The sequence below is a fragment of the Alicyclobacillus suci genome, assembly GCF_017329615.1.
Taxonomy (GTDB): domain Bacteria; phylum Bacillota; class Bacilli; order Alicyclobacillales; family Alicyclobacillaceae; genus Alicyclobacillus; species Alicyclobacillus suci.
Window position 1 is genome coordinate 1 of the sequence record NZ_JAFMTW010000005.1, and the last position, 57,671, is coordinate 57,671.

Consider the following 57,671-nt stretch of genomic DNA (forward strand, 5'->3'; position numbering starts at 1 on the left):
GCACTGATGAACAGCAGTTACTAGCTCCAACGTCAGTTTTGCATAAATAGCTAACACTAGGGGTTGCACTCAATTTACACCACTTGACGGGACACTACCCAATTTGATTGGGCTACTCATCACGGCGGCACTTATTCTCATTGTGGGAAGTTTGATTCTTGGATACCAGACAGCGGCGGCGACGGTCGGTCCGGCAACTGGGGGAACTATCGCGTTTCTCGTGACCTCGGCAAAGCTGAAACAACTGGGACTCGTCAGTTTGGTCGCTTTGCCTGCAGGCGAGTGTAGAAGTGCAAAGTGGAGTCAAATCCTTATTCCCAGAAAAATATCAGACAAATTTGACATTTTTATTTCTCTTATTTGTTGGTGGCGCCATCGCAACTGTCCTAGGGGAAGTACACAGGAATTAACTACACGTTGTGGTGTTTAATCATTGGGCTTGTAGGGGCAAAAGTGGGTTTTTATCAAGCGCGGATGCTAGAGCGAGCCAACGCGTTCGGACTTGCGATTGTGGGCCTTATTCTGGTTGTCTTGCCGAGTATGAATTCTGTCACGGTAACGATGTTTGTGGCTGATCTCCCCTTGATACTGTTGATTGTCGCGTTAAGCATTGCTGGTTTAGTAGGCGGTGGTTATATTGGCTCAAAATTATTTCGGTGGGATCCTAGAAAAGGAATTCCAGTTGCATTAACGGCGACATTCGGGTTTCCAGGAGACTATCTCATCTGTGAGGAGATTAGTCGGAGTGAGGCGTCTGGGGAAGTGCCCAAGCAAGTGATTATGGAAGAAATTTTGTCACCCATGCTCATCGGTGGATTTACCAGTGTCACCATTGCGTCTGTCGTCATTGCGAGCATCGTGATGGCCACGCTGTAATTTGAATAGGAAGAAGTAAATTCACATATCACGCGGACTGAGCCTTCAATTAGGCTCAGTCGTTTCGTTTTATATAGGAAATAATGGGACGTATTACCTACTTGATCCCGTCAAGTAAGTGACATAACATGGCCTAGATAGAAGATGGAACAAATCACAGTGTCAATGGACATGATGCAGTTTTCACAGGATTACATCTAAGGATTGATTTAGTTGTCTTTTTTATTAATGGTGTACATTGGTCTCGTTCCGCTTTTATTTGCACTAAGCTTTATTCCTTTGTTCGGCAAATCACGATTGACGATTGCACTAATCTCTTTTCTCGTTCTCAGTGCTCTATGGCAATGGGACGTCGCAGTGCTCTATGGCCACTCTATTTTCCACCGCGCCATGGCGTTGGCTTTGTTTCGCATATTACGCTTCGGGACTATCCTCTTGATTCCCTCTCTCTTTTGTGTCGCATTGGCAGCCTCCCATCTCGTACCGAAAGGGAGTCAACCGAACTGGTGGCGGTTTGTCTATAACAAGTGGGTGTTTACCGCAATAGGGCTGTGGTCCGCCTTCGTATATGCAATTGGATGGACGCGGGCTGGAGTCGTCAATCTTCGGACAGTCCCTTATCAGGGGCATGTCCTGTTATTTCCCATCTACGGCCCGCTTGTCTGGGGGTTTTATGCGCATCTTATCTGTTTTGTGACGCTTGTGATTTTAGCTTTTCACGTGACGAGGCGAATTCCTGACCGGGTAACCCGAAAGTTTTTGATACAGTTTTTGGTTTCTGCCGTCCTCATGTATTTGATTGGCCTGTTAAATATTTGGCCGAGTATTTTTGTCGTCGCAAGCGGTTTATCTTGCATTATCTTCTCGACTGCTATCTTTCTCGCTTATTCGGGATTTGTGTCTGAGCGATATCGGAGTGCCAATCGAAGCCTTCATGAACAAACCGAGTTTCTTCATAAAGTGATAGACTTCAACCCGAACTACATCAGCGTCATCGATTGCGATGGACGTTTTACCATGGTGAATCAGGCGTTTGCTCGGCTTTATGGACTCTCCTCGCATTTGCTTATTGGACGTACACAAGCGGAAATCGAAGGGATGAGGAAGAGAACACACCAATCTGATGATGATCAGACGGACGAGCACGATAGACTACAACCTGTGCGGAGCACTTTTACAAATGAAGCGGGACAGATGAGGACGGTGACTACGGTCGAAGTTCCTGTGAATTTTCATCACGCGACACAGACACTTCGGGTGGCTACGGATATTACGGACCGCATTGAGTATGAAGAGAGAATTAGGCACCACGCATACCACGACGCACTCACGGGGCTGCCGAATCGGCTGGCGTTTAGTCAATGGATGGGGGAGATGCTTTGTTTGGCAGCGGAGGATATGAAGGGGATTGCAGTGCTCTTTATAGATATGGATCGCTTTAAAAATATCAATGACACGCTAGGCCACAATGTGGGTGACCAGGTGCTTTGTGAGATGGGGAAGAGACTGTCCAAGCTGATAAATCAAGAGACGGGGTTCGTGGCGCGGTGGGGCGGGGACGAATTCACGTTAGCACTTCCATTTGAGTGTCAGGAGGAGCTTTTGATGAAAGTGCAGGATATGATTTCCGTACTTGAGCAAGTGATATCCATTGGTGACATCGAACTCTTTATGACGCCCTCGATTGGAATCAGTTTGTATCGAGAGCACGGACAGGATATTGATTCTTTGCTGAAAGCTGCGGATATCGCGATGTATAGGGCAAAGGAGACTGGCTTGGCGTTTCAAATCTACAACCAGCAGATGACCGAGACATCGCTTCGATTAGAATTGGAAATGGACTTGCGACGGGCCATCGACGGGAATGAATTTGAACTGTATTATCAGCCGAAGATGGAGACAGCGAGTGGGCGAATAGTTGGTATGGAGGCGTTGATTCGGTGGATTCACCCTCGGAAAGGACTGGTTTCACCAAATGAATTTATCTGTATAGCTGAGGATACTGGCATGATTCTTACCATCGGGGACTGGGTCATTGAACAGGCGTGCAAACAGAATCAAACGTGGATTGACGAAGGTTTGTTACATGTTCCGATTAGCGTCAATATTTCACCGATGCAGCTTTGGTTCGGAGATATTGTCAAGCGTATTCAAGAGGTCCTCTTGAATACGGGACTCCCGCCAGATTGTCTTGAACTAGAGATTACAGAGGGAATTGCTGTCGAGAACGAGGGGCAGGCCATCGAAAAGCTCAACGCTTTACGAGACCTGGGGGTTCGGATTGCTGTAGATGATTTTGGAAAAGGGTATTCTTCACTCAATTCTTTGCGATTATTTCCTGCAGATACATTGAAGATTGACAAGGCATTTATTGATCAGTTGAGCGTATCTCCGGTGGACAAAGATGTACAAATCATTCAGCACATCATTTCACTTGCGCACGCCATCGGCTTACGAGTGGTTGCCGAAGGAGTGGATTCGCCAGAACAGTTACGCTTCCTCGAAACATTCAAGTGTGATGAGGTCCAAGGGTTTTTGTTTAGTCGACCTATCCCGGCGGATGCGTTTCGCAGCTTTGTCACGACATATGGGCCGCAATTCTGATGAACTTTTGTCCATTTTTGATTATCGATCCGACAATGGTGTCTGGTTTTCCAGACGAAGATGTCTTGAATATCAGACAAAATTAAATCGTGCCCTTGCCGGTGTCTGCTTTTACAAAAGGCAGGCACTTTTTGATGTCTGTTTATTCCGGCCACCAATCGATGGTTTCAAAAATCATATTGTCGATTTCATTCGTTGGCATGAAACTTGCTTTTAAAAGGGGTGAGGTCAATGAGTTGAAGGGAGTGGCCAACATGGGCATGACGAATGCGTTTCGGGTACCCCAGGTGATTTATTCTGGTCGCGGGTCTCTGCAAACGCTTTCTTGCGAGGCGCCGAGGTTCGGGACAAAGGCATTGATTGTGAGCGACCAAATCATGTCGGAACTGGGCTACGTACGACGCGTGGAGGCGTTGCTGACACAAGCCGGGATAGCGAGTGCGCTGTATGCGGAGGTGAACACGGAGCCGACGGATACGTATGTCGCACAAGGGCTCTATGTTCTCAATGAGAACAATTGCGACTTGATTGTCGCCATTGGTGGTGGCAGTTGTATCGATACGGCAAAAGCCATTGCCGTGATGGCGGTCAACGATGGGTATATCGGGGATTACATGGCCTCTCGAAAGTCGTTTACGGAGCAACCTATACCGCTCATTGCGATTCCGACGACGGCGGGGACAGGGTCGGAAGTGACGAGCGTCACAGTCATCACAAATACGAAAGATGACATTAAGATGATGATTCGGCAACCTGAGTTGATTCCCGCGGTAGCGATTGTCGACGCTGAATTGACGTTGTCTTCCCCGCCCCATGTGACGGCGGCGACAGGGATTGATGCACTGTGTCACGCGATTGAGGCGTATATTTCCAGACACCGGCAGCCTCTGACCGACGTGTTAGCTTTGTCTGCGATTGAAAAAATCGTCAACAACATCGGCAAGGCGTACGCAGATGGAGAAGACTTGGACGCCCGAGAAGAGATGTCCATTGCAGCGATGCAAGCTGGCATGGCGTTTACGAATGCATCGGTTTGTCTGGTGCATGGCATGTCGCGTCCCATCGGAGCGATGTTTCACGTGCCACACGGCGTATCTAACGCAATGCTGTTGCCGACTGTGATGGAATATTCAAAGGCAGCGTGTCTGGAACGCCTCGCCGAGATTGGCCGTGTCCTTCATTTCCACGAGGGTGTAAGTTCTGACGAACAGGTGGCGGACGCCGTCGTCCGGCAATTGGAACAGCTCTGTGCAGATTTGGCGATTCCCAACATGCAGCAGTGGGGAATTGATAGAGAACGGTTTGAAGTGGTACTTGACAAGATGGCCACCGATGCCATTGCCAGCGGCAGTCCCGCCAATCATCCGATAGTACCTAGTCACGATGAGATTGTGCGTCTTTACCGAAAAGCGTACAGTGTGGCGTTTGCCGCGGCGCATTCGAGGTCATAGCGGTTTGAAGCGGTTTATATAGCTTGATGATGTGTGGAGGGGATTCGGTGCAATGACAACGATTTCATCTGGAACGAGGACACTGAAAAACTATATTGGCGGTCAATGGGTGGATGTGCAGTCGGATGCGTTTGAATCTGTACTCAATCCTGCGACAGGCGAGATGATCGCGCGCGTACCCTTGTCGACACGAGCGGATGTCGATGATGCGGTCGCACATGCGACAAACGCGTTTCGAACTTGGAGTAAGACACCTGTTCCGAAGCGCGCACGGATATTGTTTCGCTATCAGCAGTTACTAGTTGAACACTGGGATGAACTCGCGCGCCTGATTACCATCGAGAACGGAAAGAGTTTCAAAGAAGCATATGGCGAAGTGCAGCGGGGCATTGAAAATGTGGAATTTGCGGCAGGTGCGCCGACGCTGATGATGGGATCGCAATTGACCGATATCGCGGCCGGGCTGGATTCTGGAATGTACCGCTACCCGATTGGCGTCGTCGGCGGGATTACGCCGTTTAATTTTCCGATGATGGTTCCTTGCTGGATGTTCCCGCTCGCGATTGCCTGCGGCAATACGTTTGTCCTGAAACCTTCGGAGCGCACACCGCTGTTGGCGCAGCGGCTTGCTGAACTGTTTACCGAGGCCGGCCTACCGGCAGGCGTGCTGAACATTGTTCATGGCGCGCACGATGCCGTCAATGGTTTATTGGAGCACCCGGGCGTTCGGGCAATTTCCTTCGTCGGATCGCAGCCGGTGGCTGAATACGTCTATCGTACGGCAGCCGCACACGGTAAACGCGTGCAGGCGCTGGCTGGTGCAAAGAACCACAGCATCGTCTTACCTGATGCAGATCTGGACGCAGTGGTGGAGCAAATTGTCGCAGCTGCGTTTGGGTCAGCCGGAGAGCGCTGCATGGCCTGTTCCGTCGTGGTCGCGGTCGGTGAGATTGGTGACGAATTGGTTCGAAAGTTGTGTGATGCGGCGAGTGAGAAGAAAATGGGGAATGGATTGGAGGAAGACGTCTTTCTTGGTCCGGTGATTCGCGCCAGCCATTTAGAGCGGACGATTCACTATATTGAAAAGGGCATTGAGGAAGGAGCAACGCTTGTCCGCGACGGACGCAAGGACCCGGTGGCGGAAGCTGGATATTTCGTGGGGCCTACAATTTTTGACCATGTCACAAAAGACATGAAGATTTGGCAAGACGAAATCTTTGCGCCAGTGCTCTCGATTGCGCGTGTCCATTCACTGGACGAAGCGATTGAACTCGCGAATCAATCACGGTTTGCCAATGGTGCTTGTATTTTTACCGACAGCGCGAGTGCAATTCGTCAGTTCCGAGAGGAAATTGATGCAGGGATGCTCGGGGTGAATATCGGCGTTCCGGCACCCATGGCGTTCTTCCCGTTTTCCGGATGGAAGGACTCGTTTTATGGAGATTTGCATGCGAACGGCAGAGATGGTGTTGAGTTTTACACCAGAAGGAAAATGATGACCGGTAGAATGTGATTTTGAAAGGGGCGTTATCGAATGGAGAACAGCGTAGTCGGTAACCCATTGTCGAGGCTCGAACGGATTCCCGTTTGGCCTCATGGGTACCGCTTATTGATTGTACTTGGCTTAGGGTATTTTTTCTCATTTTTTGATATTACGAATATTTCGTATGGTATTCCGGTGATTACGAAGCAGTTTCACGTCTCTTCTAGCCTCGCTTCGACCGCTGTTTCAACCAGCCTTTTCGGCTACATCGTGGGTGCTATCCTCGTGAGTATCATCAGTGACTACTACGGACGGCGAGTGGCGTTACTGATGGGTATCGGCTTATACACGATTGGGTCGTTTGCCACGGCATTTAGCCCCAATGTAACCTGGTTAATTGTTTGGCGGTTTATCGTCGGTATGGGTATCGGCACGATGATTGCGCAGGTGTCGACCTATATGGGCGAGATCTCGCCTGCGATTTTGCGCGGCCGCTTTACAGGTTTGGCGAATGTGTTCGCCTTCGCTGGACTGGCCGCAGTTCCGTTTGCCGCGATGTGGGTTGTACCGCATTATTCGTGGGGCTGGCGAGCGTTGTTGTTCTTTGGCGGCCTCGGGGGACTCACGATGTTGTTTATGGCAAACGACTTAATTGAGTCGCCAAGATGGTTGATTATTCACGGCCACTACGAGAAAGCGGTTACATTGGTGGAGCGCATCGAACAGCGCGCGATGGCCAAGATGGGGACGACGACGCTCCCACCTGTCAAAGAGATTCCGTTGGAGGAAAAAGCGCAGGGATTCCCGTTGTGGTCATTATTTAAGCCGCCATATGTTTGGCGCATGATTATCTTGCTGCTCTATTGGTTTCTCTGGTATGTCGGCGATTATGCCTATCTCGGGATGGCGCCCACCGTACTCGTTCAATCCGGATTTGGGCTTGGAAATAGTATCGGATTTTCGGCGATTTCAGGAATTGGGTTCATTGTCGGCGCACTTTACGTGTTGTTTTTTGGCGACAGCATTGAGCGCAAATATTCGCTCATTGGTATGGGCATTATTGGCGCTGTAGCGGTCATCATCGCCGGGTTTGCACCATCACCCACGATGGTGATTGTAGCGGGTTTCCTGTTTACGATGACGATTGCCATGTTGTCGGCCATTGGTTACATCATCACAGCTGAGCATTTTCCGACGCGTGCACGTAGTTCTGGGCTCGCGATGTGTGATGGGATTGGTCACTTAGGCGGCGCCATCGCACCAGCTTTGACCTTAGGAGCCTTCGGCAGCTGGGGGATAACCGGGGCGTTTGGGTTAATGGGCGTGGCGACCCTAGCATCGCTCATCTTTATGAGTATGACGAGTCGCGCAACGCGTAAGAATCTGGAGGTCGTCAACGACGCCAATTTCATCGAAACATCGGATAGCATCCCGTTGAACTAATATATTCCACATATTTGTAAACATGGAGGTGTTACGAATAGGAGGGTCACTTATAATGTTGTGTAAGCGACTACATTCGATTTCTTATGCGTTGGTGTAGTCTTCTACATGCCGTAAAGGGGTGTTGTCGTGATGCATGCGATTCAAGATTCTGCCGATGTTCTCCAACTAATCTTGGACACGATGTACGAAGGCATCGTACTTGTCGACCAACATGGGCGAGTGCGGGAGATGAATCAGGCCTATCTCAAATTGCTCAATTTGGAGAAGGAAGCGGTGCTTGGTAAGCATGTGACAGACGTGATTGAAAACACCCGAATTCATCATGTATTGGAAACCGGGATACCCGAGCGTGGACACTTGCAACGCATTCAGGGCCACGATATGGTGGTTCATCGGATTCCAATTTGGCAAGACGGTAAAGTCATTGGTGCGGTGGGCGTTTTGATTTTTGAAAGCATGAGCGATTTGTACCGGATTATTGAACGAACGCAAGCGATGCTTCACAACGAGGGCGAGAAACATAGCGCATCGGCACCGCCAGAACATGTCGTCCTACAGAAGCGCGTGTATACAATTGACGAAACGATTGGTCAAACGCATGCCATCAAAGTGATCAAACAGATGGCCAAAAAGGCTGCAAAGACGCCTGTCACGGTGCTGATTACTGGTGAGAGTGGTACAGGTAAAGAGGTTCTCGCGCAGGGGATACATTACGAGAGTGCGTTTGCGAACGGACCGTTTGTGAGCGTGAATTGCGCCGCGATTCCTGAACCGCTGCTGGAAGCCGAGCTGTTTGGCTATGACGACGGCGCCTTTACCGGGGCCCGGAAAGGCGGTAAGCCTGGACAGATTGAGTTGGCGCATATGGGCACGTTGTTTTTGGATGAGATTGGCGATATGCCGCTTAACATGCAAGCGAAGTTATTGCGATTTTTAGAAGATAAGGAAATTCAGCGGGTTGGCGGTGTGACTAAGCGCCGTGTTCATACGCGCATCATTGCAGCGACAAATCGAGATTTGGAGGCGATGGTCAGGAGTGGGCAGTTCCGGGAGGATTTGTACTATCGTTTAAATATCATTCGGTTGCATTTACCGCCCCTGAGATCGCGTCGTGAAGACATCCCGCTTTTATTGGAGTTTTACTTAGAGCAAGTGTCAAAGCATTTGAATCAACCCGACGTATGCTTTGACTCGAACGTCGTTCAATTGCTCATGCAGTACGACTGGCCGGGCAATATTCGAGAGCTTGTGCATACAGTAGAGGTTTTGGTGAGCCTAGCGGACAGCCCGCGAATTACAAAACACGACTTTCCGCCTCATTTAACCAAATTTTTTGAGATGCAGCGTCACAGTGAAATGTCGCCTGTTCCTGTTCCAGCGAGCGGTGTTGGGTGGCCGCCAAGAACAAAGGAGCCGACCGTTTCGTCAGCAAAGAATGTTCGGGAGACCATGGCGAATCACGAGATGACGGTGATTCGTCAGGCCTTATTGGATGCACATGGGAATAAGTCGCTGGCGGCAAAAAAACTTGGGATTCACCGTTCTACGTTGTACGAAAAATTAAAGCGTTATGGTTTGCGATAGTGAGCTGAACAAGTTGGCAAGCGTAGTTGACTGGAGCGAGTGTTATGCGGACGCGGGCTGCTGGTTTGCACGAAATGGGAATTCCTGCGCCTTATCAGGAGAGTAGGCTGCTCGTGATTGAGATTGGTGGAGCTGGATTCACCACAGGTCGGTGACTACCGTCGTTTGTGCGTTTGTACCCAGTTGTGGATATTGTTTGCCGTGTCAGGAAGGCCGACCAGCGCGATGCGAGAATGAAGGAGGGGATGAAGATGCCGCAGGAAGAAGTGGCTATCGTCAGCGCGGTGCGTACGCCAATTGGTCGCTTTCAAGGAGCCCTATCAGGGGTGTCCGCGACGAAGCTAGGTGCCATCGTCATTGAGGAGGCCTTGCGGCGTGCCGGTATCGATAGAGGCGCAGTCGACGAAGTCATTATGGGCAACGTCCTGCAAGCCGGTTTAGGACAGAATCCAGCTCGTCAGGCGGCCATGGAAGCCGGGTTGCCAAAGGAAGTACCCGCGATGAGTATCAATCAGGTTTGTGGATCTGGATTAAAATCCATTCAACTCGCATGGCAGTCCATCGTCGCAGGTGAGAGCGACATCGTTGTCGCAGGCGGCATGGAGAACATGAGTCAGGCGCCGTATTTGTTGCAAGGTGCGCGCCAAGGATTTTCGATGGGCCATCAACAGGTGGTCGACAGTATGATTCGAGACGGCTTATGGTGCGCCTTGAATGACTACCACATGGGTGTGACTGCAGAGAACTTATGTGGCTTGTACAACCTGACGCGCGAGCAATTGGATGAATTTGCGTGGCAGAGTCAGCAGAAAGCCGCTTTAGCTATCCAGGCGGGGCGATTTCGCGATGAAATCGTAGCCGTTGAGATATTGGGAAAAAAGGGAAGTGTGACGCGTGTAGAAGTGGATGAGCATCCGCGCCCGGGCACGACAATGGAGGCACTCGCGCAGCTTCGCCCCGCGTTTCAGCAGGACGGCATGGTCACTGCAGGTAATTCGTCCGGCATCAACGACGCAGCGGCTGCTTGTGTGCTGATGACGCTGAACACGGCGGATAGGCTTGGTGTCACGCCCATGGCCGTGATTCGTGCCAATGCGGCGGCGGGAGTTGATCCGGCCGTGATGGGCATTGGCCCGGTCCCCGCCACAGAGAAGGCATTGGCGAAGGCGAACTTGCGGATTGAACAGATGGACTTGATTGAGGCCAACGAGGCATTTGCCGCACAGTCGCTTGCTTTTGTCAGTCACTTTTCGTTTCCTCGCGAGATTCTCAATGTCAATGGCGGAGCTATCGCGCTCGGTCACCCGATTGGCGCGAGCGGCACGCGCATTTTAGTCACATTGCTTTATGAGATGGCCCGCCGCAAAGCGAGGTACGGTCTTGCGACGCTTTGTATTGGCGGCGGGCAAGGCGTCGCGACTATCGTCGAACGAGTGTAGTGCCAATTCGCGCTTTGGGTGGCGAGATGGTTCTAGGTAGTGATTGGAGATGAATGGATAGATTGCGGTGAGGGGGGACGAATGTGAAACAGATTGCGACTTCGTTCGACGAAGCCATTCAGGGGATTGAAGATGGCATGACGATTATGGTCGGGGGCTTCGGACTGGTTGGCATTCCAGAAAACCTGATTCAGGCGCTGGCGCGCAAAGGAAGCAAACACCTGACGGTGATTTCGAATAACTGCGGCGTGGATGACTGGGGTCTCGGAATTCTTTTAAAAAATCATCAGATTGACAAAATCATCGCGTCGTATGTGGGAGAGAACAGGGAGTTTGAGCGCCAGGTGCTCGCGGGTGAAATCGAGGTGGAGCTTACGCCGCAGGGCACACTGGCTGAGAGAATTCGCGCCGGCGGTGCCGGAATTCCGGCATTTTATAGCCCGGCGGGCGTAGGTACACCGATTGCAGATGGAAAGGAAGTTCGGTCGTTTGCCGGCAAGGATTATTTGTTAGAAACGGCACTTGTGGCGGACGTCAGCCTCATTCGTGCCGCCGTCGGCGACACGATGGGCAATTTGCGGTATCACAAGACGGCCCGTAATTTTAACCCGATGATGGCCGCGGCAGCTCCGATGACTATCGCGGAAGTCGAGACCCTCGTTGAAGCCGGTGAGCTAGCGCCGGATGACATTCACACACCGGGTATTTACGTGCAAATGCTGATTGTCGGTCAGCAGGAAAAGCGAATCGAAAAGCGAACCATCGCCCGAATTTGATACGTTGCGAGACTTTCGGCGCGGAGGCTTCGTCCGTAAGGAGGTACGCATCGATGAAGATGCAGGACAAACAGTCTATTCGTTACCGCATAGCACGCCGGGCTGCAAAAGAGATTGAGAACGGATACTACGTGAATTTGGGCATCGGCATGCCCACATTAATCGCGAATTTTATTCCCGCTTCGAAAGAAGTGATGCTCCACTCGGAAAATGGACTGCTCGGTATTGGACCTTATCCGTCGGATGAACAGGTTGATCCCGATTTAATCAACGCAGGCAAGGAGACGGTCACTGCCGTGACAGGCGCGGCGTTCTTCGATAGTGCAGAGTCGTTTGCGATGATTCGCGGTGGCCATATTGATCTCGCAGTACTCGGTGCCATGGAAGTATCTCGCACGGGCGATCTCGCCAATTGGATGATTCCCGGGAAAATGGTGAAAGGCATGGGGGGCGCGATGGACCTTGTCCACGGTGCGAAACGAGTAGTCGTGGTGATGGAGCACTGTAACAAAGACCGACAGCCCAAAATCCTCAATCAGTGCACGTTACCGCTGACTGGGCGAGCAGTGGTCCATCGCATCATTACAGATATGGCTGTGATGGATGTCACGCCGGATGGCTTGAAGTTGGTCGAAGTGGCGGGGGGCTACACGCTCAGTGATGTAGCGCAGGCCACCGAACCTTCGCTTGTCGTTGCGGACGACGTAGTCTACGACGCATTTGTATAGGAGACGATGTGTGTGCAAAAGGAGAGCTGGGACTTTACCGGAAAAACTGCCATCGTCACAGGCGCTGCCAGCGGCATCGGCCGTGCCATCGCTGAGGGGTTTGCGGCGGCAGGTGCCCACGTCGTCATTTCGGATATTCGATTGGAGTCGGCAGAAGCCGTCGCCAACACGCTCTGTCAGTCAGGCTACAAGGCGGTAGCCTGTGCTGCTGATGCAGGCGATGAAGATGCGGTACAGCGCCTATTGTCATTGACGGTGGAGCGGTGCGGCGGGATCGACATCCTGGTCAACAACGCCGGCATGCAACACGTCGCGCGCATAGAGGATTTTCCGGTGGCCAAGTTCGAGCAGCTGATTCGGCTGATGCTTTTGGGGCCGTTTATTTCCACGAAATATGTGTTTCCACATATGAAGCGGCAGGGACACGGCCGCATTTTAAACGTGGCCTCGGTCAACGGCCTGATTGGCTTTGCTGGTAAAGCCGCCTATAATTCGGCGAAACATGGCGTGATAGGCTTAACTAAAGTGGCTGCACTTGAGGGTGCATCATACGGCATCACTGTCAATGCGCTGTGTCCTGGATATGTTGATACGCCCTTGGTGCGTAACCAATTAGCAGATTTGGCAAGCGCGCGTGGTGTTTCTGAGCAAAACGTGCTGGAAGAAGTGATCTATCCACTCGTTCCTCAGAAGCGATTGCTGTCGACCGAGGAAATTGCCGACTACGCCTTGTTTTTGGCTTCAGATATGGGGCGCGGCATTACTGGGCAAGCGGTTGTGATAGATGGGGGTTACTTGGCACAGTAAAAGCGCATGCGAGGGCATCATCGTCCGTTGATGATGCCCTCTGTCGCGCTTCCTATACATCGATGTGGTACACTGGTTTCGACTGGTTATGTGAATCGCGATACAATAATGAAGTCTCTTTTTTCTTAATCTTTAAACTTGGGAGTCATATAGCCCCCTGGAGGAATGATTTTGTCAACAAATCAGCAAGTATCTTCAGCATCGTTGAGTAAGCATGATTTGTCGCAGAGCATCACAGACCGCTTTGACGTATTGGTGTCGCAATCATCCATTCAGCAGGCGCTGTCGTTTATTGAAGCTGATAGTGAGAATACGCTACAGGAGCAAATTGATATCACAGCCATTCCAGCGCCTTCTTTTCAGGAGGATGAACGCGGGCGGGACTACAAGCGCAGACTGGAAGAACTCGGGCTTGTCGACGTGACGATAGACGAAGAGGGGAACGTGTTCGGTCGGCGACCAGGCGTCGGGGATGGGCCGGTACTCTTTGTGTCCTCCCATTTGGATACAGTGTTTCCTGCGGGTACTGACACGATTGCGCGGGAGCGGGACGGCAGGTATTATGCGCCAGGTATTTCCGACAATGGTCGCGGATTAGCTGGCGTGTTAGCGATTTTACGAGCACTCAACTACGCTGGGATTCAGACACAGGGTGACCTGATTTTCGGCGCGACGGTCGGAGAAGAGGGCGTCGGTGATCTGCGTGGGGCAAAGGCATTCTTCCGCGAGCACGCAAACATTGACGGTTTTATTTCGATTGAGCCGGGTGAACCGTCGCGTACCACTTATTTGGCGACGGGCAGTCGACGATACCGTGTGACCTATCAAGGCAAGGGCGGTCATAGCTATGGCGATTTTGGGATACCGAGTGCCATTCACGCACTTGGGCGCGCGATTGCGATGATTGCTGAGGTGAAGGTGCCGGCGAATCCAAAGACGACGTTCACGGTTGGCGAAATCAGCGGCGGAACATCGGTGAACACGATTGCGGCGACGGCCACGATGTTGGTGGACATGCGCTCGTCTTCACAGGAGGCGCTTGCCCGACTGGAGGAACAAGTTCTTCAGTTAATCGAGCGAGCGGCGGTATTGGAGAACGAATGCTGGGGCGCTCGGGATATCCAAGTGCACGTGGAACGCATTGGGGATAGGCCTGGCGGTGCCCAAGTGGCAGATGCGCCAATTGTTCAGGCGTCGTTGGCTGCCAGTCTGGCGTTGGGGGACGATGCAATTTTGGATGATGCGGCGAGCACGGATTCGAATGTCCCCATCAGCCTGGGGATTCCTGCAGTCACACTTGGTGGCGGCGGTATCAGCGGGGGCATGCACACCTTGGAGGAGTTCTTTGATCCGACGGACGCACACAAGGGCATCCAGAAGATCTTTTTGACGGTTGTGGGGCTTGTTGGGGTAGCTGACGTGGTGGATGCGATATTGCCGAAGCGCATGTAAGGCATTGGAGCAGGTTTCGGCCATATCGTCGCTGATGGGGTCATGAGCTAGAGCAGGCGGCATTGGATAACAACTGCCGCCTGACCTCATCGAATTTAAGCTTCTAGGCTTTCATGAACTGGATTAATCACTTCCAATGTACGCCCTTTTGTCCTCGGGCCGAAAAATGCAGTAACTAGCGCTAAGATGATCCACGTTGCAGCAATATAAACGAAAACACTTTTGTATCCGTAGTCGTTGAAGAAAAAGACTACAATCATCGGGCCGAATACATTCGCTAGGCGGCCTACTCCATAAACAAGGCCTGAACCTGAGTTTCGAATTTCTGTTGGATAGAGTTCAGGCGTGTAGGCGTACAAGAGGGGAGCAAACGTTTGAATAAACATCGCTACTAAGAATCCAAAAACCACAATCATCGTTGTATTGAAGGTCAATCCGTAAAGTAGGCCACACACCGAAATAAGAAATCCGAACATGACGACCAGCCACTTTCGGTCAATTCGATCCGACACTAAATATGCAATGAACGCTCCTGGGACTGCGCCAATTGACATAGCGGATGACCAAGCGAGTGAATGTACTAGTGAGAATCCGTGGGCCACAAGGAGTGTCGGAACCCACGACATAAATCCATAGAAGCCAAGGGTTTGTAATATCCAAAGTATCAATAAAACAATTGTCCGACCAATGTACCGTCTAGAGAACAGTGCCCCATAACTGCGCCCACTCACACTTGGCACGATTTCTTCCGTGGGTGTGGGTAGAGCACCCTTCTCTTTTGAAATTCCTTCTTCAATTGCGCACATAACTTGGTCAGCCTTGTCAAAACGGCCCTGGTTTTCATACCAACGGGGAGACTCCTTCATACGTATTGCAAGGATAGCGCAGATGAACCCTAGTGCTCCCCAAACATAGACCAAGCGCCAGGCCCAGGGGGTAACCGGAATTAAAAAGCGTGCCACATATGCGGTGACAGGAATTCCACAGAGACCCACTGTCATAATTAATCCTTGATAAGTTCCACGCTTTTTCGCAGGAAATACCTCGCTGATATAGGTAATACCCACAACAGTCATCGCAGCAAGCCCGAAACCGGTTACAAGGCGGGTGATGAAGAGTGTTGTCATATTTGTAGCGAAGGCATTTAAGAGAGAGAAAACAGAATAGACGAGTACGGTAGAAATCAAGCTTTTTTTTCGTCCAATTTTGTCGGATACATAGCCGATAATGGCCGCTCCTAGAAACATCCCTAGAAACGTTGCGGATGTAATCGTGCCGATTTCATCAATGCTTAGATTCCAATTTTTTTCGATAGCAGGTGCTGTATACGAAAGTGTATTGATATCACCAAGTTCAAAGAAGAAAGCGAATGCTAAAATCCAAATGACGTATCGGTGAAAGGATGCGATGGGAAGTCGTTCTAGTCGTGCGCCGACAGAAAATTTGCTATTCATGAATTATCCCCCTACAAAATAATGAAAGCGTATACATGTGGTGCTCGATTACTGAAGTACTTTTGCAAATGACGGAATCCAAGCTTGCCCGCTGATGAGTGGTCGTGCAGTTCTGACCAATGTTACCTTGGCCCGGCTAGGGTCTGACTCGCTGACTTCGGCTTCCATTTCCAGTACTCCGGCAGGGTGGCCAATTCTAAGTTGGCTGTTGGTTTGGCAATGAGGAGAGCATTTCTCAAAACTTATGGTGCCGGGAATCTTAGAGGCTACAGATAGTGCCATACCTCCTGTTACGGGATACGTAGGGTGTAAATTTCCCATCGTGATGGCTCGTGCCACAATATCGTAGTCGCTCTCATTCAACCACTCCAGTCCGGTTGTTCGGTATTTGCGCACGGATTGCACGAGGGCAATTTTGGGAATTGCATGGGTAGTCGCGCTCACTGCTTGGTTTGCATCGAAAATCCCTAGCATTCTACCCACTTGTTGTCTAACCGCCTCAATTGTTGGGAGAACATGGGATAATTCGCGTTCGGAAACTTCCGTACCTTTGAGCTGGAGCTCGTCTCCATCCATGAGTATGGTTAGATTTCCAATATCGATAACCGTTACTCGAAAGATACTGCCGTCAGGCAAGTGTATTTTGTCCTGTTTATTTCCCGTAGGGAATAATTTACCTGTAACGCCGCCACCAGCGTCGATAAAGTCCAAATAAACTGGAGAGCCGGTGCCAGGTACACCTGGAATCTTGGTATTACCATCTGGGACAAAGTGGTGATCTTGGACCATAAATCGAGATACGATGATGGCCTTTGTGTTGGTGTTGTAGATGCGGACACTGTTCCAACCATCTTTTGTCGTAGATACCATGCCCTGTTCAACTGCAAATGGACCAACAGCAGCTGAAACATTTCCGCAGTTTGGAATGTAGTCAATATACGGTTTATCGATACTTACTTGACCGAACGTATAGTCTACATCGGCATCCTTTCTCGTTGAAACTTCGATAATGCCAACCTTACTAGTTGTTGGGGTAGCTCCACCTAACCCGTTAATCTGTCTTTTGTCGGGACTACCGAACAGAGAAAGAATTAGTTGGTCTCTCGTTAAAGGATCTTTTGGTAAATCACGGTTTCGCAGGAGTAAGGCTTTACTGGTTCCCCCACGATAAATGGAACATGGAAGTGTAGACCAATCCACTTAGGAATCCTCCTTTTAGACAATATAAAAGCCCAGCATCCGTCGAAAATTCGACAAATGCTGGGCTTCACACGATTTTTCGTTAGAGGTTATCTACCGACTCACGCGAAACAGCAGTATCAATATGGACTTAATTGCGCGAACTGATTCCCGGATGCTGATTATGCTTAGCGGGGTTACCGATAAGCCTCAACACCACTGAAGTGATAATAATCTAAAAGTTGCGCATGTTCAACCCCTATTTGCAAATTTGCCTCGATAGGGATTGGAGTTTTCTTTTCGTACCTTTGGCGTGAGGTGAGATTCTGCCAAACGCTCTTCTTGTGCGTACTGAACGAGCGCTAAAAAGCGATATATGAAGTGCACAAATTTTGTGTATGGGGCCGTAAAGAACAGTGATGCAACACTGCTTAAATGTAAGGCCAAAATGATACCCATGGGTGCTGTGTCCCGACATATGAGTACAAGCATACCTGTAACCGCAATCGTGAGTAAGGAGATGGAAAAAGCGTTCCCAGAACGTTTTGCATTCTTATTCGAATTAGCATCGTTACTTCTGGATTTGATGTATATTAGGCCGGAGGTACCAATGATAATGCCAATTCCTCCGAGAGTTCCGAGAATCACCACCGGATGATAGAATGGGTATGGTGCTTGTATGTGAAATATATGCGCGTATACTGCCGCCAGCGTTGTCGAGGCAACGTCAAGTAAAAAGCCGTAGAAAACGGAATGATGGAGCCATTTTCGATGGCCAGAAAATGGTTCTTCAGTTTCTTCATCTCCCAGATAGCGAAGCCGTAAGGCGTAGGTTATAGCTTTTCGGATGTCTACGCCTTGTACACGTTCTGGCGTTGTTGACCGAATATCTCTCCAGAATCTAACAGCCCCAATCATCCAACCTCCGATAAACCAAATGCCTAATGCGCCAAATGTAACTTCGAGAAACGCTTCTGACAAAACTCGATAAAACGAGCCTTTTCCCGCGTGCTGTTCAAGTAACGTAGGTAGGCCGTTTGTCCCCGCAACGATTGCAACTATGAGGAGGAACGCCACTATTGCGATAATCCAGAAGCCGCCTTTGTTTCCGATTGCTTTCGCTAGGCCACTGGGCCAAGAATACTTTTTGTACAGTTCTTCTCGAAGACCACTGAATAATTTAGGTGGATGAATGCCGAATTCATGAGGTGTCGTGAATGGGCAAGCAAAGACGCATTCCTTGCAATCATGACAGAGGTTGGCGAGATAGGCCATATCGTTTTCAGTAAACGTTCGACGCCATTCGATAGCCCGCCATACAGCGCAGTAGCCTTCACAATAACGGCATGCATTGCATACTTGCATTTGTCTTTTTCCGTCGGTTATCAATTCATTTAATGACATTGGCTGCTTCCTCCCCGGCGATTCTTCCAAGTACGGCCCCCATTGTGAGACCAAATCCCGCTAAGTAGCCGCGACGAAGGACGTTTCCGGCTACCATTTCTCCTGCAGCAAACATGTTGTCTACTTGACGGTTATTGAATTGAATATTTGCTTTATTATTGATACGAACCCCTAGATAGGTGAATGTGATGCCCGCTCGTAGGGGATACGCATAGTAAGGTGCTTCATCGATTTGAACTGCCCAATGGCTTTTAGGGGGGGTGATTCCTTCAGTATAACAATCGTCCAACGTACTTGGATCAAACGTTCCCTGATGTACCGAATGGTTGAACGCCTGTACAGTACTTTGGAGTTGCGACGACGGTAAACCAAGCCTGTCGGCGAGTTCATCCAGGGAATCAGCGACAATTGGATCAAAAACCGATGGCATAAACTTACTTAACGCCTTACTATCGATGATGGAATATGCAACTTGGCCTGGCTGTCTGGCAATAAGTCCACCCCAGATGGCGTAACGTTTTGGCCAAAAGTCCTCACCCTCGTCGTAAAAACGCTTACCCTCTCGATTGACTACAATGCCAAAAGGCACACTATCCAGGCGAGTAACGATTCCTCCGTCAAACTTTGGGGCTCGGCCGTCTACCGCCACTGCATGAAACGCGTCCGGTTCGCCAATCGGTTCAGCACCATATTTTAGAAGGATTTGAATCATGTTTCCTTGGTTGTAGGGAGTTCCACGAATGACGAAGTTGTCTGCGGCATCTCCCCAGTATTTTTTTAACCAGGCTATGTTTGCTTCAAATCCACCCGAGGCTAATACAACCGCTTTTGCGTGAACAATGATTTGTTTGTTTCCCTTACGCACTTGAGCAGCTGTAAATTGATTGCCTTCGATTACCAGGTCTTCAACCAGGGATTCATACCAAATATTAATTTTCCTGGCCGATGCTGTGCGGTAGTACGCATTCATCATCGCACGTCCCCCACCGAGCATGAACATGTTAGTCCGTGCTAAATGAAGTGTGCCGGACAGGGGAGGCTGCCAGCGAATTCCTTGATTGCTAAGCCATTTGGGTAACTCTGCTGACTTTGTAATAATCAGATGAGCGAGTGATTCATCAATTTCCCCACCAGCGACACGTCGTAAATCTTCCATGAACTCGTCTTCTGTGTATGCACCCATCATGTAGTCATTTTCATACGCATGCATAATTCTAAAATCGCGTGTGTGGCGACTGTTACCCCCACGATAAAATTGAGGAGCACGTTCGATGATAAGTACTTTTGCCCCCGACTCTTGCGCTTGTAGGGCGGCCGCCAAAGCGGCATTTCCACCTCCTATAACAAGGATGTCGTAATGATGCGTATCATTTTCAGCCATATCCATCCTCCGAGTTTTACACGTTTGCGTGGAATAAAAATAAATGCACCAGCAGCCGAAAGGCTGACTGGTGCATTTTTGATTCCTTGCTCAAGGATGAGTTGAGCAACTCAAAATATGGCAGTCATCAAGGTGGTGTATTTATTCTATATGCATTCTACATTTTTCTTTCGTGCCGAACAAGATAAAAACAGTACTTTGTGTATCTTGAATGATGGATTTCGAGAAAGTAAAGAGACCATTCGTGTTCATGTTGCTGATAGTCGCTCGTATTCCGCTTCAAGGTCTTTGATAGCGGCAATGAGTGCAGCTTTTGTTGCACCGTGGTAATGTAGCTTGATTTCATCAATCATTGCGTCCACTCCGTCACGCAGTGAGTGTCCTTTCAGCAATTCGCATACGAAATTTCTTCCAAGATGTGTAGCTAATGTGCATTCCACAGAAAGAATTACAGCATGCTGCATTTCAATCTCAACGACTAGGGCAAGTGTATCGTAAGCTGTTTTTGCGGCAGATCCCGATGGGAGTCTTCCATGACCTGCAATAAAGGCTCTGCGGACAGGACTCATAATTCTCTCCTAAGATAGGGATTTAAAGCTAATGATAACCTATCATGGATATGGAGGTTTGCCAATGATTTTAGGGGGATAACGTTATTTGGAGGTGAACAGCCCTACCCGACAGCGATTCCATTTACTACTCCGCCATGCTTGGTGTCGGCGAGTTGATTCAAAGTGGAACTATGACCAATGTCGATATGGAGAACCATCGAGGACAGGCGCTTGACACGGTCGATAAGGACATTGTGCTGTGGGAAGCGAATGCCACCATTGTGCTCCGGTTTTATTGGCGGTTGGATATTTCGTTTCAAGTATTTGCCTAATTCCGTTATAATGTCGATAGGAAGCGCTTTATGCCATCTGCACAATTGGCGTTGAACCTATCCACAAAATGTAAGCCTATACTTTATGGCTCCTTGTGTTAAATTTAATTAAAGTTAGGCGTTATGAAGACTAAAGAGACTAGGAGTGATAGATTGAACATCGTTGTGGTTGGCAGTATGAATATGGATGTTGTGAACCGCGTGAGTCACCATCCGCGCCCAGGTGAGACGATTAAGGGAAAAGGGACGAGTTATATCCCTGGCGGAAAAGGCGCGAATCAGGCAGTCGCCGCAGCACGGGCGGGCGCTTCCGTTCAAATGGTGGGCGCTGTTGGTACGGATGGGTTTGGAAAAGAACTGATTGCGTCGATTGCGCGTGATGGAATTGATACCTCGAAGATCCTTCAGAAGGAAGGCACCTCGGGATTGGCATTCATTACGGTGAATGACGAGGGAGAGAACAATATTATTTTGTCGGAAGGCGCGAATGGTAAGGTAACGCCTGATGATGTCCGAACTGCACTGGAGAATGCGAACTTTGACGCCCTGCTGGTTCAAAATGAGATTTTGCTTGAGTCCAGCTATGAGGCCATTCGGGTCGCGCACGAAAAATCTGCGAAGGTGTTCTATAATCCAGCACCAGCGCATGCCGTACCGAAGGATATTCTTCAACTGGTTGACATCCTTGTGGTCAATGAGACCGAAGCGAGTGTGGTATTGGGTAAACCGCTGAATACACATACGGATTATACGGATGCCGCCAAGGAATTGGTAACGCTTGGAGCAAAAGCTGTGATTCTGACACTCGGTTCAAGTGGTTCTTTGTACGCAGATCACGCATTGACGGTTCATGTACCGGCGTTTCGGGTGCAAGCAGTTGATACGACCGCTGCTGGAGATACGTTTATAGGCGCTTTTGCGAGCGTTTTTTTTGGCGAGAATCCCATGGAGTCCCTGCGGTTCGCTTCTGCTGCTTCTGCAATTGCCGTAACAAGATCCGGCGCACAGACATCTATTCCAGAGCACGGCGAGATTGTAGAGTTTTTGCAGTCGTCTGTGGAAACGTTACCTCATTTTGAAAGATGGGAATCTAGTCATGTCGACCACGATTAAAGAAGTCGCGAAACTCGCGGGTGTCTCGGTTTCTACTGTGTCCCGGGTCATCAATAACAGTGGCTATGTGGGGGAAAAAACGCGGAAGAAAATTGTCGATGCCATGAGTCAACTGAACTTTGAACCGAGCTCGATTGCGCGTGGCTTGGTGAGCGGGAAGACGTCGACCATCGGCTTGCTGCTTCCGGATGTGGCCAATCCATTTTTTGCTGAGGTGGCACGCGGCACGGAGGAAGCGGCGATTGAGAGCGGATTTACGGTGATTTTATGCAATTCGAACTGGGATCTCGAGCGTGAAAAAATGTATCTCAACGTCCTCAAAGGAAGAGGTGTGGAGGGAGTCATTATCATTGGCAACCGGAGCCCAGAGCGCGATTTGATTCGCATGCTTTCGCCAGTACCGTGTGTGTTTGTTGATCGTAAGGTGACAAGTGATGAAAGTTATATCTATGTCGATCACGAAAAAGGCGCCAGAATCGCCACAGAGAAACTGATTTCGATTGGCTGCAAACGCATCGCGCACGTAACTGGTCCGAGAAAATCGACCTCCGCTAGAGCACGCTTGAGTGGCTATTTAAAAACGATGAAGAAACATGATTTGGAGACTATTGTACTGCAGGGGAACTTCCGATTTTCTGGCGGCTATGAAGCTGCGAAGAAGGCATTTACAAGCGATTGCCCGCCGGATGGCATCTTCGCGGGAAACGATATGATGGCCATTGGCGTGATTCAGGCCGCGAATGAACTTGGCATTCAAGTACCCGACGACGTGTCGATTGTGGGGTATGACGATATTGATATGGCAAAATGTACCTCGCCTTCGTTGACGACGATTCGTCAGCCGGCAAATGAAATGGGACGTGCTGCGTTTTCGCTGTTTAAGAACCGCGTATCGGAAATGAAAATAGAATTTGATGCCAAGCTAGTGGAGAGAAAATCGACCAAATAGAAATTCCATATTGTTTTTTTGTATGCTGTTGTGGTAACGTTTCCACATGGGTTATGATATTGACACTGAGGTGACAACATGAAGAAACAGGGCGTCTTGAACAGTGAGTTGTCAAAGATCATTGCCGAGCTTGGACATGGGCAATCCTTGGTCATCTCGGACTACGGGCTGCCTGTACCGAAAGGGGTTCGCATGGTCGATTTGGCCATCCGCGAAAACGTCCCGTCTTTTATAGATGTACTCACCGTTATTTTGAGTGAGTTAGCAGTGGAGAAGGCCGTAATCGCAGATGAGCTAAGGCAGTCCGGCCATGAAATCTACGACACCATTGTTGAAAAGGTTGGACATGCAATAGCGCTGGTGTCTCATGAAGAGCTGAAAAAAATTACCGAAAGTGTAAGCGTTATCGTGCGAACCGGTGAATGGACGCCTTACGCAAACATCGTTTTATACGCAGGAGTCGTATTCTAAGGAGGTGTTTCGTGTGGGGAAGCTGATGATGCGCGGCATTAGTAAATCGTTTTCAGGTGTACGCGTCCTGGAAGAGGTTGAACTGATTGTTGAAGGCGGAAAAGTAGTCGCGTTGCTCGGTGAAAATGGCGCCGGCAAGTCGACGTTGATGAAAATTTTGACGGGTGAATATCAGGCGGATGCCGGTGAAATTGTCATTGATGACCAGGTGGTCGACATTAAGAATGTCGACGACGCCAAAAAACATCAGATTGGGATGATACACCAGGAGCTTAACCTGTTTCCGAATCTATCGATAGCAGAAAATTTTTTGATTGGTAACGAAGCGGAATATCAGCAGTCGGGCTTTATCCGCAGCAGCAAACTGAACGACAAGGTCAAAAGTATTTTGCAGCAAGTCAATTTGCAACGCCATCCTAGCGAGTTGGTAAAAAATCTAGGGATCGGCGAGCAACAATTGGTGGAGATTGGGAAGGCTTTGTTACAAGATGTCAAATATCTGGTGATGGACGAGCCTACCGCTGCATTGACCGAAAGCGAAACGGAACGATTGTTTCAAATTATAGAGTCGCTTAAGAAAAATGGTGTCGGTATTGTCTACATTTCTCACCGGATGGAAGAGTTGTATCGAATTGCCGACAAGGTTTCGGTTTTAAGAGATGGCCGGTTCATTGCTACCCGGGATATGAAGACTGCGGATGAAAATGAATTGGTATCGATGATGGTCGGCCGCACGGTCGATGACAGGTATCCGAAGACCCCATCCAATCCCGGACAAGTCTTGCTGAAGGCGGTCGATGTCAAGACGCCGAAGGTCAAGCGAGCCACGTTGGAAGTGAGGGCCGGTGAGATTGTTGGACTTGGCGGTTTGATGGGCGCTGGGCGCACTGAACTTGTAAGCGCATTTGCGGGCGTTGATCGAATTGTTGAAGGCGAGTTTGAGTTCAATGGCAAGCGAACTCGCTTCAAGACGCCGAAGCAAGCTATTGACAGCGGTTTAGCTTTTGTCACGGAAGATAGAAAATCGCAAGGGCTGATTTTACCGTTTAGCGTGCGTGAAAACATGGCACTTCCGACGCTAGGGCTGAGAAGCCGATTTGGGTTCATCCAATCTCGACAGGAGCGGGATTTCACTTCAGAAGTCGTGAATAAGATGCGCATCAAGGTCGCGTCGATAGACCAGCCTGCTGGAAGCTTGAGCGGTGGGAATCAACAAAAGATTGTCATCGGCAAGTGGATGGCGCAAGACCCGGTGTTGCTGATTCTCGATGAGCCAACACGTGGGATTGACGTGGGGGCAAAACAGGAAATTTACGAGCTAATGAATGCGTTTAAGTCGCAAGGGCGTGGCATTTTGATGATATCGTCCGATTTACCAGAACTCATGGGAATCTGTGACCGGATTTACGTCATGCACGAGGGAGAAGTCATGGGTGAAATCAAGGGCGAGGAAATGAACAATGAGAACTTTATGAAGTTGGCGACCGGGAGGAAACTATCGTGAACGTGATCAAAAAATACCGGCTTGGACCGCTCATTGGACTTGTACTTATCTTTATTGTGATGTCGATTTTGTCCAATCAGTTTCTGACGTTTTCCAACTTGCGAAACGTCGCTTTGCAGACCACGGTCAATGCATTGTTAGGTGTCGGCATGACATTTGTCATTCTCACGTCGGGAATTGATTTGTCGGTTGGCTCCACATTGGCCTTGAGTGCCGTCATTTCATCTGGCTTGATGGTCGCGCACGTCAACGTATTTCTGGCTTGTATTGTTGGTATCGTCGTCGGTGCTGCAGGCGGTGCACTCAATGGACTCTTGGTATCTTATGGACGCCTGGCACCATTTATTGTGACACTTGGCACCCAGCAGTTGTTTAGAGGTTTGACAGAAGTGTATACCCACGGGATGCCTATCTTTAACTTGCCGAACTCTTTCTCAAATCTAGGGACTGGGCTCATAGCTGGCATTCCAATTCCCGTAGTGATTGCCGCCGTCGTCTTCATTGTTGGCTGGATTGTGCTGAAAAAGACGGTCGTAGGTCGCAAGATTTACGCGCTTGGCGGGAATGAGAAGGTTGCACAGCTCGCTGGTGTTAAGGTAAATCGCTATCTCGTTTGGGTCTACGTGGTAGCCGGTGTACTGGCCGCGTTCGCAGGGTTGATTTTGACGTCGCGGTTAGGCACAGCAGAACCAACTGCCGGAACAGGGTATGAACTCGATGCCATCACCGCAGTTGTTCTTGGTGGCACAAGTCTGGTTGGTGGTGAAGGCAGTATCATCGGTACCCTGGTGGGTGCACTTATTTTGGGGGTGATCGACAACGGATTAAACCTTTTAAATGTCAATTCATTTTGGCAAGACGCTGTGAAAGGCTTGATCATTTTGGTCGCAATCCTGCTTGACCGCAAAAAGAACTAACAAATCATAGGGGGAATTACTCATGAAAACTTGGAAAATCGCAGCATTGAGCACATTGGCAGTAGGCGTTCTCGTAAGCGGATGTGGCACGACTGGTTCCACGTCGTCGAGCAACACAGCCTCAAACACGAGTAGCACAAGTGGAAACGCTACCACATCTTCGTCGGCATCTGGAAAGACGATTGGCTTTGCCGTTTCGACCCTGAACAATCCATTCTTCGTGGCGATGCAGAATGGCGTACAGTCAGAGGCGAAAAAGGATGGTTTGAAGGTAACCGTTGAAAACGGGAATAATGACGCTGCGACGCAGTTGAATCAGGTACAGGATTTGATTCAGCAACACGTGAGCGCAATCCTGTTAAATCCGGTCGACAGCAACAGCTTGTCCTCCGCCGTGAAGTTGGCGAATCAGGCAAATATTCCGGTCATCACGCTTGATAGAAGTGTCAACTTTGGGAAAGTGGCTACGTTTATCGCGTCCGATAGTGTAGAAGCTGGTAAGGAAGCAGCTGACCAATTGATTAAAGCACTTGGCGGAAAGGGACAGGTTGTTGAGCTTCAAGGAACGATTGGAGCCTCCTCTGAAATCGACCGTGAGAAAGGCTTTGACCAAGAGATTGCCACTGCGCCTGGCATCAAAGTGGTTGCGAAGCAAACGGCGAACTTTGATAGAAATACGGCGTTGAACGTCATGCAGAATATCTTACAAGCACATCCTGACATCAACGGAGTGTTCGCACAAAACGACGAAATGGCACTGGGCGCGTTGAAAGCGATTCAGCAATCCGGAAAAAAAGGAATCGACATCGTTGGAATCGATGGTGAGCAAGAGGCTATCACTGACGTGAACAACGGCTTGATATATGCAGATATCGCACAACAGCCGACACAAGAAGGTATCCTTGGCGTCGATAATGCCGTTAAGCTCATCAACGGTCAGAGCGTGCCGAAGACGGTCAGTTCTCCATTGCAACTCGTCACCAAGGGTTCCAGTTTTAAAGGATTCTAAGGCGGCATCGTAAGCAGTAGAAAAGATTGCTGTATGCGTGGTGTCGTTACGAAGGAAAAGGGGCAAGTTGACTATTGGTCAGCTTGCCCCTTTTTAGTAGTCGCATTCGGTATTTCCTGAGGAATTTGATTCCACAGATGTTTCTTACTCCATTCTCTTGTACAATAAATATCGTCAGAATAATCCTTGTTTTGCGGGGGATACGCGCGTGATAGGCCAGGGTGCGAAGCGAAGGCGGATGGTGGTCAAGGTCGGATCAAGTTCGATTACCGATGGTCGTGGGCGGTTATCGATTGAGAAGATGCAACGGTTGGTGAATCAGTTGATTTTGCTTCGGCAAAGTCGGGATTGCCAGGTGATATTGGTATCATCAGGCGCAATCGCGGCGGGCTTGGGGCGTCTCGGGTGGGATAGGGCGACGATTACGCTACCGGAGAAGCAAGCTGCTGCGGCTGTTGGACAGACCTTACTAATGGAGACTTATGGCCAACTGTTTGGAGACCGGGGCATTGTGACAGGACAGGTATTGCTAACACGGCTTGATATTGAAGATAGAAAGCGATTTGTTCATATCCGCAACACCGTGTTGACACTCTTGCACGGCGAAATTGTGCCGGTGGTCAACGAGAACGATACGGTGGCGGTGGACGAAATTCGGTTTGGGGACAATGATACGTTGGCCGCCTTGACGGCACTCGTCTCGGAGGCCGATTGCCTAGTGCTGCTGACGGATATCGACGGGTTATATACAGGTGACCCGAAGGCGGACGCGAACGTCACGCGCCTTGCGGAAATATGGGAAATTACAGGAGAGATTGAAGCGCTGGCCGGTGGCGCAGGGAGTGCTGTGGGCACGGGCGGGATGCGTACGAAGATTTCTGCGGCCAAGACAGCTGTTCAATCGGGGATTGATGTGGTGATTGCGTCGAGTGAAGAGCCGGATGTACTTTTGCGAATTGCCGACGGGCAACCGACGGGGACGCTGTTTCATGCGCGCCCGGCGCCACTAGCCCATCGCAAGTCGTGGCTCGTGCATGGACCGCACGCGAGTGGCGTGTTGCAAATGGACGACGGTGCGGTCATGGCGCTGGTCGCAGGAACCGGAAGCCTGTTGCTGCCAGGCATTGTGCGGGTTGAGGGGGATTTTCACGAGGGGAGCCCGGTCGCCTTGGCGGATGTGACCGGACGCGTGATTGGTAAGGGTATTACAAACTTTTCCGCACGCGATCTCGACATGCTGATGGACCGACGAAAACGTGGCGAACGACTGGAGAATCTGACGGAAGTCGTGCATCGCAACAACTTAGTTGTCATGGAGGGGGCGCATGTGCATGGCGGGGCGTGAAGTGGAACAAAAGGCGGAGGATGTTTTGGCGCAAGTGGACTTAGAAACTTACGTTCAGCAGCGACTTCGGCGGGCTAAAATAGCCAGTCGGTCGTTGGCGCCACTTTCCACGGACGTCAAGAACAGGGCGCTCGCACAAATGGCGCAGGCGCTCTGGGACGCGCGAGAAGCCATCCTTACAGCCAATCGCGCGGATGTCGTTGCCGCACAGCGCGCCGGGCAGCCCGCTGCACGCATCGATAGATTGTTGCTGACAGAGGACAGAATTCGTCAGATGATGGCGGGGCTGCGGCAGGTGGCCGAATTGGCTGACCCGGTCGGAGATAGGCTCGAGGTCATTGAACACGCAAATGGCCTGCGCATCGAGAAGGTTCGGGTACCGCTGGGCGTTGTCGCTATGATTTATGAATCGAGGCCAAATGTCACGGTAGATGCCGCGGCACTGTGTCTGAAGACGGGCAATGCCGCGGTGTTGCGCGGTGGACGAGAGGCGAAGTCGTCGAATGTCGCGATAGTGCGGGCGCTTCACCAAGGGCTCTCAGAATGCGGGATACCGAACGATGCGATTCAGTTGATTGAACGTGTGGAACGGGATTCCGTCGATTGGATTATCCAAGCGGTGGGCCTCGTCGACTTGGTGATTCCTCGCGGGGGTGCAGGGTTGATTGATCGCGTTGTCCGCAACGCCCGGGTTCCAGTCATTGAAACTGGAGTTGGCAACTGCCACGTGTATGTCGATGCGTCCGCTGATTTGGCAAAAGCGCGCGCAATTATCACGAATGCGAAGACGCATCGTCCATCGGTATGCAACGCAGCAGAAACCCTGCTCGTGCACCAAGCGGTGGCGGACGCCTGGTTGCCGGAAATTGTGCCGGCGCTGATGGATATTGGTGTCGAGATTCGCGGCTGCGCGCGGACGTGCGGCATTTTGTCCGCTGCTGGCGTCGAACGTATCCGGATGGCAGACGAAGTGGATTGGGCTACAGAGTATCTGGATTTAATCCTCGCGGTTAGAGTCGTTGATGATCTTGAAGACGCGATAGATCACATATGCCGCTATGGAACGCTTCACTCCGAAGTGATTGTCACCGAGGACGCGGTTGCGGCTGAGAATTTCTTGTCAAGCGTGGACGCGGCAGTCGTTTATCACAATGTGTCTTCGCGCTTTACAGACGGCTTTGAGTTTGGTTTTGGCGCGGAGATTGGTATTTCGACGCAAAAGTTACACGCCCGTGGGCCGATGGGGCTGCGGGAGATGACGAGTTACAAGTATATTGTACGAGGTGACGGGCAGGTGCGGGGATAAGATGCTCCCCTCACTTGCTGATCTACTTCCGATATTGCGAATCATTTCTGGTCCTCGTAAGATGCCCATGCTGTATCTGCGATAGGATATCCCCACTAGGATGGCACGAATGAAAGGGCTTCCATTTGATGACGGTGTGCAGGCACATTTGAAACGGTTGGGGGCTCATAGTGCTCATCACTATGACGCGCAATAGGCGGATGGAGGTTTTTTGTGGTGGATCGCCGTCGTTTAATCATCGTTACGATTCTCTGTGGGCGTCGTGCTTCTGTTTATCGGCGGCATCTTATCTGATAAGTTTACGGGGAAGACCGTTCTTATCTGGGGATTATCTATTTTCTCACTTGCGACGGGAGCCACGGGGATAGCCACAGGCTTTGTTACGATGTTGGTATATCGGATTGTAACGGGATTGGGTGAAGGGCTTTTTTGGCCCGCCGCGTCGCAGGAAATCACATTGGTATCAACTGACGAACAGCGAACGACGGTGATGTCCATCTATTGGGCTGGATATCCGATTGGTGGTTTTTTTGGTACTTGGCTGGGCGCTATGGTGGGGGCGCACTACGGGTGGCGCCCTGTTTTTCTTGTCGCATTCTTATTGGGGGTCATTGTCGCCGTATTGTACGGAGTTCTTGTCCGCAACAAACGCGGCGACGCCGCATCCGTCAAGGTGCAACTCAGAGAAAAGGTTGCGCTTCGAGAAATCTTTCGGCAACCAGTGGTCGTCGTCCTCGGGATTTTCTATCTCTTACTAATGTCTGGTTGGTGGATAGTGCTGCTTTGGGCCCCGACGTTTATGGAGACGCAAAAGCATATGAGCCTGACGACCGGGGGTACCATTGCGAGTTTGATGGGGCTGTCTGGAGCGCTCGGCGGGGTACTCATCGGTCGCTATTGTGACCGTGGGACCATTGCTCGTCGAAAAGTGGTTCTAGTTTGGATTACGATTCTTACCGCCGTGATGATGGCGCTCATGGTGGTGGGCATTCCCACCTGGCTTCTCGTGGTTGTCGTTTTGCTCTTGGGGTTTTTCGGGTACCCAATTACCCCGGTCGTGCTTGCCATTACATCACAAGCGGTAGCAAAACGTGTGGCCGGATCAGCTATTGGATTCGTGATGAACGTGGGGATGCTCGCAGGGGCGATTACACCCGCAATTGCCGGGTTTTTGCAGGAAAATTTACCAATATCCACAGTCTGGGTTTTAGCAGCCTTGTTACAATTGATAAGTTGTCTGGCTCTATGCTTCACGGGAAAGTTACAGCAGGCGTCGCATGAACCTCAAACCTTTGGATGATACGGATGAACGAGGGTGAGCCAATTCTTGAGCTTTCGGAAAGTTTCACTAGCGAACAACGGCATCTGTTTATACGAGAGCAAACACCTTCCGGGTGCGGTGGTTACACCACACTATCACGACATCTACCAGATTCTCTATATCCTCAATGGGGATGGTACGATTACGCTTCAAGGGCATGCGTACGATGTCAGTAGTGACCAAATGGTACTCATAGCTCCCCATTCTTTGCATGCGGTGTACGCTAGGACGCGGATGACTGTACTGGTACTCGCGTTCGGTGATTTTCTGGAGCAATTGAGTGGCTCTGAGGCATTGTTTGCGCACGCCTTTGGTACATCGAAATACCACATGGTGGATTCGATGTCGGCGACAGAGCTACGCGATTCGTTTCGAAAAATCCTCTATGAGCAGAGTCGAAATGACGACTTTTCCGATCTCGCCATCCGCGGCCACCTCCTGCAAGTTTTGTTGATTTTGGCGCGTAGTTGGGAATCACAAAGATTTCGTGACTCGAATGAACATCGGGCAGAGTTGCTGCGCGATTATATTGAGGCGCACTATTTTCATCACTTGTCGGCAGAAAATCTGGCTGCTCGGTTAAAGATTACGCCGCGCCACATGAACGCAATCTTCACAGAACGATTTCATCTTACCCCAATCCAATACCTGACTGATGTGCGTGTGAAGCATGCGAAGGAATTGTTGATTGGCACGGATAAAGACATTATTTCGATTTGTTTTGAAGTCGGATTTGAGACCATCAGCACGTTTTACAGGGCCTTTAAGAAAAAAGTGGGTATGTCGCCCCAGCAGTTTCGCAAGTCGCAGTCGTAGTCGCAAAACTGCTGATATTTCTCGGAGAGATGTAGTGATTTCCGATTTTGCAAACCATTTCTGTCGCTCATAAGACCTGCATACGTCCCGCGTGATACTGTATTTTTGTCATTACAAATCGATGGATCACGGACGGTGAGCCAGGTCTTGGAGGCGCTTTCGATGCGGAAAATTGGAATTATTATGAACGGTGTAACGGGAAGAATGGGCACGTATCAGCATTTGGAACGGTCGATTGTCGCGATTCGCAAGCAGGGCGGGCTGCGACTGCCTGGTGGTGAGGTGTTGATGCCGGATCCGATTCTGGTTGGCAGAAATGAGCACAAATTGCGTGCGTTGGCACAAAAATACGGAATTGATCGGTGGAGTACAGATCTTGACGCGTGTTTGGCAAATCCGGAAGACGAAATTTACTTTGATGCGCAGACGACGTTGCGTCGGGCTGACGGCGTGCGCGCAGCTGTCGCGGCGGGGAAACATATTTATTGTGAGAAGCCGACAGGCGTAAATCTGGCAGAGGCGGTGGAACTCGCTCGCTTGGCCCAAGCGAAGGGCGTTAAACACGGTGTGGTACAAGATAAACTGTTTCTACCTGGTCTGTTAAAACTACAACAGCTCGTTGAGACCGGATTTTTTGGGCGGACTTTAGCCGTGCGAGGAGAGTTTGGCTATTGGGTGTTCGAAGGGGATTATGAACCAGCGCAGCGCCCATCTTGGAATTATCGCAAGGAGGATGGCGGTGGCATCATCGTCGATATGCTGTGTCACTGGCGATACGTTCTCAGTAATATTTTCGGAGATGTGAAAGCGCTATCCTGCTATGGAGCTACCCATATTCCACAGCGTTTTGACGAGTCACAGCATGCTTACGACGCGACGTCGGACGATGCCGCGTATACCACGTTTCAACTGGACAACGGTATAGTGGCCCACATTAACTCGTCGTGGTGCGTTCGGGTAGACCGGGACGAACTGTTCCAATTGCAAGTCGATGGTACGGAAGGAAGTGCAGTTGCGGGTCTTCGCAATTGTAAGGTCCAACATCGAGCGAACACCCCCAAGGCGGTTTGGAATCCAGATGTTCCTGACCCAAACTGCTATCGAGAACAGTGGATGGATGTACCCACCCGGCATGAACCGGACAACGCATTTAAAGTGCAGTGGGAGATGTTCCTACGGCACGTCGTCTTGGATGCACCGTTTAAGTTTGACCTACTCGAAGGTGCCAAGGGCGTCCAACTTGCGGAACTTGGGCTCCAATCGTGGGCAGAACGGCGTTGGGTTGACGTTCCGGCGCTATCCATCGATTAAGGGGGACGACATCATGTCAAGCATTCGGTTACCGCGTCGAAACGGTAGCATTCAACTTTACGAGACCACTGGAACCCCTCTTGCAATCGAGTCTTGTTCACCGCCAGTCACTCGAATTGCGTACGCGGCTGCACACGTGGTGGCGAGTCCACTCGCAGATGTGGATCCCGCCTCGACCACCGTTGTCGATTGGGAGACGACGCTCGCCTTTCGCCGGCACTTGTGGTCACTTGGGCTATTTGTTGCGGAGGCGATGGATACGGCTCAACGCGGTATGGGTCTTGATTGGGAGACGACGAAGGAATTGATTCGCCGTTCGGTCGCGGATGCGCGGGCGTGTGGTGGCGGGATAGCCTGCGGAGCAGGGACAGATCATTTGCAAATCACCCCGGGTACGACGCTCACAGATGTCGTGCGAGCGTACGAGGAACAGTGCGAGTTTATCGAAAGCACTGGGGGAAGGGTCATTGTGATGGCCAGCCGCGCTCTTGCGGCAATTGCCCGTACGCCCGACGACTATGCGAACGTATATGACGAGCTTCTCTCAGGTGTTTCGCAGCCAGTGATTTTGCATTGGTTAGGTGACATGTTTGATCCGGCCCTCACCGGTTACTGGGGCCATCCAGACGTCAGTGCCGCCATGGATGTGTGCCTTGACGTCATCCGCAGGCACGCTCGTAAGGTGGAAGGTATCAAAATTTCCCTGCTTGATGCTGAACTAGAAGTTCAAATGCGGTCGAAGCTGCCAGTAGGCGTGAAGATGTACACGGGAGACGATTTTCATTATCCAGACCTAATCTTGGGAAGGGACCAAACATATAGTCATGCGCTATTAGGGATATTTGATGCGATTGCCCCGGCAGCAGCAAAGGCGCTTCAGGCACTTGATGAAGGTGACACCGCCAGATTTTCTGCCATTTTGGCGCCGACCGTGCCGCTTAGTCGCCATATCTTTCAGGCGCCGACGAGGTTCTACAAGACAGGCGTCGTCTTTCTCGCGTATTTAAATGGGCACCAAAATCATTTTCGGATGGTCGGGGGACTCGAGAGCATGCGCTCTCTTGTTCATCTGTCAGAGTTATTTATTTTGGCAGATCAGGCTGGGCTTATTCGGGATCCAGAAATCGCGGCAAATCGGATGCGTCTCGTCCTTGCACTCGGAGGTGTTGAATAAGTGGATATCAAGTTTCTCAGCCTGAATCAGATGACCACTCAAGCGTGGAACGTACAAGAAGCGGTCGATGGATGTGCACGTGCTGGCATACCTTGGATTGGACTATGGCGGCACAAAGTTCAAGAAATGGGAGTTGAAAAGAGCGCGCGCATGGTCCGCGACGCCGGACTTCAGGTGTCGGGATTGTGTCGCGGCGGGATGTTCCCGGCGGGAACAAAGGCAGAGCGAGACAAAAGGATAGATGACAACCGTCGTGCGATTGATGAGGCAGCGACGATTGGCACGGATGTTTTGGTGCTTGTCTGTGGACCTGCGGAGAACTGCACATTAGAGGACGCTCGCCAGATGGTCGAAGAGGGGGTTGCAGCGCTGATTCCATACGCGCAAGCGCGCGGCGTAAAACTTGGCATTGAGCCACTGCATCCGATGTTTGCGGCGGATAGGTCTGTCGTTTCGACACTGGGGCAGGCGAATGACATTGTCTATCGCCTCCAGTCGGAGCAGGTGGGTGTCGTGATTGATATCTATCATGTGTGGTGGGACCCCAAACTGTATGAAGAAATCAATCGATCCGCCGGGCATATCATCGGTTTTCACGTGAACGATTGGTTGTTTCCAGTGAAGGATGCCATGATGTCGCGGGGGATGATGGGAGATGGATGTGTGGAGAATGCGCGGATTCGCCGTGCCGTCGAAGCTGCAGGGTATCACGGACCAGTCGAAGTTGAGATTTTCAATCGGACCATTTGGGACACGCCATATGACGAAGTTTTAACACAAATGAAGGAACGGTTTGAAACCGAGGTATAAATGAAGAGGTTGGGGCATGTTCTTCATTCGCACGCGCTGTCCAAGTCAATTTCGAGGACATACCCTAGGCGAGGTTGTGACCAATTTGGTAGAGTGAATATAGAGAGGGAAAAAACGTATCTGTAGTCCATCACGTATGACAACCATTAAAATTTTGTCACAGCGGATAAAGGAGGTGCGCGACTGTGTTTGGGTATCTACCTCATGTCGTGAAAACTGCTGTGGCGGTTGTGCTCGCCACCTCCGGTGTGACAACCGCAGCCGTAGCGAGCCAGCAAGCGCCAGCCTCGAAGGGGACGTTGGTCGCACTGGGCGATTCCATCACGTTCGGTTATAACTTGGCGGATACGGCGGGCAACACGGTGGCATCGAAATCGGCATATCCGGCGTTGATGGCGAAAGCAGAAGGATTCCGCGTATCTGATCTCGGCGTACCCGGATGGACATCGACAGATTTGCTCGCGGCACTCAAGACTCCGAGTTTCAGTCGAGCGGTACGAGGCGCTTCCGTACTCACCCTCGACATCGGCAGCAACGATTTGTTGCAATGGGCCGATAAAGCTGGACTGTTGGCGGATGCTACGAGTCAAAGCGCTCCGACGTTGAGTACGAATCAGCAAATTCAGGCTGCAGCCGTGTTAGCCCAATTTGGGGTGAACTTTGACAAGATTGTGGCACGCATCCGAAGTCTGACGTCGGCGCCGATTGTCGCGTTCAATTTATATGATCCTTTCCCCAGTTCTTCTCCTTTGTCTAACATCGATGAGTTGATGGAGGAAGTGGAAAACGAGGAAATCTTAGAGATTGCGGGACAATACAAGAACGTCGCTGTTGCGGATGCGCACACTGCCTTCGCTGGCAAGCAAACGGCCGATGTACGGATTGCCGAGGGTGATGTGCATCCGACGCCCAGTGGGCAACAGGCGCTTGCGCGCGTAGGCGAACAGGCGCTCGCGCCACTTTTGGCGAAGCGACAAAAGCCCGCAAGCGCAAGTGGTGTGACGGGTTTGTTGGCTGGTAGTGTCGACCAAGCGGGAGGTCGTCTTACGGGACATGTCAATGGAAGTACCGTGACGTTGCAGGTGCCTGCGAATGCAGTCCAGGCGGACACGGAAGTGGCGCTAACCAGTCAGCAACTTTCCGCGAGTTCTGCGGCCGCCGCCTTAGGGGCTACGCTACCGAAGGGGAAGTTTGCTGTCGAGATGGCAGTGAATCTGGGCGCGGCCCAAAAGTTTGCGAAGAAGTATACGTTGACCATCCAAAATAGCGCCATCGAGAAGGGCGCAAAAGTTTATGCGTTGTCCGGCACAAAACTTACGGCGGTCAGTGGTGCGTCGGTGAAAAAAGGGCAGGTGAGTGTTCAGGCATCGAGTGCGACGGATTTCGTCGTCTTGAACCCACCGCCGTCGACGAAAACGGGGTAAACGCTCAGACTGCTGCGTTGCCAATTCTGCAGTCTGAGCGCGCGCGTTAGGCGTCCATTGCCTGTTCTCTTGGCTTTGGCCGCGTCGGTTTTGGTGCGAGGACGAATGTACAGAGAACGGCAATGGCACTGATGCCGCTGACACAATAAAATCCGCCAGCTAGGCCAAACGCGTCGCCAATCCAGCCCACGATGGCTGGCCCGCCAAACATTCCGAGCGAATAAATGGCTTGGTAGAAGCCCATCGCCGTGGCTCGGCGTGTCGGATGGACGTGTTTAATGGCCAGCCCCATCAAGACAGGCATGCACAGCCCTTGGCCGAGTCCGTTGCATGCCTGTGTCACGTATAACCAGGTCAGGGAGTGAACGGCCGGAATCAGGGCGGTAAATATCGCTGCGATGATAAAGCCGCTGACGACGACGTTGCGCTCACCGAGTTTGCGCGACAAGGCTCCACCACTGTAAAGGGAGGCGACGGCATTTGGCAGTGTCGTTACCAGTGTCAGCACACTGAGGTCGATTTTATTCGCGCCAAGGTGTGTGGCTTGTGTAGGCGAAAAGCCAAACATCGTCGAAAATGTTATCACTTGTGCCAAGACGGCGAGAATGGATACGCCAATCACGATTTTATCCCGCCCAACCGTGATTAGTTCCTTTGGATTCATCCCTTCCGTACCAGTTACAGGTGGATTGTCGCGGATGCCAAAACTGAAGATAGTTCCTATGATGCCGCCGCTGACGGCGAGCCAGAAGGCCGCGTGCCAACCATTGTGTTGCGCGACGATGCCACCGAGCGTGGTTGCCAGAAGCTGGCCAATTGATGTGAAGAAGCTGATGACGCCCATCGCTTTGGGAGCGCTTTCCGGACTGTGATAGCTCGCGTAGAGAACGGTGAAGACGACCCAACTGGCTGCGGCAACACCGGCAAGCAGGCGAAAGACGAGTGCTGCCCACAGCGAATGGGTGAGCGCAAACCCTAAACTACTTAATGTTCCGACAGCGACACCGCCAATGATAAATGGCTTGCGTGTGCCAATTCGGTCAGACCACACGCCTAGGGGAATGCGGACGAGCATCTGTGAGAATCCGTATGATCCGACGATGATCCCAGAGACGGCCAAACTCCCACCGAGTGCGGTGACATACGGAGATAGCAAAGGCACGTAAGTATAGGTCGAGAACCAATAAAACATGGTGACGATATAAAAAATGGCCATCCGATTTGGTGTCATTTGAAGACACTCCTTGTCTGACAAATAGAGCCAAGTGAGACATCTAGAGTGAGTGTATCCTGTTTTATACGCATTGAGAAGGAGTGATTCGCATGACAAACCAGAAACTGCGCTTTGGGGTCATTGGCTGTGCGGATATCGCAATGAAGTCTGTCATTCCAGGTATTCAGCAATCGGATTTCGCAGAAGTCGTCGCCATTGCCAGTCGCCAAGCCGACAAAGCGACAGCTGCGGCGAAGCAATTTGGCATCGCACGCGCCTATGGGCGCTATGAAGACCTGCTCGAAGACGATGACGTTGACGCAGTGTATATTCCGTTGCCAAACCATCTTCATTACGAGTGGACGCTTCGCGCAGCTGCTGCGGGCAAGCACGTCCTCTGTGAGAAGCCGTTGGCGCTCGACGCAGCACAGGCGCAAGCGATGGTAGAGGCGTGTGCAGATGCCGGTGTCTTGTTGGCGGAGGCCTTTATGTATCGTTATCATCCGCGCTATGCTCGTATAAAAGAGATTATCGCATCCGGTGAAATCGGCGAGATTCGCGGCATTCGCGGTGCGTTTACCTTCAACAACGCGGCAGACACCGCAAACGTGCGCTACCGTCGTGCGATGGGTGGCGGTTCTCTCTACGATGTCGGCTGTTATCCGATTAGCGCGGCGCGGTTGCTGCTTGACCGTGAACCGGTGGCCGTGACCGTGCAGGGCTTCTTATCTTCCCAACACGATGACGTCGACATGATGGCAGCAGGCCTCCTTGAATTCCCTGGCGATGTGGCATTACTTTTTGATTGCGGCATGTGGGCGGCTTCCCGCAACACGTTGGAAATCGTCGGAAGTGTCGGGCGGATCGAGCTACCTTACGCTTTCCTTGGCGATGCCACCTTTTTTGTGGCAACCGATGATGACCGTCGCGAGGAGACATTCCCACCGTTAAATCCTTACACGCTTCAGGCTGACAGCTTTGCTCGCAGCGCCCTGTTTGGAGAGCCGTTGGCATTTGAACCAGTGGACGCAGTCAACAACATGCGCGTCATTGATGCATGCTTGCGTTCGATGGCATCGCGGCAGCGGATCGTGTTGTAATGTCGAATTGTCGTAGGGCAATCGCGTACAAGCGCACATTGGGTTTGGAAAGGTGAAGGTGGCCACTTTCGTGAGTCGATATACGATAGAGTTGGATTTTGGCACGGGGGGTGATTGCCGATGTCGAGACGGGCCAGGTCGTCGGACGTCACCGCACGGTATACGCGTATGGCGTGCTCTCGGACAGGCCCCCGTGCCACCCCGTCCTCTCCACCGCTCTCATATATTTTTCCTCTATCTCCTCTGGCAAACGCTTTCATATAAATTAAACAATTTGAATGTACATAAAACATTGACCTATCCGAAAATTTAGCCTTATAATCTTCCTAAATTAAATACGGTCGACGGTCGACCGAAGGGATTTTGAGTCAAATCGCTTTATGGGATGTTTTGCTTGAGGGGAGGTAGAAAGTGACACCGATTCAACGTGCGCTACCGTTGGTCAACCAAGTTTATGAACATTTGCGAGCGGCAATTTTGAGTGGTGAACTTCGGCCCGGTGAGAAAATTGTCGAGACGAAGCTCGCTGCCGAGTTAGCGGTGAGCCGGAGTCCAGTGCGCGAGGCCATGCGATTGCTGACCAATGAACAGTTGCTCGTGGAACAAGGTGGGGCGCTTCACGTGTTTTTGCCCACGATTGACGACTTCCACGAATTGTCAGACCTTCGTCTGGCGATTGAACCCGCTGCGGCGGCCTTGGCTGCACGGCGGTTTGAACAAATCGACGACGAACATTTGCGGGCGAACTTGGAAGCGACAGAAACCTGTTTGGCATCCGGTGACAGACGTGGTATCGTTCCGCTGAACAACCAGTTTCACCAATCAATTTGGCTGTGCGGGGGAAACAGTCGTTTTGTTCGTATCATGGAAAACGTGTCTGCACTCATTCAGTATTATGGCGCCCTCGTACTCGACATCAACAATCAGCAAACCAATATCCTGCAAGAGCATGGAGAAATTTATACCGCTTTAAAGGCCGGGGACGAGCTGGCCGCGCGAGATGCGATGTACCGGCACATTTTGAAAGACCTACAGGTTATTGAGCGGTTTGTTGCAAAGTCCGGCGGAACTATTTTGAATTTTCCATACTTTGTACCATCACAAGAAAAATAGTAGGGGAGTTGTGCTAGGTGAAAAAGGCAGGAACGTCGCTCGCCGTCATCGCTACGCTGATTGCTATGGGTGCCGTTGTCGGATGTGGCAGCGGTGGAACAAATAATGCAGCAGGAACGGCAGGGAATGCCGCCAACACGACGGCGCCCTCCACGGGTAGTCAGACGGGTGTGCTCAATGTGGGGTTGCAGGCAGATCCATCGACGCTTGACCCAGCGCTCTCGAGTGCGCTGGTTGATCGCCAGGTCATGGCCAACATTTATGACACACTTTTTGCACTCACGCCCGATGGCAAGATTGTTCCTGATCTCGTCAAGACCTACGAGGTGTCGTCCGACGGCAAGACCTACACGTTCCACTTGCAGACGGGCGTCAAATTCCAGGACGGGACGACGTTTGATGCGGCTGCAGTGAAGTTTAATTTGCAGAGAGATATGGCCAAGACCTCCGCGAGAGCCAGTGAACTCAATATGATTCAGTCGGTTGACACGCCGGATAGCAATACGGTCGTGTTGCATTTGAAAGCACCTTACAGTCCGTTGCTCGGCGTGTTGACGGATAGGGCTGGGATGATGGTGTCTCCGGCAGCAGTGAAAAAGTATGGGGACGACTACGCGAACCATCCTGTGGGGACAGGTCCTTACATCTTTGAGAGCCGCGTGAAGGGTGACCATATTACGGTGAAAGCCAACCCGAACTACTGGAAGGGCGCACCGAAGATTCAGCAGGTGACATTTAAGGCGTTTAGTGACCCGAATGTCGAGTTGACGAACTTGGAGAACGGCGCCATTCAGCTGTCTGACCAAGTGCCTGCACAGTCCCTGTCGTCACTGCAGCAGAACGCGAACTTCGTCGTCTCCAACACGCCAGGTTTAGGTTATCAAGGTGTTTATTTGAATACGAGCGAGGCGCCGTTTAACAATCAGTATCTGCGGGAAGCGGTGGATGCTGCAATTGATCGGCAAACAATTACGAATGTGGTGTTTAAGGGAGAGGCGTCACCCGCATGGGGCCCATTTAGCCCGAAATCACCCGTGTATGACGCAAAACAGGACACACCGCCTGCGCCAAATGGGGACGAGGTCAAGAAGTTTTTAAAAGAGGCAGGTGACCCGAACGGCTTTACGTTTACGCTGCAAACGGCGAACAGTCCTGTCACTGCCGAGGTCGCCCAGATTATGCAAAGCATGCTCGCGAAGTACAACATCACGATGAAGATTCAGCAGCTCGAGTTCGGTACGCTGTTGTCCAACAATACGAATCACGCCTTCCAAGCGTCTGCGCTCGGGTGGTCGGGCCGGATTGATCCAGATCAGAACACCTACCAGTTCTGGCATACCGATGGTCCGCAAAACGGATCGAACTTCAGTGACCCGACCGTCGATAAATTGCTAGACGAAGCCCGACAAGTCGGCGACATGTCGAAGCGCAAAGCCATTTATTCGCAATTTATGGATGAGATGCATAAACAAGACCCATACATTTTTATCTACTTCCAAAATAACACGTATGCCTACTCGAAAAATCTGCAAGGCTTTCAGGCGTATCCGGATGGGGTTTTCCGCATCGCCGACATGTCCATTTGACGTTGTCCCTCTTCACGAACGAAGCGGTGAGTCGAGTGTCACCTCGGAGATAGTTTCGGCTCCGGGGGGCACTCGTACAAGTGGCAGCAATGATTTCGGGAGGTTTCGGTATGGCATACATCGTGAAACGCCTTTTGACGATGATTCCCGTTCTTTTGTTTCTCAGTATGATGGTGTTCAGTCTTATTCACCTAATCCCGGGAGATCCGGCACAAATCATCCTGGGACAGGATGCGACACCGTCAGCGGTGGCGGCGTTGCGCGCGCAAATGGGTCTAAATCAGCCATTGTTCATGCAATATGTACAGTGGATGGGGAAATTGCTCCACGGAAATTTTGGGACGTCCTTGATTGACCACGAAGCAGTGATGAAGCTGATTGGCCAGCGGCTGCCAGTAACGGTGGAGTTGGCGATTGGCACATTGATTGTGGCACTTCTTATCGCCTTTCCGCTCGGCATCTTGGCGGCGGTGTATCGCGGGAAATGGGCAGATTTTGTGGCGTTGTTCACGTCGACCATTGGCCTTGCGGTTCCACCATTTTGGATTGGAATTATCTTTCTGTTGCTGTTCACTGTCAAGGTGCACTTGTTCCAGTCATCCGGATACGTGCCCATTTGGCAAAATCCGGGGCAGAATTTATCGACGATGATCTTGCCGATGGTCGCGACCGGTATCCGCGAAGCCGCCGTATTGTTGCGGATGTTGCGTTCGAGCCTGATGGAAGTGGTAGACCAGGACTTTGTCCGTACTGCACGCGCGAAGGGCCTGCGAGGGTTTGTTGTGATTGTCGGTCACGCATTGCCCAATGCTCTGATTCCTGTCGTCACGACCGCTGGAATACAGATTGCGGGCCTGCTTGGCGGCCTTGTCATCACGGAGCAGATTTTCTCCCTACCTGGATTTGGCCAACTGCTCGTCCAAAGCGTCTTCAGTCGCGATTATACGACAGTGCAAGGCGCGGCGATGGTGGCTGCGTTGATTGTCGTCGTCGTCAACTTAATTGTCGATCTCGTCTATGGCTTCGTCGACCCACGCATTCGTTTGACTGGAGGGAGGTCCTAGTATGGCGGTGCCAAAGGATGTCGTCAAAGAGGTGGCGACCACACCTGTGGTGGCCACCCGCAAGCGGCGCGGGCGCAAGTTATTTCGCAACAAACAGTTGTGGATTGGTGGTATTATAGTTGGCGTTGTGGTATTTGTCGCGATTTTCGCGCCGCTCTTGTCTCCAGTCGGACCCAACGTCAACGACTATACGAATATTCTCAAAGGGCCATCCGCGCATCACTGGTTTGGCACAGATCAGTTGGGCAGAGATCAGCTGGCGCGCACGATGATTGGGGCGCGCACGTCGATGGAAGTTGCGGTCGGCGCACTGGTCGTCGGGCTCGTGGTGGGCATTCCAATTGGACTTATCACAGGATTTTACCGTGGGTTTCTCGATGACTGGATTATTATGCGGATTATTGATGCGATACAGGCATTTCCATTTCTGATTTTGGCCTTAGTCTTAGCCGCGATGCTCGGGCCTGGCGCGCGCAACGCGATGATTGCCATCGGTATCGGCTATGTGCCCATTTTCGTGCGCACGGTTCGCGGACAGGTGATGGCTGAGTTTGAGAAAGAGTACGTGGTTGCGGCGAGATCGCTTGGGTCGACAGATTGGAGAATTATGTGGAAACACATTCTGCCAAACTCGATGACGCCGTTGCTCGTGCAGGCGACCATGGCGATGGCGTCGGGGATTGTGGCTGAGGCGAGCTTGAGCTACTTGGGACTTGGCGTTCAGCCGCCGACGGCGAGTTGGGGCACGATGTTGCAAAATGCTCAAGGCTATCTTGGCCAGGCGCCATGGCTGGCCATCGTACCAGGCTTGGCGATTGTCGTGTCGGTACTTGGGTTCAACGTCCTGGGTGACGGTATCCAGCGATGGCTAGATCCGCGGCAGGAGAGGTAGGCTGCGAAGGGGATTTTCACATCTCACGGAAGGGTCGGTGGTTATGACGAAGAGCAACGATTCATCTGCACCCGTAGTGGCTGACAAATTGGCGGGGAAACAGGCGCACAGTGTACTGCTGCTTCTCTCCGGTGTGGGTGGATATATTGATGCGTTCAGTTGCCTGGCGCTCAGCCACGTATTCACGGCCAATATGACAGGTAATGTCGTGTTGCTTGGCATTGAGATGGTGTCGGGCGACATCATGTCTTCCGTCCGATCCGGCATCGCACTTGTCGCCTTTTTTATCGGCGTCATTGTGGGCTGGCTGATATTACACGCCGGGAGTGCCTCCTTGGCACCTCGTCGACGGATGCTTGCGGCGCTGGCGCTCGAGGCGGTCTCGCTCGTCGTGTTAGCCGTGATGTTAGTCGCTGTTCCGCAACTGTCTGAAGGTCAGGTTGAGTTGTGCATTGCGTTGTCGTCTGTGGGCATGGGGATTCAAAGCGTTGTCGCGCGCCTCATTAATATTCAAGGTGTGACGACGACGTATATCACAGGTATGATGGTGACTGCGGTCGAATCGATTCTCAAAGGATTTAAAACGCCATCTGCGGCCATGGCGGCAGCTTCCACCACAAATTCCAGTAAGTCGAGTCCATGGAAGTTTCCGATGGCTGCTGCTGTCGTCTATGTCGCTGGGGCCTTAGCGGGCGGTCTTTTGACGCTGCATTTATATCGGCTTACGGGCTTTGGCGCGCTCTTGGTTGTCCTTTGCGTCATGGTCATTACGTTCTGGGGTCGGCGTTCGAAGCGACGCCACGTGCTTGCTTCGCAAAATGTGCAAACGTTGTCCCCATAACTTCAACATAGTGAAAAAATGGTGAAAAAAACAGCGTGCGCGGTACACCGCACAGGCTGCTTTTTTCACATGACGGCCTATTTTTGTGGTTGTTCGAACAACTTTACATAGGCGCCGTACCCTTCTTTTTCGAGATCTTGTTTCGGAATGAATCGCAAGGCTGCGGAGTTGATGCAGTAGCGCAAACCGCCCGCTTCGCGTGGACCGTCAGGAAACACGTGGCCCAAGTGGGAATCGGCCGTTTCACTGCGCACCTCCGTTCGAATCATCCCGTGACTGTAGTCGGTTTTCTCGACAATCTCCTGTGGGTCAATCGGTTTTGTGAAACTGGGCCAGCCACAGCCAGCGTCGTATTTGTCGAGAGAGCAAAACAGCGGTTTGCCGGAGACGATGTCGACGTAAATCCCTTCTTCGTCGTGGTCCCAATACTCGTTTTGAAACGGCGGCTCTGTGGCATTGTGCTGTGTCACTTCGTACTGTAGCGGGGTGAGCCGCTTTTTGAGTGCTTCTTGATAATCCATCGTTTATTCCTCCTCTGCGTGCTGCGCCCGGAATGGGATGTCGCGCGCGTGCGCGGCGGTTGTGTCCGCCGACGGGGTTCCCACATGCAAGCCAAACGCTTCGGCTACCAATTCAAAGGAATGGAGCCTATCCTCCAAGCGGGCGGTATTGGTACAGAGTATCACTTCATTTGTTTCGTATGCTTGCGCCAACGCTTCGATTTGCTGCTTGACACTGACTTTGTCCCCAACGACCATCCGCTTTCGGTTTTCTTTCACCAGCGCCAGCTCGTAGCGGCTGTATGGATAGGATTGTGCCATTTCAATGGTAGGTACGCCATCCGCTCGCTGACCGTTGGCCAAAAAGACCAACGACAAATCGAGGACTGAGGCTAATTTATCTGCCTCTTTTTCCGTATCTGCACAGAAGGCGAAAATGGCGACACTCGTCTCTGGGGACGCGCATAATCGCGATGGCACGAATCTATCTCGGTACATTTGCATGGCACCCGTACCGCCTTCGCCGTTGATGAAGTGGGCGAAGGAAAACGCCGTGCCCTGTTGTGCAGCCACATAGGCACTTCCGTCACTGGAGCCGAGCAACCACATCTCAGGTACTGTGTCGACGACCGGTGATGCCGTCAAACCATAGAAGCGGTGGTCTTCCGGGAGTGCGTCCGTCAAGTAATCGCGAAGGTCAGCGACTTGCTGCATATAGTCGACGGCACCTCGCTGTTTGCCTTCTTGTAGGGCCATCGTTGACCGCGGCATGCCACCTGGCGCCCGCCCAACGCCCACGTCGATACGTCCGGGGTAAAGCGCTTCGAGCATGCGGAAATTTTCTGCTACCTTGTAGGCGCTGTAGTGTGGGAGCATGACACCACCCGAGCCAATGCGGAGGCGACTCGTCTTGGCTGCCAGGTGGGCAATCAAAATTTCCGGTGTCGATCCCGCCAGCGTCGGCGCGTCGTGGTGTTCGGAGACCCACAGTCGGTGGTATCCTAACCTATCGGCGAGTTGGGCCACCTGAACGGTCTGTTGGAGGGCAACGCGCGCGTCACTGCCGTGTGAGATAGGGGATTGGTCGAGAATACTAAGTTTGAGCATGCGATTCCCTCCTGGCGTAGACGACGCTTGTATAACCACCCCTCGATTGTGGAGGGGAGAATGGAGCGGATGGTGAGTCAGTGACAGACATGTTGCGTCTTGCATGACTCAAAAATTATACCTCTTTTTCACAGGGCATTGCACGGAACCAGTTTGATGATGGGTTGGCTAAAGTGCGGCCTCAGCCCTTGACACCCAGCTTTGTCGCTACCCATCCGACGTACTCTTTGAGGGCGAGTTCAGTGACGTCGAGTGCCGTAGTCGACGGCAGGTAGGCCAGTTGGTAGCTACCAGAGGTAGTACTGGCTTGGTAATCCGTTGGAAATGGCGTTACGTCGATGCCATCATGTTCAAAATCGAGCACGGCACGTGACATATGAAACGCGGAAGTGACGAGAATTGGGTGCCTTAAGTGATGCGCTTTGAGGATGGGATGGGTGAATTCTGCGTTTTCTTCGGTGTTTCGGCTGTTGTTCTCCGTGTAGATAAGACCCCTTGGAATACCGAGACTGACGAGTTCGCGTTTCGCGATTTGCGCCTCGGACTGATTTTGTCCGTGAACCATTCGCTTGGGTCCTGCCGTGATGATGATCGGCAGGTGGAGCATTTCGTAGAGGCGGGCGGTGGTCAGGAGACGATTAGCGGCGCTGCCGCTGAGATTTCCTTCACCATTGATGTCGGGTGTGCCGATGACTGACCCGCCTCCGAGCATGACAATGACATCCCCGTAGGGATGTCGTGGCTGCGGGTATGCGTCTTCCAAGGGGCGGATGAGCGCGTTAGCGACTATTTGCGTACTACTGGCATACACGATGGCGGCGACGAGAAACAGTGCAATCGATACACGGCGGAGTGTACGGTATGCGAAGTACCCAAGAATGGCCACAACCACCGCAAACAGCCCAGGCGGCAAAATTAGTGATTCGATAATCTTGACGATAGTAAACACGGGGGAATGCCCTCCAACGCTTTGGACACTTACGCGAATTCTGCAATTCGTTCGCGCAGCGTTTCGGTATCTTCTGTGGCAACCGCCAGGCCGCGCGCATAGATTTGCCGGGCTTTCTCTACGTCGGCCAGACGTGGGTTTCGCTGATATTTCGGGTTGTATTCGTCGCCCCAATCGATGAACGTCCATGCGTCATCCGGGTATTCTGCGCACAATTGTTCGCGGATAGCGTCCGCCTCGCGCGTTTCTCCGAGGACGAATAATGCGATACTTTCCGCGCTCTTCATATTGAGTAAAATCGGTGTCGCAGATGAGGGGAAAGTCTGCTGGAAAGACCGCGTATAATCCAGTAGAGCGGTGGCCAGTTGCGGAAATTCGTCCACCTGATCCGTCAAAGCAATCTCGACGTCTTGAACCCAGCTGAACAAATCCTCTGGCAACACGTTTTCTGGTACTTGCATATCAAATACAGAAATGTCCCGAACCTTCATTTCTTCTGCAAACGCGCGCAGCCCGCGCCACGCATTCAGCCATTTGTCGATGGCTTGCATCCGGTTGTTTGAGCGGATATCATCAATGCCCTTTTGGACCAGACTCGCGAAGTCCTCCCAGCAGAACAGGTCAGTGCAGAGCCTGTCCCAGAGCACGACTGTCGCCGCTGTGAGGAACGCGGGAGACGTACCTTTGACAGCTTGCCAGCGCTGTGCTACCGCGTTGATGGAATGGTGTTTTTGACAAACTTTATGAAACAGGTCTTCATTTATCTCGACGCCTTGGCGTTGCAATTCTGTGAGGACGTCTTCGGTGGACAGTCCCTCTAATCGCTGAAGCTCTATGCGTAAATTGGATGATCTGCCAGCAGCGCTTGCCATGGTCATTCTCCTTACTTTTTGTGTACTGTTGCGACGACGACATCGCAACGGCGTTGTTTATGCCATTATTCCTGACCATCATAGCATTTCGCAAGGTTGGTTTTACGTTACAATGGGACAAGAATCATTTCAGGGGATAAGGTGGGGCTTTTGTGGACCGACAAGCACAGTTGCAAGCAGCGCAGTTGAATGAAGCAGCAGACTATCTCGTGATGAACGCAATTGACACGATACGCGAGCGGATGCAGGACGATGACGCAAAATCTCGACTGACCGCGCTCGAAGACGCATATCTAAACGAACGGCCCATCGATTTACTCGCTCGTCGCCAGTGGCTTGAAAATACCCTATCTACAGAAGAAGCAGCTTGGCCGCTACGGCTCTATCTCGCTGACGTCGCGTTACAGGAGCAAAACGAAGCTTCGTTTGAGCAAGAGGTGAGTGCATGTTTGACGAGATTGACCGATTTGTTTGTGGTCGTGTCGCTTTTCATGTTTATCACGCGGCTGTACGTCCTGCGCGCGCCGACACAATCTATCGCGGCGGCTTATGTACGGGAGACAATGACGAAGAATCCGAGCATCGCGCCGTACATTCGGTCCATTTATATTCAGACTTTATTGGATGCCGAAGATTTTGAAAGTGCGTATGAACAGTTACAACTTGCGGTGGAAGAAAACAATTCCATGCTCACGATTGAAGGGCTGGAAATTTTGCCGATTTTGTTGGCTCGGCTCGGCAAATGGTCTGATGCGGCGCGGGTAAAAGCTTTGGTCGGCCAATTTGCTCGCGAACAAGTGTCAGAAGCTGAGCGGTCCGAGTATGTCGAGCGTTTGCTAGTGGACGTTCAAGAGCGTGAGCAATTGGGCGATTTCGAGACCGCTCGATTCCTGATGGACGTCGCCAAAGAGGTCGATGACCAACATCCCGCCGTCAAAGGATATCTATCGATTGGCGTACAAATGCCCAAAGGTTGGTGGCCTGTGCAATAATCAGCGTCCTGGTGGCAACACCGCTTAATTTGAGCCGAACAGCGGCAGTAAATAGTTTGCGAGCACGCGTTTGAGTTCTGTTACCATCTCTGGCCGGATTTGCGAATTCACATGTGTCGCGGGAAGGAGTGCACTCATAATCCGGATGCACACTTCTGCATACAGTTGTTTTTGCTGCATCGACATCTCAGGTGCCCATAGCGACAATATGGACAGTAGTCTGGACATGACTTCATCCGCCAGGGATTCCGCCGGAAAGCAACTCGTCCAATCGAATATGAATTCGAACGCAACATGCTGAATTTTAAATTGTACAACCTTGTCGATAATGCACTCTAGCTGTTCTGAAAAACTGACGTTCGTTGAGGCCAATTCGAGGGCGTCGTCGAGCAGCGACGTTAAACTGCTTCGATATCTGTCCGCTAATGCCTGCACGACGCTTTCTTTGTTTGGGAAAAATTGATAAAGCGAACCGATTGACGTCTCAGCGCGAAGCGCAATTGCGTTGGTCGTCATAGCGTCGTATCCAATTTCCGCAATCAACTGTTCAGCAGCGTCTAAGATGATATTGACTCGTCGTTGTCCGCGAGATGTTTTTGGTTGGTGATAGGTCGTTCTTTGCTCATCTGCCATTGCGTCGAATCTCCTCTTAAACACGCGAACCCTTGTGTACAGAAAAGCCCTCGACATGTCGTGCGAGGGCCTTTTCATAAGTAAACAGCAGTCTCTTGCCGTTTACTTTTTATTGACTTCGCCGAGCGCGTCGAGCATCGCTTGGGTAAAGCGAAGTGCTTTTTGCACGGTCGGGTCTTTCAACATCTTGAGAACGGAGAATACGCTATAGCGAGTTTGGTCCTTCTCAGCGCGCTCTTTGGCGATTTCGAACGCTTGGCGACCCTTTTGAATCGTTCCTACCGCTGGCTCCAGATAACCTTGTGCCATTTTTGTCAGGCCTTCGAGTGTATCACCGTCGGTCACTGCGTCTTCTGCAGCGCGATAAACCCGGTCTACCAGGTGGACAATCTTTGCCAAGGTTGGCAGACTGTCGACGATAGTTACGAGGCCGTTGAGGGTCTCTTCGTCCTTTGTCATCGCACTCAGGATAGAAGCGAGTTGCGGTAAATTCTCAAGGACCGTGTTGAGGGAGTTCTGTACCTGTGGATTGAGAAGTACATCGGTTACGTCGACCGATTCGTTCACATTTGTTGCCTCTGTCACGTTGAGGACCTCCTTGCTCTTTGCACCCCTAGAGTAGCCTGTGCATCATGGCTCAAAATAACTGCATGCTTGAAGAAGAGATATATCCGCTGGATCATGACAATCAATTGTACCGTGATCCGACGTGAGAATTCCACTCCACAGTATAGTGGACTTAAAGCCTCTTTGTCTAATACCAGGCTTCGAAAAGTCTGTATGAACTGCCGTCAAAGTCGACAAACGCACACAACGACACGAGTGCTGGTTTCCGATATGGCGTTTTATATCCTTGTCGTCCGGCGGGATAGGCGCAATTTTGATGTATACGCAGGTCAAATCATCTGGTAACATCGAATCTGCGAAATCTCCAGTCATTGGAGTGAATCGGCATTGACAATGGATACAACGAGTCAGTCACAACCTGGCACGCGCGTGATTAGTGTCGGCTATGCGGAACACGAGGCGCCATATCGCCAACAGGAGCGCGCTGGACTTGGGTGTTACTTGTTTCGCTTGCAGATTGATGGCCACGCTAGCGCGTTGGTCGACAATCAGATGATGCACGTCAAGTCTGGCGATTTGCTGTTGTTCGGGCCAGGCCAAGCGTACGAGTTGCAAATTGACCGCTTTCAGGAGGACTTCGTTCACTCTGTCGATTTATATTTACTGTGTCAGGGCCCATGGCTGGACGAGTGGTGGCAAAAGCGCAGGCGGCCCACACACGCTCGGCTGTCGCTGCACGAACACTGCGTGCACCTGTGGCGGCAGTTGATTGAGGAGTATCGAAGACCCGGTACGCCAAATATGGAGTTGTGCGACTATCTGTTGCGCGCATTGTGCCTTACGATAGACCGACACGCCCACGACGCCAATAGCCACTCGACCGTCCCACTAGCTGCAGATAGGATGCGTTGGTTTATCGAACGCCATGCGCCGGACGACATCACGCTGAAAGACGTCGCCGATGCTGCTGGGCTGAGTATTTCGCGGGCGGTTCACATTTTTAAGGAAACGTATCAGCAGACCATCGTGCAGTATTTGCTTGAGGTGCGGTTGCAGATGGCTTGTGACCGTATGCGGTTTAGTACGTTTAATCTTGAACAGATTGCGGATTCTTGTGGTTTTCGGAGCTATTCATACTTCTACCGTGTATTCCGTTCTCGTTATGGCATTTCTCCTCGTGCTTTTCGCCAACGCGCACAGTGACGTTCACGAAGTTTCCTTGTGACCTCTCGAAGTTGTATACTACAAAATGGTTGTCATCCGGCTGGCATGCCGGATTTAGGCTCGGGGAACCGGGCCCATTTTTGTGGGAGTTCTGGGGGCAGAGGAATGGGTCAGACGGGCACGGAAAAGAGAACGTTTTCACCATATATCAAGTTTTCTCGCGATGAATGGCGAAATTTGCGAAAGGCGACCCCACTGACGTTGACAGAAGCGGAGTTGGAGACACTGCACGGACTTAACGAACAAGTGTCGCTGACGGAGGTCGAAGAAATTTATTTGCCGCTCACCCGCCTTTTAAATCTCTACGTGGGTGCTACGCAGAGCTTATATCGGGCAACGCACGAATTTCTTGGCGATACGGGGGAAAAGGTGCCATATATCATCGGCATTGCGGGCAGTGTGGCGGTCGGCAAGAGTACCACGGCGAGAATCATTCAGGCGTTGTTGTCGCGTTGGCCCAATCATCCAAAGGTAGACCTCGTTACCACTGACGGTTTTTTATATCCGAATCGCGAATTGGAGCGCCGCGGAATCATGCACCGAAAGGGATTCCCAGAAAGCTATGATACGCGCAAGCTGATTCACTTCTTGGCCGACGTCAAGTCTGGCAAGCCGGAGGTCATCGCTCCAGTCTACTCCCACCTAACGTATGACATTGTGGCATCTGAGCAGATTGTCGTGCGCCAGCCGGACATCGTCATTCTCGAAGGTGTCAATGTCTTGCAGACGAGTCGTTCGACGAACGGTGCAAGGCCAATGAATGTGTTCGTCTCCGACTTTTTCGACTTCTCGATTTACGTGGATGCACAAGAGGCGCTCATTCGGCAGTGGTATATCGAGCGGTTTCAGAAGCTTCGCGAGACAGCCTTTCGCGACAAGCTGTCGTATTTTCATCGGTACGCCAGTTTGACCGTCGAAGAAGCGAACCAGACGGCCCTGCGAATTTGGGAAGAAATTAACGCGAAAAACCTGCGGGAAAACATTTTGCCGACGAAGCAACGCGCTGATCTCATCTTGCAGAAGAGTGACCATCATATGGTGGAACAGGTGTATTTGCGAAAAATCTAACAGAAAACAGTGGATTTCAGATGACAGGTGAGGAAAAGACGGGGTTGTGCGTCAGGATTTGCATAGAGCGGGAATGATTTGTCCTTTTATTCGTCCATTGGGTCTTGTTACGGTAGGTATATGCGCCGCGACAGATTTCAAAGAAGAAGAAAGGACGATGAGTGATTAATTTTTTGACGAACACAACCCGAATCAGCAAGACCGTGTTGGTGGCGACTGCGCTTGCCTGCACGACCCTGACTCCCGTCGTGTTTTCTCCTTCGTTGACAGCTGCCGCCGTCAAATATAAAACGGTAGCCTATACAGGCCACTTGCCACCGGGTGTCACACATGTCAAGACCAAGGGTAGCTGGTTGCCGAGCGCTAGTTGGCAGACGAAATATAATGCCGTTCTCCGCGTGGCCAAGAGTAAGCTTGGCACCCCGTATATTTGGGGGCACAATGAAGACCGTGGGCAGAAAGGTTTTGATTGCTCGAATTACACAGAGTATGTATATCACCATGCGTTGGGTTACAAGTTCAGCACATCCTCACAGGTGCAAGGAAAGTCGGTGGGGTGGAAAGTCGCTAAGGCAGACATGCGTCCCGGCGATCTTCTGATTTTCGAAAACGGGAAACATGTAGGCATTTATATCGGGAACAATGAAATGATTCAGGAGGGCGGCGGCGCTGGTAAAGTCGCCTATATGAAGCTTGGTAAGGGATACTACTGGGGCAAGCATTTGACCGCAGTCAAGCGCATGTTTTAGGAAGGGAGATTCTGATATAGGCGCAAGTCAGTGACTTGTTGTACCTAGTCTACCTATCCATGCGGTTGCGGCGCAGGACAGAATCTTGAAATAGGTTGTTTCGGTCTGCAATATTCTTGCGGACAGAAACAGCCTATTTGTGTTTGTGCGCGATGACGCTCGGTCTTCCATTGCCCAAAGTTGTGGAATGTAGCGCATTTGGTTGCACCGTAGCAACGGCTGCGCTAAACTTAAGTTAACGGGACGAAAAATGAACCATCGGGACTTTCGGTGTCCCTGTGGTTCGAACCGGGATAGGTGAGCCTGTATGGAGACTTCGGATTGGACGGCTGTGCGCAGGGTTGTCCCTGAACTAATGGATGTGTTACAGCAACGTTTGCGCATTTTACAACGCGTGAACTTGCTTGGCCCGATTGGACGGAGGGCACTGGCACAAGCTATGCAACAATCCGAGCGTACCTTGCGTGCAGAATTGGACGTACTGCGCCAACAGGGACTGTTATTGAGTTCCGCTGCTGGTGTATCACTTTCAGAAGAGGGAAGCACGTTATTAGGGGAACTAGAGGCAGTTGCCGCTGCGGCAGCGGGTCGGTTTGACTTGGCTAGAACGCTCTCGCAGATGTTACATATTCCCAAGGTTTTGGTTGTAGAAGGCGATAGTGACGAAGAACCTTGGGTGATTGACCAATTAGGGCTCCAAGCAGGTCAGTATTTGCAAACCATTCTTCGCGAAGGTGACATTGTCGCGGTAACCGGCGGTACCACCGTTGCCGCACTCGCGCGCAACATGGTTGTCCGGCAGAGTTACCGCAACTTGCAGGTGGTTCCGGCGCGCGGTGGGGTCGGTGAGACGGTGGAGTATCAAGCGAACACTATCGCTTCGACGCTCGCCGAAAAACTCGGTGGGACGTCCATCATGTTGCACGTGCCCGACAGATTATCACCCGGGGCGGTAGATCAACTGCTGACGGATCCATACGTTCAGGAACGGCTTCCGATTATTCGGGCCTCGACCGTCGTCGTGCATGGTATTGGCGATGCGATGGCGATGGCGCGGCGTCGACAGGTCAGTGCCGAGGAATTGGCTCACCTGCAAGCGCGCGGTGCAAAGGCTGAGGCCTTTGGGTATTACTTTGACGCGGATGGGGAAGTGGCCTATTCGATGAAGACCATTGGTCTGAGATTGTCCGACATCCGTCACGTCCGTGAAGTACTCGCCGTCGCCGGCGGCAAACGAAAAGCGAATGCCATTGCGGCTGCAGCAAAGGCGTATCGCATCGATGCGCTCGTGACCGATGAAGGGGCTGCGAAACGCTTGGTTCAAATCGACACTAATGTGTGAGGAGAGAAACGACATGGCAGTAAAAGTTGGCATTAATGGATTTGGCCGAATTGGCCGCAATGTGTTCCGTGCCGCGCTTAACAACGAGCATATTGAGATTGTGGCCGTCAATGACTTGACCGACGCGAAGACGTTGGCTGCTCTGCTGAAGTACGATTCCGTTCACGGGATTTTGGACGCGGAGGTAGAAGCGCAGGAAGGTGCGCTCATCGTTGGCGGAAAAACCGTTAAAGTGTTCGCGGAACGCGACCCAGGCGCTATCAAGTGGTCTGAAGTCGGCGCTGAAATCGTGATTGAGTCGACGGGTATCTTTACTGACAAGAACAAAGCGCAAGTGCACATCACGCAAGGCGGCGCCAAGAAGGTTATCATCTCCGCACCGGCGAAAAACGAAGACGTGACCATCGTAATGGGCGTCAACCAAGACGCGTATGACCCAGCAAATCACCACGTCATTTCGAACGCATCTTGCACCACCAACTGTCTTGCACCGGTCGCAAAGGTTATCGACGATGTATTTGGGATTGAAAAGGGCCTGATGACGACGGTTCACTCTTATACAAACGACCAACGCATTCTCGACTTGCCGCATTCGGATATGCGGCGCGCACGCGCAGCGGCACTCAACATCATCCCGACGTCGACGGGCGCTGCCAAGGCAGTCGGTCTCGTTTTGCCACACCTCAAGGGCCGTTTGAACGGGATGGCAATGCGCGTCCCGACGCCGAACGTCTCGCTGGTTGACTTGACGGCCCAAGTGAAGTCCACGGCGACGGTCGAATCGGTTAACGAAGCTTTGAAGAAAGCTGCTGAGGGGCCACTCAAGGGCATTCTCGCGTACAGCGAAGAGCCGCTTGTGTCGCGTGATTACAATGGGGATTCACACTCTTCCACCGTCGATGCACTGTCCACCATGATTATCGACGACATGGTGAAGGTCGTCGCTTGGTACGACAACGAGTGGGGTTACTCCAACCGCGTAGTTGATCTCGCCAATTTCATCGCCTCCAAGATGTAATGGTCGCTTTGCGGTTAAAGCCGCTGCGCGCTCTGCCTGGTCAGAGTGGCGCGGCGGCTTTTTGTGTGTTGGCCTTAGCGCACGGCATGATTTAGGTGGTTTATGGCCCACACACGTTCACCGACTTGTCATGTTTATGTGGTCGGAATTTTGATATGATCATCGACGTGTGCTTCCAGTTGTGCCTGTACAAAGGCCATAAAGGGGTGTTTACTAATGAAAATTCGTTCGCTGATGACCATCCCCGTGTTCGCTGTGCTGGTTGCCGTTGCAGGTTGTGGTACCAGTGATTCAGGGAATTCGAATACGAGTGCACAGACGAGCGTGCCGAAAGACGCTCAGGTCGTTCACGTGATTGCGCAGGATTACAGTTGGACGTTGGACAAGTCGACGTTTAAGGACAATCAGCCTATCGCGTTTGATCTCTCTTGCACGAGCGGATCGCACGGATTTGCAATTTCCGGCACGAATATCAATGTGCCGATTGCCTCCGGCCAGACGAAAACCGTCGTTTGGACGCCAAAGAAGGCGGGGACATACACGATTGTCTGCTCGAAGTTCTGTGGTCCAGGACACGAACAAATGGTGAAGAAATTTAAAGTCGTCTGATCTTGCCACCAGTGAACTTGAGGATAGGGAAAAGGCCCCAGCGCCGTCTGCGAGGGGCCTTTTCGTCGTGCTCAAGTCGTTTGGTGACGTCACGGTGGCATTTCAGTGGACGCTGAGCGCAGGTCATTGGACGTTGAACATCGTTACCATGCCGCTCATATTTTCGCCATCCGTCACGTGCTCTGTGATATGACAGTGGAACAGCCACTTGCCCTTTTGGTTTGCGGTGAACGCTAAATCATAGGTAGATCCCGGCGCTGTGTTGATGGTATCGAGCCATTGCGGCGACGAGAGTGGCCAGCCGTCTTGATTGATCAATTGGAAATGGAATCCATGCAGGTGCATTGGATGATCCATGGAACCAATGTTAATCAGGTGTACCAACACTTTGTCGCCAAGTTTGACCGGCATCACGGGCGTTGCTGGGTAGGAGAGGCCGTTGATGGTGTACCCAAACTGCGGCGAGTCGTTGACGATGAGCGTATACTCATCCTGGTAGCCAGGGTGCACTTGTTTCCAGCCAGTTCCTTTCGGCTCCACAATAAAGGCGCCAAAGAGGCCCATCTGCTCCTGTTTCAGCATGTCTTTCATCGGGTGGGCGTGATACATATAGGTGCCAGGCGGTGCGTTGACCGTGAAGGTGTAGGTCCACGTCTGCCCAGGTTTGATATCAGGTTGGCTGATGCCGCCGGATCCATCCTGCTTAAAGGGGACGTCGAGACCGTGCCAGTGCACCGTCGTGCCTTCTGTGAGCTTGTTCGTCACTTCAATTTTGACCTTATCTCCTTGGTCCACCCGGATTTCGGGACCAGGGACGGTTCCATTGTACGCCCAGGCTTCTACCTTTTGGCCTGGTTTGACTTCCCAGTAGACGGGTTGCGCGGTCAGGTGAAAGACTTTGTAGCCATTTTCCATCTTATAAGGTAAGAGCCGCATATCGTCCGCGAGTTTGGGTTCACCACTTGATCCGGTTCCGAGCGGCGCGATAGCACCCCTTGCGCTCGTGGTTGATGCAGCATTGCTATCCATGCTCCCCATTCCACTCATGTCCCCGCCGCCGCTCGTGGTTGTGGCACTGCTCGAACTCACGATCACCGTACCAACCATGTTCGGGTGGTAAACACAATAGTAAGGGTAGGTACCCGATTTTTTAAATGTATAGGAGAAGCTTTTTCCGGGTGTTAAATCTTTTGAGTCGAACATCCCGTCTGGTTTGCCGTTTTGTCCACTTGTGACCGTGTGGGTGACCTCGTCGTCATTCTTCCACGTCACGGTAGTACCGGGTGTCACGTGAATTTGCGTTGGGCTAAACGCGGAGCCTTGGAGCTGTACGGTCACATGTTTCGCGTTCGTGGTCGTTGCCGTGGGAGAAGCGGTATTCGCGCTGGACCCGGATGTTTGACAGCCAGTTGTGCCCACGAACAGTAATAGTGCGGCGCCACAAATTCCTGCATGTCGCAGGATAGATGTGAGCCGCCCCCTTATCATCCCTATCACCGTGTATCCTTCTTTCTAATCCGATTCATCGGAGGTACCTGTCTTGAGCTATCTCGCAATGGCTTAACGGTTGCGAATCATCGTCTGATCCCGGCCTGGTCCTACTGAGACATAATTTACGGGTACGTTCACGACCGCCTCGATATACTCGACGAATGCGCGGGCGTTCGCAGGAAGGTCACTATACGAGCGGCAGTCTGACAAGTCTTCCTGCCAGCCATTGAGCCACTCAATTTTTGGGGTCACCCGCTCCATATCCGACGCCTGCAGTGGCCAGATGTGCGACTCACCATCTAGTTCGTAGGCAGTGCAGACGCC

52 protein-coding genes and 1 pseudogene (1 of these 53 running past the window's edge) are annotated in these 57,671 nt (G+C 51.5%); 39 read left to right on the plus strand and 14 right to left on the minus strand.

All coding sequences use genetic code 11. The features are described from left to right. Positions 1–417 precede the first annotated feature (417 nt). The 11 genes from J3482_RS03875 (at position 418) to J3482_RS03925 (ending at position 14,646) form a co-directional block, all read left to right on the plus strand. Positions 418–876, plus strand: coding sequence for a hypothetical protein (locus J3482_RS03875; protein ID WP_146821355.1), 459 nt, complete (start codon positions 418–420; stop codon positions 874–876). Positions 877–1,089: 213 nt separating this feature from the next. Beyond that, entirely contained in the window at positions 1,090–3,480 is a 2,391-nt protein-coding gene (locus J3482_RS03880) for a putative bifunctional diguanylate cyclase/phosphodiesterase (protein WP_206917890.1), read from the plus strand. Between the two features lie 260 nt (positions 3,481–3,740). Further along, positions 3,741–4,931, plus strand: a complete 1,191-nt coding sequence (locus tag J3482_RS03885; protein WP_206922113.1) for an iron-containing alcohol dehydrogenase — start codon at positions 3,741–3,743, stop codon at positions 4,929–4,931. 52 nt (positions 4,932–4,983) lie between these two features. After that, on the plus strand, positions 4,984–6,444 hold the full coding sequence (locus J3482_RS03890) for a CoA-acylating methylmalonate-semialdehyde dehydrogenase (protein WP_206922087.1): 1,461 nt from the start codon (positions 4,984–4,986) through the stop codon (positions 6,442–6,444). A gap of 21 nt (positions 6,445–6,465) precedes the next feature. Then, a complete protein-coding gene (locus tag J3482_RS03895; protein ID WP_146821349.1) occupies positions 6,466–7,857 on the plus strand; it encodes an MFS transporter in 1,392 nt (463 codons plus the stop codon). 132 nt (positions 7,858–7,989) lie between these two features. Then, positions 7,990–9,444, plus strand: a complete 1,455-nt coding sequence (locus J3482_RS03900; protein WP_146821347.1) for a sigma-54 interaction domain-containing protein — start codon at positions 7,990–7,992, stop codon at positions 9,442–9,444. A 251-nt stretch (positions 9,445–9,695) separates the two neighbouring features. Next, positions 9,696–10,883: an acetyl-CoA C-acetyltransferase gene (locus tag J3482_RS03905; protein ID WP_206922088.1), complete on the plus strand. Its 1,188-nt coding sequence runs from the start codon at positions 9,696–9,698 to the stop codon at positions 10,881–10,883. 83 nt (positions 10,884–10,966) lie between these two features. Then, complete coding sequence (locus tag J3482_RS03910) at positions 10,967–11,659, plus strand: CoA transferase subunit A (RefSeq protein ID WP_146821343.1); 693 nt, start codon at positions 10,967–10,969, stop codon at positions 11,657–11,659. Positions 11,660–11,712: 53 nt separating this feature from the next. Then, positions 11,713–12,387, plus strand: coding sequence for a CoA transferase subunit B (locus J3482_RS03915; protein WP_438938583.1), 675 nt, complete (start codon positions 11,713–11,715; stop codon positions 12,385–12,387). A gap of 12 nt (positions 12,388–12,399) precedes the next feature. Then, positions 12,400–13,194 carry a 3-hydroxybutyrate dehydrogenase gene (locus J3482_RS03920; RefSeq protein WP_223203972.1) on the plus strand — a complete coding sequence of 265 codons (795 nt, stop codon included), beginning with the start codon at positions 12,400–12,402 and terminating at the stop codon, positions 13,192–13,194. Between the two features lie 171 nt (positions 13,195–13,365). Continuing rightward, positions 13,366–14,646, plus strand: a complete 1,281-nt coding sequence (locus J3482_RS03925) for a M20/M25/M40 family metallo-hydrolase (protein WP_236017874.1) — start codon at positions 13,366–13,368, stop codon at positions 14,644–14,646. A gap of 95 nt (positions 14,647–14,741) precedes the next feature. Here the strand turns inward: J3482_RS03925 and J3482_RS03930 are convergent, their stop codons facing one another. From J3482_RS03930 to J3482_RS03950, 5 genes are all read right to left on the minus strand, one after another. Continuing rightward, positions 14,742–16,100, minus strand: coding sequence for an MFS transporter (locus J3482_RS03930; RefSeq protein WP_206922090.1), 1,359 nt, complete (start codon positions 16,098–16,100; stop codon positions 14,742–14,744). Positions 16,101–16,148: 48 nt separating this feature from the next. Further along, a complete protein-coding gene (locus J3482_RS03935) occupies positions 16,149–17,300 on the minus strand; it encodes a PrpF domain-containing protein (protein ID WP_206922091.1) in 1,152 nt (383 codons plus the stop codon). Positions 17,301–17,531: 231 nt separating this feature from the next. Next, a complete protein-coding gene (gene tcuB / locus J3482_RS03940; RefSeq protein WP_146821334.1) occupies positions 17,532–18,683 on the minus strand; it encodes a tricarballylate utilization 4Fe-4S protein TcuB in 1,152 nt (383 codons plus the stop codon). Continuing rightward, a complete protein-coding gene (gene tcuA, locus J3482_RS03945) occupies positions 18,670–20,064 on the minus strand; it encodes an FAD-dependent tricarballylate dehydrogenase TcuA (protein WP_146821332.1) in 1,395 nt (464 codons plus the stop codon). The genes tcuB and tcuA overlap by 14 nt, the downstream gene beginning before the upstream one ends. Positions 20,065–20,312: 248 nt before the next feature. Further along, on the minus strand, positions 20,313–20,633 hold the full coding sequence (locus J3482_RS03950; RefSeq protein WP_146821330.1) for a DUF3870 domain-containing protein: 321 nt from the start codon (positions 20,631–20,633) through the stop codon (positions 20,313–20,315). Positions 20,634–20,788: 155 nt separating this feature from the next. Here J3482_RS03950 and J3482_RS03955 point away from each other — a divergent pair, with 155 nt between their 5' ends. The 15 genes from J3482_RS03955 (at position 20,789) to J3482_RS04025 (ending at position 36,417) form a co-directional block, all read left to right on the plus strand. Further along, positions 20,789–20,947, plus strand: a complete 159-nt coding sequence (locus J3482_RS03955; RefSeq protein ID WP_188332091.1) for a hypothetical protein — start codon at positions 20,789–20,791, stop codon at positions 20,945–20,947. A gap of 153 nt (positions 20,948–21,100) precedes the next feature. Next, positions 21,101–22,060: a ribokinase gene (rbsK, locus tag J3482_RS03960; RefSeq protein ID WP_223203970.1), complete on the plus strand. Its 960-nt coding sequence runs from the start codon at positions 21,101–21,103 to the stop codon at positions 22,058–22,060. Next, positions 22,044–23,009, plus strand: coding sequence for a LacI family DNA-binding transcriptional regulator (locus J3482_RS03965; protein WP_223203969.1), 966 nt, complete (start codon positions 22,044–22,046; stop codon positions 23,007–23,009). The genes rbsK and J3482_RS03965 overlap by 17 nt, the downstream gene beginning before the upstream one ends. 78 nt (positions 23,010–23,087) lie before the next feature. After that, entirely contained in the window at positions 23,088–23,480 is a 393-nt protein-coding gene (gene rbsD, locus J3482_RS03970) for a D-ribose pyranase (protein ID WP_146821326.1), read from the plus strand. A 13-nt stretch (positions 23,481–23,493) separates the two neighbouring features. Continuing rightward, positions 23,494–24,984, plus strand: coding sequence for a sugar ABC transporter ATP-binding protein (locus J3482_RS03975; RefSeq protein ID WP_206917587.1), 1,491 nt, complete (start codon positions 23,494–23,496; stop codon positions 24,982–24,984). Continuing rightward, positions 24,981–25,901, plus strand: a complete 921-nt coding sequence (locus J3482_RS03980; protein ID WP_438938577.1) for an ABC transporter permease — start codon at positions 24,981–24,983, stop codon at positions 25,899–25,901. The genes J3482_RS03975 and J3482_RS03980 overlap by 4 nt, the downstream gene beginning before the upstream one ends. Before the next feature lie 22 nt (positions 25,902–25,923). Then, positions 25,924–26,910, plus strand: coding sequence for a substrate-binding domain-containing protein (locus J3482_RS03985; RefSeq protein ID WP_146821322.1), 987 nt, complete (start codon positions 25,924–25,926; stop codon positions 26,908–26,910). A 208-nt stretch (positions 26,911–27,118) separates the two neighbouring features. Next, complete coding sequence (gene proB, locus J3482_RS03990) at positions 27,119–28,255, plus strand: glutamate 5-kinase (RefSeq protein WP_223203968.1); 1,137 nt, start codon at positions 27,119–27,121, stop codon at positions 28,253–28,255. Continuing rightward, a complete protein-coding gene (locus tag J3482_RS03995; protein ID WP_206917590.1) occupies positions 28,242–29,561 on the plus strand; it encodes a glutamate-5-semialdehyde dehydrogenase in 1,320 nt (439 codons plus the stop codon). Before proB ends, J3482_RS03995 begins: the two co-directional genes overlap by 14 nt. 262 nt (positions 29,562–29,823) lie before the next feature. Then, entirely contained in the window at positions 29,824–30,861 is a 1,038-nt protein-coding gene (locus J3482_RS04000; protein ID WP_206922092.1) for an MFS transporter, read from the plus strand. Positions 30,862–30,888: 27 nt separating this feature from the next. After that, entirely contained in the window at positions 30,889–31,698 is an 810-nt protein-coding gene (locus J3482_RS04005; protein WP_188332090.1) for an AraC family transcriptional regulator, read from the plus strand. Positions 31,699–31,860: 162 nt separating this feature from the next. Beyond that, positions 31,861–33,009: a Gfo/Idh/MocA family protein gene (locus tag J3482_RS04010; protein ID WP_206922093.1), complete on the plus strand. Its 1,149-nt coding sequence runs from the start codon at positions 31,861–31,863 to the stop codon at positions 33,007–33,009. Positions 33,010–33,019: 10 nt separating this feature from the next. Beyond that, on the plus strand, positions 33,020–34,183 hold the full coding sequence (locus J3482_RS04015; RefSeq protein WP_438938606.1) for a dihydrodipicolinate synthase family protein: 1,164 nt from the start codon (positions 33,020–33,022) through the stop codon (positions 34,181–34,183). A 30-nt stretch (positions 34,184–34,213) separates the two neighbouring features. Beyond that, positions 34,214–34,993, plus strand: a complete 780-nt coding sequence (locus J3482_RS04020; protein ID WP_146821464.1) for a sugar phosphate isomerase/epimerase family protein — start codon at positions 34,214–34,216, stop codon at positions 34,991–34,993. Between the two features lie 185 nt (positions 34,994–35,178). After that, complete coding sequence (locus tag J3482_RS04025) at positions 35,179–36,417, plus strand: GDSL-type esterase/lipase family protein (RefSeq protein ID WP_146821309.1); 1,239 nt, start codon at positions 35,179–35,181, stop codon at positions 36,415–36,417. 46 nt (positions 36,418–36,463) lie between these two features. Here J3482_RS04025 and J3482_RS04030 read toward each other — a convergent pair whose 3' ends face one another. Next, on the minus strand, positions 36,464–37,648 hold the full coding sequence (locus J3482_RS04030; protein WP_206917600.1) for an MFS transporter: 1,185 nt from the start codon (positions 37,646–37,648) through the stop codon (positions 36,464–36,466). 92 nt (positions 37,649–37,740) lie between these two features. On the opposite strand from J3482_RS04030, the gene J3482_RS04035 reads away from it, so the two are divergent. From J3482_RS04035 to J3482_RS04060, 6 genes are all read left to right on the plus strand, one after another. Next, on the plus strand, positions 37,741–38,730 hold the full coding sequence (locus J3482_RS04035) for a Gfo/Idh/MocA family protein (protein WP_146821304.1): 990 nt from the start codon (positions 37,741–37,743) through the stop codon (positions 38,728–38,730). Positions 38,731–39,141: 411 nt separating this feature from the next. Next, complete coding sequence (locus J3482_RS04040; RefSeq protein WP_146821302.1) at positions 39,142–39,843, plus strand: GntR family transcriptional regulator; 702 nt, start codon at positions 39,142–39,144, stop codon at positions 39,841–39,843. A 17-nt stretch (positions 39,844–39,860) separates the two neighbouring features. Next, positions 39,861–41,429, plus strand: coding sequence for an ABC transporter substrate-binding protein (locus tag J3482_RS04045; protein ID WP_146821300.1), 1,569 nt, complete (start codon positions 39,861–39,863; stop codon positions 41,427–41,429). 110 nt (positions 41,430–41,539) lie between these two features. Beyond that, entirely contained in the window at positions 41,540–42,493 is a 954-nt protein-coding gene (locus J3482_RS04050) for an ABC transporter permease (RefSeq protein WP_146821298.1), read from the plus strand. A 1-nt stretch (position 42,494) separates the two neighbouring features. Continuing rightward, entirely contained in the window at positions 42,495–43,385 is an 891-nt protein-coding gene (locus tag J3482_RS04055; RefSeq protein ID WP_146821296.1) for an ABC transporter permease, read from the plus strand. A gap of 43 nt (positions 43,386–43,428) precedes the next feature. Continuing rightward, positions 43,429–44,226: a YoaK family protein gene (locus J3482_RS04060; RefSeq protein ID WP_206922094.1), complete on the plus strand. Its 798-nt coding sequence runs from the start codon at positions 43,429–43,431 to the stop codon at positions 44,224–44,226. Positions 44,227–44,303: 77 nt separating this feature from the next. Here the strand turns inward: J3482_RS04060 and msrB are convergent, their stop codons facing one another. The 4 genes and pseudogenes from msrB to J3482_RS04080 all read right to left on the minus strand — a co-directional run bounded on the left by msrB (position 44,304) and on the right by J3482_RS04080 (position 47,654). Continuing rightward, entirely contained in the window at positions 44,304–44,747 is a 444-nt protein-coding gene (gene msrB / locus J3482_RS04065) for a peptide-methionine (R)-S-oxide reductase MsrB (protein ID WP_146821292.1), read from the minus strand. Between the two features lie 87 nt (positions 44,748–44,834). After that, positions 44,835–45,833, minus strand: a pseudogene (locus tag J3482_RS04070) (LLM class flavin-dependent oxidoreductase); the annotation flags it as partial. 181 nt (positions 45,834–46,014) lie between these two features. After that, positions 46,015–46,782 (minus strand): YdcF family protein, encoded by a 768-nt coding sequence (locus tag J3482_RS04075; RefSeq protein ID WP_188332089.1) that lies wholly within the window; start codon positions 46,780–46,782, stop codon positions 46,015–46,017. A gap of 29 nt (positions 46,783–46,811) precedes the next feature. Next, positions 46,812–47,654, minus strand: coding sequence for a hypothetical protein (locus J3482_RS04080; protein WP_206922096.1), 843 nt, complete (start codon positions 47,652–47,654; stop codon positions 46,812–46,814). Positions 47,655–47,806: 152 nt separating this feature from the next. On the opposite strand from J3482_RS04080, the gene J3482_RS04085 reads away from it, so the two are divergent. Beyond that, entirely contained in the window at positions 47,807–48,646 is an 840-nt protein-coding gene (locus J3482_RS04085) for a hypothetical protein (RefSeq protein WP_146821286.1), read from the plus strand. 24 nt (positions 48,647–48,670) lie between these two features. On the opposite strand, the gene J3482_RS04090 is transcribed toward J3482_RS04085, so the two are convergent. Then, on the minus strand, positions 48,671–49,279 hold the full coding sequence (locus J3482_RS04090) for a TetR/AcrR family transcriptional regulator (RefSeq protein WP_146821285.1): 609 nt from the start codon (positions 49,277–49,279) through the stop codon (positions 48,671–48,673). Positions 49,280–49,381: 102 nt separating this feature from the next. Then, positions 49,382–49,864, minus strand: a complete 483-nt coding sequence (locus J3482_RS04095) for a helical membrane plugin domain-containing protein (RefSeq protein WP_021297042.1) — start codon at positions 49,862–49,864, stop codon at positions 49,382–49,384. A gap of 375 nt (positions 49,865–50,239) precedes the next feature. Here J3482_RS04095 and J3482_RS04100 point away from each other — a divergent pair, with 375 nt between their 5' ends. The 6 genes from J3482_RS04100 to J3482_RS04125 all read left to right on the plus strand — a co-directional run bounded on the left by J3482_RS04100 (position 50,240) and on the right by J3482_RS04125 (position 55,856). Beyond that, complete coding sequence (locus J3482_RS04100) at positions 50,240–51,049, plus strand: helix-turn-helix transcriptional regulator (RefSeq protein WP_146821462.1); 810 nt, start codon at positions 50,240–50,242, stop codon at positions 51,047–51,049. A gap of 126 nt (positions 51,050–51,175) precedes the next feature. Then, a complete protein-coding gene (gene coaA, locus J3482_RS04105) occupies positions 51,176–52,138 on the plus strand; it encodes a type I pantothenate kinase (protein ID WP_146821283.1) in 963 nt (320 codons plus the stop codon). A gap of 173 nt (positions 52,139–52,311) precedes the next feature. After that, positions 52,312–52,887, plus strand: coding sequence for a C40 family peptidase (locus tag J3482_RS04110; protein ID WP_223203967.1), 576 nt, complete (start codon positions 52,312–52,314; stop codon positions 52,885–52,887). 307 nt (positions 52,888–53,194) lie between these two features. Then, positions 53,195–54,229 (plus strand): sugar-binding transcriptional regulator, encoded by a 1,035-nt coding sequence (locus tag J3482_RS04115; RefSeq protein ID WP_146821281.1) that lies wholly within the window; start codon positions 53,195–53,197, stop codon positions 54,227–54,229. 13 nt (positions 54,230–54,242) lie between these two features. Further along, positions 54,243–55,247, plus strand: coding sequence for a type I glyceraldehyde-3-phosphate dehydrogenase (gene gap, locus J3482_RS04120; RefSeq protein ID WP_146821279.1), 1,005 nt, complete (start codon positions 54,243–54,245; stop codon positions 55,245–55,247). 216 nt (positions 55,248–55,463) lie between these two features. Beyond that, complete coding sequence (locus J3482_RS04125) at positions 55,464–55,856, plus strand: cupredoxin domain-containing protein (RefSeq protein ID WP_146821277.1); 393 nt, start codon at positions 55,464–55,466, stop codon at positions 55,854–55,856. Between the two features lie 123 nt (positions 55,857–55,979). On the opposite strand, the gene J3482_RS04130 is transcribed toward J3482_RS04125, so the two are convergent. After that, positions 55,980–57,344 (minus strand): multicopper oxidase domain-containing protein, encoded by a 1,365-nt coding sequence (locus J3482_RS04130; protein WP_236017885.1) that lies wholly within the window; start codon positions 57,342–57,344, stop codon positions 55,980–55,982. 72 nt (positions 57,345–57,416) lie between these two features. Then, positions 57,417–57,671, minus strand: the final stretch of a protein-coding gene (locus J3482_RS04135; protein ID WP_146821273.1) for an adenylosuccinate synthase. The gene runs 1,008 nt beyond the window's last position; 255 of the gene's 1,263 nt are visible here — the last part of the coding sequence; the start codon falls outside the window, past its right edge; the stop codon is at positions 57,417–57,419.

What these genes read in the sequence shown, in the direction of transcription:
- gap (WP_146821279.1), top strand. Translation starts at nt 54,243, where the DNA reads ATGGCAGTAAAAGTTGGCATTAATGGATTTGGCCGAATTGGCCGCAAT.
- J3482_RS03890 (WP_206922087.1), top strand. Translation starts at nt 4,984, where the DNA reads ATGACAACGATTTCATCTGGAACGAGGACACTGAAAAACTATATTGGC.
- msrB (WP_146821292.1), bottom strand. Translation starts at nt 44,747, where the DNA reads ATGGATTATCAAGAAGCACTCAAAAAGCGGCTCACCCCGCTACAGTAC.
- tcuB (WP_146821334.1), bottom strand. Translation starts at nt 18,683, where the DNA reads ATGTCATTAAATGAATTGATAACCGACGGAAAAAGACAAATGCAAGTA.
- J3482_RS04100 (WP_146821462.1), top strand. Translation starts at nt 50,240, where the DNA reads ATGGATACAACGAGTCAGTCACAACCTGGCACGCGCGTGATTAGTGTC.
- J3482_RS03915 (WP_438938583.1), top strand. Translation starts at nt 11,713, where the DNA reads ATGAAGATGCAGGACAAACAGTCTATTCGTTACCGCATAGCACGCCGG.
- J3482_RS03895 (WP_146821349.1), top strand. Translation starts at nt 6,466, where the DNA reads ATGGAGAACAGCGTAGTCGGTAACCCATTGTCGAGGCTCGAACGGATT.
- J3482_RS04030 (WP_206917600.1), bottom strand. Translation starts at nt 37,648, where the DNA reads ATGACACCAAATCGGATGGCCATTTTTTATATCGTCACCATGTTTTAT.
- J3482_RS03995 (WP_206917590.1), top strand. Translation starts at nt 28,242, where the DNA reads ATGGCGGGGCGTGAAGTGGAACAAAAGGCGGAGGATGTTTTGGCGCAA.
- J3482_RS04125 (WP_146821277.1), top strand. Translation starts at nt 55,464, where the DNA reads ATGAAAATTCGTTCGCTGATGACCATCCCCGTGTTCGCTGTGCTGGTT.
- J3482_RS03965 (WP_223203969.1), top strand. Translation starts at nt 22,044, where the DNA reads ATGTCGACCACGATTAAAGAAGTCGCGAAACTCGCGGGTGTCTCGGTT.
- J3482_RS04035 (WP_146821304.1), top strand. Translation starts at nt 37,741, where the DNA reads ATGACAAACCAGAAACTGCGCTTTGGGGTCATTGGCTGTGCGGATATC.
- J3482_RS04060 (WP_206922094.1), top strand. Translation starts at nt 43,429, where the DNA reads ATGACGAAGAGCAACGATTCATCTGCACCCGTAGTGGCTGACAAATTG.
- J3482_RS03950 (WP_146821330.1), bottom strand. Translation starts at nt 20,633, where the DNA reads ATGAGTCCTGTCCGCAGAGCCTTTATTGCAGGTCATGGAAGACTCCCA.
- J3482_RS03930 (WP_206922090.1), bottom strand. Translation starts at nt 16,100, where the DNA reads ATGAATAGCAAATTTTCTGTCGGCGCACGACTAGAACGACTTCCCATC.
- J3482_RS03900 (WP_146821347.1), top strand. Translation starts at nt 7,990, where the DNA reads ATGCATGCGATTCAAGATTCTGCCGATGTTCTCCAACTAATCTTGGAC.
- J3482_RS04090 (WP_146821285.1), bottom strand. Translation starts at nt 49,279, where the DNA reads ATGGCAGATGAGCAAAGAACGACCTATCACCAACCAAAAACATCTCGC.
- J3482_RS04115 (WP_146821281.1), top strand. Translation starts at nt 53,195, where the DNA reads ATGGAGACTTCGGATTGGACGGCTGTGCGCAGGGTTGTCCCTGAACTA.
- J3482_RS04020 (WP_146821464.1), top strand. Translation starts at nt 34,214, where the DNA reads ATGACCACTCAAGCGTGGAACGTACAAGAAGCGGTCGATGGATGTGCA.
- J3482_RS03905 (WP_206922088.1), top strand. Translation starts at nt 9,696, where the DNA reads ATGCCGCAGGAAGAAGTGGCTATCGTCAGCGCGGTGCGTACGCCAATT.
- J3482_RS04010 (WP_206922093.1), top strand. Translation starts at nt 31,861, where the DNA reads ATGCGGAAAATTGGAATTATTATGAACGGTGTAACGGGAAGAATGGGC.
- J3482_RS04050 (WP_146821298.1), top strand. Translation starts at nt 41,540, where the DNA reads ATGGCATACATCGTGAAACGCCTTTTGACGATGATTCCCGTTCTTTTG.
- J3482_RS03985 (WP_146821322.1), top strand. Translation starts at nt 25,924, where the DNA reads ATGAAAACTTGGAAAATCGCAGCATTGAGCACATTGGCAGTAGGCGTT.
- J3482_RS04130 (WP_236017885.1), bottom strand. Translation starts at nt 57,344, where the DNA reads ATGATAAGGGGGCGGCTCACATCTATCCTGCGACATGCAGGAATTTGT.
- coaA (WP_146821283.1), top strand. Translation starts at nt 51,176, where the DNA reads ATGGGTCAGACGGGCACGGAAAAGAGAACGTTTTCACCATATATCAAG.
- J3482_RS04055 (WP_146821296.1), top strand. Translation starts at nt 42,495, where the DNA reads ATGGCGGTGCCAAAGGATGTCGTCAAAGAGGTGGCGACCACACCTGTG.
- tcuA (WP_146821332.1), bottom strand. Translation starts at nt 20,064, where the DNA reads ATGGCTGAAAATGATACGCATCATTACGACATCCTTGTTATAGGAGGT.
- rbsD (WP_146821326.1), top strand. Translation starts at nt 23,088, where the DNA reads ATGAAGAAACAGGGCGTCTTGAACAGTGAGTTGTCAAAGATCATTGCC.
- J3482_RS03885 (WP_206922113.1), top strand. Translation starts at nt 3,741, where the DNA reads ATGACGAATGCGTTTCGGGTACCCCAGGTGATTTATTCTGGTCGCGGG.
- J3482_RS04080 (WP_206922096.1), bottom strand. Translation starts at nt 47,654, where the DNA reads ATGGCAAGCGCTGCTGGCAGATCATCCAATTTACGCATAGAGCTTCAG.